This is a genomic window from Pseudomonas sp. FR229a, assembly GCF_030209115.1.
Taxonomy (GTDB): domain Bacteria; phylum Pseudomonadota; class Gammaproteobacteria; order Pseudomonadales; family Pseudomonadaceae; genus Aquipseudomonas; species Aquipseudomonas moraviensis_A.
The window spans coordinates 166666-224336 of sequence record NZ_JARVSP010000020.1 but is presented as its reverse complement, the minus strand read 5'-3'; the positions used below and the strand labels follow the sequence as shown (position 1 = coordinate 224336).

Annotated in this window: 48 protein-coding genes, 1 tRNA gene and 1 pseudogene (1 of these 50 running past the window's edge); 28 read left to right on the top strand and 22 right to left on the bottom strand. The window is 60.3% G+C overall.

Features of this window, described 5'->3' with window-relative positions:
* The 6 genes from QRN33_RS16060 to QRN33_RS16035 form a co-directional block, all read right to left on the bottom strand.
* Window positions 1–634: the 5' end (the start) of a methyl-accepting chemotaxis protein gene (locus QRN33_RS16060; protein WP_123418309.1), read on the bottom strand. 995 nt of this gene lie to the left of the window's left edge; the window shows 634 of its 1629 coding nt (coding positions 1–634); the start codon lies at window positions 632–634; the stop codon falls past the left edge of the window.
* Between the two features lie 115 nt (window positions 635–749).
* Window positions 750–1181, bottom strand: a complete 432-nt coding sequence (locus QRN33_RS16055; RefSeq protein ID WP_052512493.1) for a hypothetical protein — start codon at window positions 1179–1181, stop codon at window positions 750–752.
* A gap of 339 nt (window positions 1182–1520) precedes the next feature.
* Window positions 1521–1898: a fimbrial protein gene (locus QRN33_RS16050; RefSeq protein ID WP_064361719.1), complete on the bottom strand. Its 378-nt coding sequence runs from the start codon at window positions 1896–1898 to the stop codon at window positions 1521–1523.
* 103 nt (window positions 1899–2001) lie between these two features.
* The gene (locus tag QRN33_RS16045; protein WP_064361720.1) at window positions 2002–5634 is read right to left on the bottom strand and encodes a transporter substrate-binding domain-containing protein; all 3633 of its coding nucleotides are present in this window, start codon (window positions 5632–5634) and stop codon (window positions 2002–2004) included.
* Window positions 5635–5641: 7 nt separating this feature from the next.
* Window positions 5642–6349: a response regulator transcription factor gene (locus tag QRN33_RS16040; protein ID WP_042609798.1), complete on the bottom strand. Its 708-nt coding sequence runs from the start codon at window positions 6347–6349 to the stop codon at window positions 5642–5644.
* Window positions 6350–6523: 174 nt separating this feature from the next.
* On the bottom strand, window positions 6524–7744 hold the full coding sequence (locus QRN33_RS16035) for an EAL domain-containing response regulator (protein ID WP_042609797.1): 1221 nt from the start codon (window positions 7742–7744) through the stop codon (window positions 6524–6526).
* 323 nt (window positions 7745–8067) lie between these two features.
* On the opposite strand from QRN33_RS16035, the gene QRN33_RS16030 reads away from it, so the two are divergent.
* The 3 genes from QRN33_RS16030 to QRN33_RS16020 all read left to right on the top strand — a co-directional run bounded on the left by QRN33_RS16030 (window position 8068) and on the right by QRN33_RS16020 (window position 12149).
* Window positions 8068–8673 (top strand): fimbrial protein, encoded by a 606-nt coding sequence (locus QRN33_RS16030; RefSeq protein WP_042609796.1) that lies wholly within the window; start codon window positions 8068–8070, stop codon window positions 8671–8673.
* A gap of 69 nt (window positions 8674–8742) precedes the next feature.
* Window positions 8743–9492: a fimbrial biogenesis chaperone gene (locus QRN33_RS16025; RefSeq protein WP_064361721.1), complete on the top strand. Its 750-nt coding sequence runs from the start codon at window positions 8743–8745 to the stop codon at window positions 9490–9492.
* A 197-nt stretch (window positions 9493–9689) separates the two neighbouring features.
* On the top strand, window positions 9690–12149 hold the full coding sequence (locus QRN33_RS16020) for a fimbria/pilus outer membrane usher protein (protein ID WP_285409350.1): 2460 nt from the start codon (window positions 9690–9692) through the stop codon (window positions 12147–12149).
* A gap of 139 nt (window positions 12150–12288) precedes the next feature.
* Here QRN33_RS16020 and QRN33_RS16015 read toward each other — a convergent pair whose 3' ends face one another.
* Window positions 12289–13194: a LysR family transcriptional regulator gene (locus QRN33_RS16015; RefSeq protein WP_285409349.1), complete on the bottom strand. Its 906-nt coding sequence runs from the start codon at window positions 13192–13194 to the stop codon at window positions 12289–12291.
* Between the two features lie 118 nt (window positions 13195–13312).
* Between QRN33_RS16015 and QRN33_RS16010 the strand changes: the two genes are divergently transcribed.
* Entirely contained in the window at window positions 13313–14239 is a 927-nt protein-coding gene (locus tag QRN33_RS16010; protein WP_285409348.1) for an alpha/beta hydrolase, read from the top strand.
* A 94-nt stretch (window positions 14240–14333) separates the two neighbouring features.
* Complete coding sequence (locus tag QRN33_RS16005; protein WP_064361723.1) at window positions 14334–14543, top strand: hypothetical protein; 210 nt, start codon at window positions 14334–14336, stop codon at window positions 14541–14543.
* 2 nt (window positions 14544–14545) lie between these two features.
* Here QRN33_RS16005 and QRN33_RS16000 read toward each other — a convergent pair whose 3' ends face one another.
* A complete protein-coding gene (locus QRN33_RS16000; protein WP_285409347.1) occupies window positions 14546–15520 on the bottom strand; it encodes an NAD-dependent epimerase in 975 nt (324 codons plus the stop codon).
* 686 nt (window positions 15521–16206) lie between these two features.
* Between QRN33_RS16000 and rfaH the strand changes: the two genes are divergently transcribed.
* The 14 genes from rfaH (at window position 16207) to QRN33_RS15930 (ending at window position 32821) form a co-directional block, all read left to right on the top strand.
* The gene (gene rfaH, locus QRN33_RS15995; RefSeq protein ID WP_056785643.1) at window positions 16207–16725 is read left to right on the top strand and encodes a transcription/translation regulatory transformer protein RfaH; all 519 of its coding nucleotides are present in this window, start codon (window positions 16207–16209) and stop codon (window positions 16723–16725) included.
* A gap of 51 nt (window positions 16726–16776) precedes the next feature.
* Complete coding sequence (locus QRN33_RS15990; RefSeq protein ID WP_285409346.1) at window positions 16777–17937, top strand: outer membrane beta-barrel protein; 1161 nt, start codon at window positions 16777–16779, stop codon at window positions 17935–17937.
* A 12-nt stretch (window positions 17938–17949) separates the two neighbouring features.
* Window positions 17950–18483, top strand: coding sequence for a polysaccharide biosynthesis/export family protein (locus QRN33_RS15985; RefSeq protein WP_042609790.1), 534 nt, complete (start codon window positions 17950–17952; stop codon window positions 18481–18483).
* A gap of 2 nt (window positions 18484–18485) precedes the next feature.
* Entirely contained in the window at window positions 18486–20795 is a 2310-nt protein-coding gene (locus QRN33_RS15980; RefSeq protein ID WP_285409345.1) for a GumC family protein, read from the top strand.
* Between the two features lie 66 nt (window positions 20796–20861).
* Window positions 20862–22253 carry an undecaprenyl-phosphate glucose phosphotransferase gene (locus QRN33_RS15975; RefSeq protein ID WP_064361728.1) on the top strand — a complete coding sequence of 464 codons (1392 nt, stop codon included), beginning with the start codon at window positions 20862–20864 and terminating at the stop codon, window positions 22251–22253.
* 46 nt (window positions 22254–22299) lie between these two features.
* Window positions 22300–23658: a UDP-glucose dehydrogenase family protein gene (locus tag QRN33_RS15970; protein WP_285409344.1), complete on the top strand. Its 1359-nt coding sequence runs from the start codon at window positions 22300–22302 to the stop codon at window positions 23656–23658.
* Window positions 23655–24362, top strand: a complete 708-nt coding sequence (locus QRN33_RS15965) for a WecB/TagA/CpsF family glycosyltransferase (RefSeq protein ID WP_065617238.1) — start codon at window positions 23655–23657, stop codon at window positions 24360–24362. The genes QRN33_RS15970 and QRN33_RS15965 overlap by 4 nt, the downstream gene beginning before the upstream one ends.
* Before the next feature lie 11 nt (window positions 24363–24373).
* Window positions 24374–25453, top strand: a complete 1080-nt coding sequence (locus QRN33_RS15960; protein ID WP_285409343.1) for a glycosyltransferase — start codon at window positions 24374–24376, stop codon at window positions 25451–25453.
* Complete coding sequence (locus QRN33_RS15955) at window positions 25450–26556, top strand: glycosyltransferase (RefSeq protein WP_285409342.1); 1107 nt, start codon at window positions 25450–25452, stop codon at window positions 26554–26556. The genes QRN33_RS15960 and QRN33_RS15955 overlap by 4 nt, the downstream gene beginning before the upstream one ends.
* A 1-nt stretch (window position 26557) precedes the next feature.
* Window positions 26558–27865, top strand: coding sequence for an O-antigen ligase family protein (locus tag QRN33_RS15950; protein ID WP_281921227.1), 1308 nt, complete (start codon window positions 26558–26560; stop codon window positions 27863–27865).
* On the top strand, window positions 27859–28788 hold the full coding sequence (locus tag QRN33_RS15945; RefSeq protein ID WP_285409341.1) for a glycosyltransferase family 2 protein: 930 nt from the start codon (window positions 27859–27861) through the stop codon (window positions 28786–28788). Before QRN33_RS15950 ends, QRN33_RS15945 begins: the two co-directional genes overlap by 7 nt.
* A gap of 17 nt (window positions 28789–28805) precedes the next feature.
* Window positions 28806–30224, top strand: coding sequence for an oligosaccharide flippase family protein (locus tag QRN33_RS15940; protein WP_285409340.1), 1419 nt, complete (start codon window positions 28806–28808; stop codon window positions 30222–30224).
* 31 nt (window positions 30225–30255) lie between these two features.
* Window positions 30256–31311, top strand: coding sequence for a UDP-glucose 4-epimerase GalE (gene galE, locus QRN33_RS15935; protein ID WP_285409373.1), 1056 nt, complete (start codon window positions 30256–30258; stop codon window positions 31309–31311).
* Between the two features lie 31 nt (window positions 31312–31342).
* Window positions 31343–32821, top strand: coding sequence for a family 16 glycosylhydrolase (locus QRN33_RS15930; RefSeq protein ID WP_285409339.1), 1479 nt, complete (start codon window positions 31343–31345; stop codon window positions 32819–32821).
* Between the two features lie 8 nt (window positions 32822–32829).
* Here QRN33_RS15930 and QRN33_RS15925 read toward each other — a convergent pair whose 3' ends face one another.
* From QRN33_RS15925 to QRN33_RS15910, 4 genes are read right to left on the bottom strand one after another with little or no spacing between them, the layout of a single operon-like run.
* Window positions 32830–34590 carry an ABC transporter ATP-binding protein gene (locus QRN33_RS15925; protein ID WP_285409338.1) on the bottom strand — a complete coding sequence of 587 codons (1761 nt, stop codon included), beginning with the start codon at window positions 34588–34590 and terminating at the stop codon, window positions 32830–32832.
* On the bottom strand, window positions 34587–35786 hold the full coding sequence (locus tag QRN33_RS15920) for a glycoside hydrolase family 1 protein (RefSeq protein ID WP_123418327.1): 1200 nt from the start codon (window positions 35784–35786) through the stop codon (window positions 34587–34589). Before QRN33_RS15920 ends, QRN33_RS15925 begins: the two co-directional genes overlap by 4 nt.
* The gene (glf, locus tag QRN33_RS15915) at window positions 35783–36955 is read right to left on the bottom strand and encodes a UDP-galactopyranose mutase (RefSeq protein ID WP_285409337.1); all 1173 of its coding nucleotides are present in this window, start codon (window positions 36953–36955) and stop codon (window positions 35783–35785) included. Before glf ends, QRN33_RS15920 begins: the two co-directional genes overlap by 4 nt.
* Window positions 36943–38112, bottom strand: a complete 1170-nt coding sequence (locus QRN33_RS15910; protein WP_285409336.1) for a glycosyltransferase family 1 protein — start codon at window positions 38110–38112, stop codon at window positions 36943–36945. The genes glf and QRN33_RS15910 overlap by 13 nt, the downstream gene beginning before the upstream one ends.
* 321 nt (window positions 38113–38433) lie before the next feature.
* Between QRN33_RS15910 and galE (QRN33_RS15905) the strand changes: the two genes are divergently transcribed.
* Window positions 38434–39459, top strand: coding sequence for a UDP-glucose 4-epimerase GalE (gene galE / locus QRN33_RS15905; RefSeq protein ID WP_285409335.1), 1026 nt, complete (start codon window positions 38434–38436; stop codon window positions 39457–39459).
* Between the two features lie 13 nt (window positions 39460–39472).
* On the opposite strand, the gene QRN33_RS15900 is transcribed toward galE (QRN33_RS15905), so the two are convergent.
* Window positions 39473–39655 (bottom strand): hypothetical protein, encoded by a 183-nt coding sequence (locus QRN33_RS15900; RefSeq protein WP_285409334.1) that lies wholly within the window; start codon window positions 39653–39655, stop codon window positions 39473–39475.
* Between QRN33_RS15900 and cyoD the strand changes: the two genes are divergently transcribed.
* From cyoD to QRN33_RS15885, 3 genes and pseudogenes are all read left to right on the top strand, one after another.
* A complete protein-coding gene (cyoD, locus tag QRN33_RS15895; protein WP_285409333.1) occupies window positions 39648–40004 on the top strand; it encodes a cytochrome o ubiquinol oxidase subunit IV in 357 nt (118 codons plus the stop codon). The genes QRN33_RS15900 and cyoD overlap by 8 nt on opposite strands.
* Window positions 40005–40243: 239 nt before the next feature.
* Window positions 40244–41419 carry an MFS transporter gene (locus QRN33_RS15890; protein ID WP_285409332.1) on the top strand — a complete coding sequence of 392 codons (1176 nt, stop codon included), beginning with the start codon at window positions 40244–40246 and terminating at the stop codon, window positions 41417–41419.
* A 42-nt stretch (window positions 41420–41461) separates the two neighbouring features.
* Window positions 41462–41632: pseudogene (locus QRN33_RS15885) on the top strand (polysaccharide lyase family 7 protein); the annotation flags it as partial.
* A gap of 93 nt (window positions 41633–41725) precedes the next feature.
* Here QRN33_RS15885 and QRN33_RS15880 read toward each other — a convergent pair.
* From QRN33_RS15880 to QRN33_RS15850, 7 genes are all read right to left on the bottom strand, one after another.
* Complete coding sequence (locus tag QRN33_RS15880; protein WP_285409331.1) at window positions 41726–43216, bottom strand: aldehyde dehydrogenase; 1491 nt, start codon at window positions 43214–43216, stop codon at window positions 41726–41728.
* A gap of 1 nt (window position 43217) precedes the next feature.
* Window positions 43218–44120 (bottom strand): dihydrodipicolinate synthase family protein, encoded by a 903-nt coding sequence (locus QRN33_RS15875; RefSeq protein WP_285409330.1) that lies wholly within the window; start codon window positions 44118–44120, stop codon window positions 43218–43220.
* Window positions 44121–44167: 47 nt separating this feature from the next.
* On the bottom strand, window positions 44168–45484 hold the full coding sequence (locus tag QRN33_RS15870) for an NAD(P)/FAD-dependent oxidoreductase (RefSeq protein WP_285409329.1): 1317 nt from the start codon (window positions 45482–45484) through the stop codon (window positions 44168–44170).
* A 125-nt stretch (window positions 45485–45609) separates the two neighbouring features.
* Window positions 45610–46671, bottom strand: a complete 1062-nt coding sequence (locus QRN33_RS15865) for a GlxA family transcriptional regulator (RefSeq protein ID WP_285409328.1) — start codon at window positions 46669–46671, stop codon at window positions 45610–45612.
* Window positions 46672–46757: 86 nt separating this feature from the next.
* Window positions 46758–47768 (bottom strand): glycine betaine/L-proline ABC transporter substrate-binding protein ProX, encoded by a 1011-nt coding sequence (proX, locus tag QRN33_RS15860; protein WP_042610386.1) that lies wholly within the window; start codon window positions 47766–47768, stop codon window positions 46758–46760.
* A 42-nt stretch (window positions 47769–47810) separates the two neighbouring features.
* The gene (proW, locus tag QRN33_RS15855) at window positions 47811–48764 is read right to left on the bottom strand and encodes a glycine betaine/L-proline ABC transporter permease ProW (protein WP_116657354.1); all 954 of its coding nucleotides are present in this window, start codon (window positions 48762–48764) and stop codon (window positions 47811–47813) included.
* A 51-nt stretch (window positions 48765–48815) separates the two neighbouring features.
* On the bottom strand, window positions 48816–49850 hold the full coding sequence (locus tag QRN33_RS15850) for a quaternary amine ABC transporter ATP-binding protein (protein ID WP_064361750.1): 1035 nt from the start codon (window positions 49848–49850) through the stop codon (window positions 48816–48818).
* A gap of 369 nt (window positions 49851–50219) precedes the next feature.
* Here QRN33_RS15850 and QRN33_RS15845 point away from each other — a divergent pair, with 369 nt between their 5' ends.
* From QRN33_RS15845 to QRN33_RS15825, 5 genes are all read left to right on the top strand, one after another.
* Window positions 50220–51179: a LysR family transcriptional regulator gene (locus tag QRN33_RS15845; protein ID WP_042610383.1), complete on the top strand. Its 960-nt coding sequence runs from the start codon at window positions 50220–50222 to the stop codon at window positions 51177–51179.
* 140 nt (window positions 51180–51319) lie between these two features.
* Window positions 51320–52666 (top strand): MmgE/PrpD family protein, encoded by a 1347-nt coding sequence (locus QRN33_RS15840; protein WP_285409327.1) that lies wholly within the window; start codon window positions 51320–51322, stop codon window positions 52664–52666.
* 155 nt (window positions 52667–52821) lie between these two features.
* Window positions 52822–54057 (top strand): aromatic ring-hydroxylating oxygenase subunit alpha, encoded by a 1236-nt coding sequence (locus QRN33_RS15835; RefSeq protein WP_285409326.1) that lies wholly within the window; start codon window positions 52822–52824, stop codon window positions 54055–54057.
* A 15-nt stretch (window positions 54058–54072) separates the two neighbouring features.
* The gene (locus tag QRN33_RS15830) at window positions 54073–55224 is read left to right on the top strand and encodes an MFS transporter (RefSeq protein ID WP_285409325.1); all 1152 of its coding nucleotides are present in this window, start codon (window positions 54073–54075) and stop codon (window positions 55222–55224) included.
* Window positions 55225–55354: 130 nt separating this feature from the next.
* Window positions 55355–56803 carry an MFS transporter gene (locus QRN33_RS15825; RefSeq protein ID WP_350310282.1) on the top strand — a complete coding sequence of 483 codons (1449 nt, stop codon included), beginning with the start codon at window positions 55355–55357 and terminating at the stop codon, window positions 56801–56803.
* A 37-nt stretch (window positions 56804–56840) separates the two neighbouring features.
* Here the strand turns inward: QRN33_RS15825 and QRN33_RS15820 are convergent, their stop codons facing one another.
* Window positions 56841–56969 (bottom strand): hypothetical protein, encoded by a 129-nt coding sequence (locus QRN33_RS15820; RefSeq protein WP_256590071.1) that lies wholly within the window; start codon window positions 56967–56969, stop codon window positions 56841–56843.
* 158 nt (window positions 56970–57127) lie between these two features.
* Window positions 57128–57205: transfer RNA gene (locus QRN33_RS15815), tRNA-OTHER, on the bottom strand.
* Window positions 57206–57671 lie beyond the last annotated feature (466 nt).

Genomic DNA, 57671 nt, shown 5'->3' with positions numbered 1-57671 from the left:
TATACAACACGGCCAGGGCCAACGAAGCACCGATGGCAATGATGATGAACACACTGACGATCAACAGCGTGTGTTCGTAGACATTGTCGGCCTGCTTGCCCGCCTCATAGGCTTGGATCTCGTTGAGCGCGATCAGCTTCTTGAGCGCGACCTGTACGCCGTCCGAGGCAACACGCATCTGATTCTTGGACAGCGCGATGGCCGCCTCGAGCTGCCCGCTCGCCACTGTTTCGAGGTACTGGTCCTGCGCAAGATCATTGACCTTTTGCGCTTTGGCAAACTCCTCGAACGCCTCGCGCCCAGCGTCGGTGGCCAGCAGATCAATGAGCGCTCGCTGATGTTTCTTGATCAGCTGACGGGACTGCTGAATGTCCATCAGCGCCTGCGCCTTGCGCTCGGGGGTTTCGATGGGATTGCGCAAGCGGGCGTTATTACCCTTGATTTCGATGAACTCACGATCCAGTTGGCCGAGCAGTTTGATGCTCGGCACGATCGTGGTCTCAACGTACGTTTCTGCCTTGTTGAGCAAGTCGACTTGCTGCAGGGCGATCAGTCCGATCGCGATAATCATGAGACAGAACAAGCCGAAACACAGCGCCGAACGCGGCGCGAGATTGAGTTTACGAAGCAGCATGATGCCTTACCTTAGAGTGTATTCAAGACAATGGGGCAAACGAGTGGGCAGCGCAGCAGGCGCTGGGCAATAGCGCCGCAGCGCGTACATGGATCATCGCGGGAAGGTGCAGCAGCTAGCGGTTCGCGCACGAAGATAGCGTGGAGTCGGGCGAGGCCGGCTCCGCAAGTTCCTTGAGCGCCGGATCGGCCAGCATCAGAAAGTCCGCCAGGCGCGGCAGATTGATTTTCGAGACCAGGCGCATCCAGCGTTGCGGATGCGGATTGAAGAAGGTCTTCGACCACTGATGATCATCACTGGGGTTGAAAATCAGCAGATGACGAATCAGCGGGTTTTCCCCGAAAAAATCCAGCGGATCCATCGCCATCTCGCTGAGCAGCTCAGCATTGACGACGACCAGGCTCAACCGTTGGGGGCAGTAATACGTCAGTATTCTCAGGTCGCGATAAGTACACACGTTCAACACGCTGAGACAGCCCAGCTTGTTGAACTGCTGTTCGATCGACTGGCCTCTGCGCACGTCGCTGTCGGCGATCAGGATCCGCAAGGATCGACTTCGGTTATTTTCAAGAAACATCGGACACCTTTGGCAGCTCCATTCTTCCTTTCAAGAAAATAACCAAGGGCCAATCTGTCTGATATGAGACTTGTCTCAAAAATAGCGAGGGGGATCGCTTAACGTAACCCACACCTTGATGACAGCCCACGCTAACGTTGGCGCGGCCTGGTTCAAGTGGTGTTGAAGGAGGGATTCTGTGACGCGGGAGAGCGGCGGCGAGCCTGAAGCGCGGGACGGTTCTGCACGAACCAGACAATTCTCATTAGTGACGCCCCTTTTTGTCAGTAACCTTGAAACAAGGGGCGCAGATTCATTCTTTCCAAGCCATCAAGGCAGCGTCATCGTCACGACGTAATTACCGGTCGTTATCTGGTGGCCCTTGTTGTCTGTCAGTAGCAGACGCTGGTCGTAGTATTTTTCCTGTTCATGGGTATCGGCAATCATTTTCACGAACACTTGCTGGCGCGGCTCACCCCGCCCTGCCGCACTGACGTTTTTCACCGTGAAGATCTGCCCGGTGCTTGCCTGCGGGCAGTCAAGCAGCTCGACAGAAAAATGGCTGCTGCCACTCGCCATGCAACTCGTCTCGACAATCTGTCCGCTGAAGCGAATCACCCCGCTGACGGGAGCAGACTGGGCCGCGGTGACGGTGTCGACACCGAGCAGGCAAAGACAGGCAATCAATAAAGGACGTCGAATGATCATCGCGAAACTCCATGGTTATTAACCAAGGTATCGCCCGTTGCAAAATGATCTTTAACGTCCGCTTCCATGCAAGGCCAGTCAGCATGGCCCTGCCTCGATACGGTTACAGCTCGACCCGTTTGATTTTCTTGATCAGATCAGCCTGTGCGTGCTCCAGCTTCAGCGCGCTGCGATTGATATCCAATGGATCGATGACCGGCGCTTCGCACTCGGCCTCAAGCTCGTTACACGCCTCGATGACCTGATGTTCGGCCACAATGCGCGCCGCGCCCTTGATTCTGTGCGCCAGGTCAGCCAACAGCCCGGGATCGCTTTCGGGAATCAGCGAATGCAACTCCTCCAGATCCTTTTCGCAACTCGACAGTGCCTCGCGCAGTAATTCTTTCATCATGTCGAGGTCGCCGCCGGTGAGCTCGTCAAGACGCTCGCGGATCGAACCCAGCTCCTTGACAGTCGCCGCAGGCGGACTTTCAACCGGCTCGGGTTCAAGATTTTTTTCCCAGCCGGCAAGCATGGTCGACAAGGTGCTGAGGCTGATCGGTTTGAACAGACAATCATCCATGCCCGCCTCTCGGCATTTCACTTTTTCTTCCGGCTGCGCGTTGGCTGTAAAGCCCAGCACAATGCACGGTGCGCCACCACTGTCGCGCTCATCCTGGCGAATGGTGCGGGCCAGCTCATAGCCGTTCATGACCGGCATGTTGCAGTCGGTGATCACAATGTCGAACGGCTCCGAGCGCCACAATGCCAAGGCCTGGGCACCATCGGCAGCATCACGCACCGCCTGGCCAAGGAAACTCAGCTGCTGCGTGAGTAGCAAGCGGTTGGCGCTCTGGTCATCGACTACGAGGATCCTGAGTGTCGGGACCGGTTTGTCCTGAATAACCGAAACAGGCAGCACCTTGCCGCCGAGCGGGCTGAGAATGTTGAAGAACAGCGACACTTCCAGGCAGGTGCCTTTGCCCAACGTACTGGTGATATTCAGCCGCCCGCCCATCAATTCGCACAACGAACGTGAGATGGCCAGCCCCAGACCGGTGCCGCCCCTGTTCGAGGGGCCGTGATTGGCTTGCGAAAACGGCTGGAACAGGTTCTGCAGATCGGCGCTGGAAATGCCGATGCCGGTGTCCTCGACTTTGAGGTCGACCTGCAAACGCTCGTCAGCGAGGCGTTGGCCGCGAATCGAGACGCTGACATGACCGGTGTCGGTAAACTTGATCGCGTTACCCACGAGGTTTGAGAGCACCTGCTGGAAGCGCATCGGATCAACCAATACGTCACAGCCGACATTGGCATCAATATCGAGCTTCAATACCAGGCTCTTTTGCCTGGCCAACCCGTCGAACACCCGCGCCACGGATTCGACCAATTCGCGCAGGTTGGCACGTTTCGGCGAAAGGCTGACATGGCCGGACTCGATGCGAACCACATCGAGAATATCGCCGATCAGTTCCAGCAGGCCTTTTGCCGAATCGTAGGCCACTTCAATCGCCGGTCGATCGAAGTGGCCCTGCTCGGCACGCTTGAGGGTGAGTTCGAGCATGCCGATCACGGCACTCATTGGCGTACGGATCTCGTGGCTCATGGTCGCCAGGAACGTGGTTTTGGCGCGGCTCGACTCGTCAGCCAGCTCTTTCGCCGCACGCAATTCCTCGATCAGTTCACGGCGTTCGCTGATGTCGATCCAGCCGCAGATCACGCCCCTGACCTCACCCGCGGTGTCGTGATAAGGCTGGATCCAGTGATAAATGATCAGCCGCGTATCACCGACATGCAGCGTGCGATCCACCTCGTAAGGTTCGTCCTGCTCGATGACGCGCAGGTAGTCGTCGTGAAATTGCAACGCCTCCTGGCGATTGCGCTTGCCGCTTTCGAGCACGGTCTTGCCGATCACATCCTTTTCTATCAGGCCAAAGGTTTGCAGATAGTTGTTATTGCAGGTGACAAGTCGACCTTCCCGATCACGAACGTAAATGGGATGCGGCGTGCCGTTGATCAGCGCCCCCATGAACTTCAGCTGATCGCCAAGCAAACGCTCTGCACGACTGCGTTCGCGGATCTGCCGGCGGATATAGAAATTCCACGCCAGCGATCCCAGGATAATCAGGAAGGCGCCAGCGCTGATCTGGTAGATCAACGCCTTGTAGTCGCGCCACGACAGTCCCGAGAACGCTGCGATGGGACGCCAACGGTTGAGGATCACGTCCAGCTCGTCTGGCGGAATGCTCAGCAGCGCCTTGTTCAGAATGCTGACCAGTTCGGTATCGGCGCGCCGGGCGGCAAAGGCGAGGAACCCTTTGTTCATGCCGACGATGTTGGAGATGCGCAAACTGTCGCTGTAAATGTGAGCGATGTAATAACGCGCACTGTGCAACGTGGTAATCATCGCGTCTGCCCGCCCGTCTTTCACGTCAGCCAGCGCGCCCAGCACTGTTTCGTTGTCGACGATCTCGATGTCGGGATAATCCTTGAGCAGCTCGCGCTCCGCCGAGCTTTCTGGAACCGCGACGCGCTTGCCGCGCAGTTCCTGCAGGCTTGAAGGCGCGCCTGCATCCTTGGTAGTGACGATCACGAAGGGACTGGCGAGAAACGGATGAGTGAAACGCATGCCGACTTCACGCGAGACGGTTGGCGTCAGCAGCGAGATATCGGCGCTGCCGTCAAGCAGACGCGTGCTCAGGCTGGAAAAACTGTCAGTGCGTTCTACATCGATCTGCAAACCGGTGCGGCGCTGAATCAGCTCCAACAGATCAGCGCCAATCCCGCCAAAATTGCCATCGCCATCAAAGAACGCAAAGGGTGCCTGATCGTCATTGATCACGAAACGCGCCACCGGGTGCAGCTCAAGCCAGCGTGCCTCGCCGGGTGTCAGGTCAATACGTTTGGGTGTCAGCGCCCCGCCGCCGCCGGACCAGCGCTTGGTGATCTCGCCTATCTTCCCCTCACCCATCGACTCGATGACCGAGTCGATCAGACGTAGCAGTTGATCATTACCTCGGCGCAAGGCAAAGCTGAAACCGCTGGTTTGGGTTTTGACGAAAGAGTGCAGACGCACATAGTTGAAGTAGTTGAGGTTGATCAGATAATTGCTGGACACCGTGTCGCCCAGGAACAGATCGACTTTGCCAAAGGCCAGCGCAGCCAGTGCGAGCTCGTTCGATGGAAAAAGCACGAACTCGGCGTTGGGATACAACCCGTGCAATTGACTGGAAGGCAGGTAATCGTCGGCAACCGCAATACGCAAACCGGCCAGATTGGCCGGCATCGGTCGCCGATCATCGCCGCGCATGAACATCGCCGGCACGTCTTCGACATAAGGTTTGCTGAGCGTGACGAGGCCATCGATCAACTCGAAACTGTTGGAGCTGCCCAACATGTCGATGTCGCCACGCTCGAGCGCCGCCATGGCATCGCGACGGTCGGGATAAGCCTTGACGGTAACTTCGACGTGCAAGGCCTGGCCGATAATGCAGGCGATGTCGGCGGCAATCCCCTCGTAACGTGTACCGCTGGCGGTCATGACATAGGGCGGGAAATCCGGAAGCGCCGAGCCCAGCACCAGACTGCGCTTCTGCCGCAGCCAACTCCAGTCTTCATTGGCCAGATCGAGCTGCAGCTCCTTGCAGTCCGATCGACCGAACACCTGCAGAGTGCGCGGCTCTGCTGCCCACAACAACCCGCTACCGAACACGAAAAGCACACTGGCTAGCAAAACACCGCGCAACAGATGAAACATAAGCGAGTTATCCCTGGTTGTCCGCCGTCAGGCTGTGCTGCAACTTGAACAGCTCTGCATCACCACGAATGCCAAGCTTTTTGAAAGCGGCCTGTTTTTGCCCGCTGATGGTTTTGCGACTGCGCGAGAACTTCAAAGCGATCTGCGTCACTCCCATTCCCTCCAGGCAGCAGCGCAAGACTTCTTTCTCTTTCGGTGACAGCAGAGGATTGCTGAGGAAATCGTCGCTGTGCGCCGCGCCGTCGTCATTGGCACCGGCAGGTTCATCGACCGACGCAGGCAGCACATCGAGCTCGAAGGCCATTTCCGGCGACAGGTACAACTGCCCGGACGCAGCACTGCGGATGGCGGTGATCAGGTCATCGACCGACTGCGACTTGCCGAAGAATCCGCTGACGCCCGCCCCGATCGCCATGTTCACCACCGCCGGGCGTTCTTCGGAAGATGAGACGAGAATGCGCATGCCCGGATATTGCTTGCGCAGCAGACGGATCAGATTAAGCCCGTCCAGCTCCCCATCGTGCAGCTTGTAGTCGAGTATCAGCAGGTCGATTTCGATCTCGCGCAACCCGGCGAGCAACTGCGCGCTGCTCCCATAGACACCCACGACACTGAACTCGGCTTCGCGCGTCAGCCGCGATTTCATCGCCAGACGTATGAGCGAGTGATCATCAAGGATGGCAACGCGTAACGGATTCACGACTGACCAATGCATGAATAGCTCCATGATGAGGAGGGTTGGAGAACCATCAGCACTTGGCAACCGCAGCAAATCCCGGGCATTACCGAAGCTTTCAGGTGCATCTGATTGATTTCTCGGCACATCATGAGTGTTTTGCAGGCGCGACGAAATAGGGCTTTGTCCCAAAAGTCAGGCTGCCCGCTCGCATCAGCGATCAGACGTGCCTATGGCGCGGCGCCAGGACGACTTTTGCCCCTCGAAGCGCCAATCGACCAGATGGGCCCAGTTCATGGGTCGAGCATAAAAGAAACCCTGCCCCCACTGACAACCCAGCCGCGCCAGGTGGTGAACCTGATCGGCGGTTTCGATGCCTTCTGCCACCACCCGCATGTCCAGCTCGCGCGCCAGGGCCAGCGCACCGTGGATGACCGCGCTGTAGCGAGCCTGCTGGAAATTCTGCACGAAACCGGCGTCGAGTTTGATTTCGTTGAACGGCATCTGACACAGGCGCTCCAGCGAAGAATAGCCGACACCGAAATCATCGATCGCCAGGCTGAAACCCAGCATGCGCAGGCGCACCATGTTTTCCATGCTGATCTCGGGCATCTGCAGCAGACCGGTTTCCGTCAGCTCGAATATTAGCCCGGCTGGCGACGCTCCGTGGATGCGCAGCAGCGCCTTGATCCGGTCGACGAGGTTCGGGTTGGCCATCTGCGTGACGTCGAGATTGAATGCCAGCTTGAACGGTTTGCCGTGGGACTGCACGAAACGCTGCAGACTCAGCCCTTGCGTAAGCAGGCTGAAAAACATTTCGTCGAGCAGCCCGCAACGCTCGATCGTTGGCAAGAACATACCCGGCGAAAGCAATCCGCGACTGGGGCTCTGCCAGCGCACCAGCACTTCGGCGCCATCCACCTCACCACTGCGCAGATGAAACTTGGGCTGGAAGTACGCGCGAAATTCCTGCCGGCGAATGGCTTCAAGCACTTCGCTCTCCGAAGGCTGATCGAGCTGACTTTCCGCCACTTTGGCATCGACCTGAGTGTGCGGCCGGTAGCGAGCCAACAACGGCGCCAGCACATCGACCATCAACGGCTTGCCGACACTGCCGAGCAATTCCAGGCCCTGCAACGTGACGATCCGGTCAACCGTGCGCAACAGGTCTTCAGGCAGTGAACTGCAGATGATCACTGCGCGAATCAATCCGGCCTCTCTCGCCAGGCGCAAAAACGTCAAACCATCCATCCCGGCCATGCTCAGGTCACACAACGCAACGTCCACGCCCCCTGCCTGGGAAATCACGGCCAGCGCATCCTTGCCGTCAGCCGCCTGAAAGATATTTTTGTAACCCAGGCTATTAAGCGCACTGACCGCCGCCGTGCGCTGGAAGGCGTGATCTTCCAATACCAATAAACGAAGCGTGTTCACAAACCCGGAACCTCTTTCTATCAGCCATTAATAGTGGAAAGTCTGAATCATCTTTCAAGCAGGACGCCCGCTCACAAACTTTGCATTGACTGAGAATTTCTGCACTCGCAAATACTAACCAGACACAAACTGCACGACTTTGAGAATTGTCTTATTTAGTTCGCCACACCATTGACCGCAAATATAGCTGCGCACTTGGGATAGTGCTGACTTGCTCGCACTTGTCGCGCTTTAAGACAAATCTCAAAGACCTACAACTAACACAGACCTAAGATGGCCTGGCATTTCAATGCAGCACTTTCACAATAACTTCGGATATAAACATGAAAAAGTTCGCTTTCGCACTACTCACTCTTTCCGTACTGGCTGCCTCTACCGGCGCACAAGCTGCGGAAGAAGCCGCCAAAGCTGTCAAGGGCGGCAGCGGTCAAATCAGCTTCACCGGCGTTATCAATAACGACGCTTGCTCGGTAGATGGCGCTTCGGGCAGCGACAAGATGATTGCCGTGGACATGGGCAGCGTTTCGATCAAAGACATGGGCACCGATTCTGCCCCGGGCGCCGGTCGTGTGGCTGCCAACGATTTCAACCTGAAAGTGAACTGCAACGCCGGTACCAAGGTTTCGATGCTGTTCAAACCAACCGTAAACGGCGGTTCGGGCCTGGTTGATGGCAAGAAAGTTCTCAAGCTGCAAGGTACCGATGCGGCCAAAGGCGTAGGTATCGCGCTGCTGGACAGCAATGGCCAGTTGATCGATCTGAGCTCCGAAGCCACCGCCAAAGTGCAGACCAGCCTGACTGGCGACGGCACCACTGGCGGCGACGGCACCCTGTCGTTCGCAGCTGCTTACGTCACCACCGGCGACAAGACCGCTGCTACTGCAGGTACCGGTAACGCCACTCTGCCGTTCGTTCTCGAATACGAATAAGCAGCGCGCAATACCTGGACGGGGCCGCTGTGCCCTGTCCTTCCCAGCCTGAATTAATCGGTGAACACTATGTTAAGTCGCTATTTTCCGCTTTGCCTGGGACTTGCCGGAGTGTTGATGACGCACTCGGCATTCGCCAGCATTTCCTTGAGTTCCACCCGGATCATTTTCGATGGCGCGCACAAAGAAGCGAACGTCACCGTGCGCAATGGCGGGCAAACCATTCTGGCGCAATCGTGGCTGGATGCCGGCGACGCCGCTGGCAGCGCGCCACCTTTCGCGGTAACCCCACCGCTGGCCAAACTCGAGCCCAATCAACAGCAACTGCTGAGGATACTTTATGAGGGCCGCGGCATGCCTGCGGACAAAGAGTCAGTGGTGTGGCTGAACGTGCAGGAAATCCCCCAGGCCAGTGCTGCCGATGTCAATACGCTGCAACTGGCGGTGCGTCAGCGCATCAAGGTTTTCTTCCGCCCGGACGGACTCGCCGGTGACGCCGCAAAGGCGCCGGAGCAACTTGCATGGCAGTTGGTTACACAGGCTGGCAAGTCGATGCTGCAAGTAAAAAACCAGAGCAATTACCACGTATCGCTGGCAGATCTGAAAATCGCTGCTGGAAAAAAAGCGGAGCTGGTAATTGATTCGACAATGATCGTTCCCGGCGAAGTCCGTTCGTTCAATCTGAAAGAGCTGCCAGCCGGTTCTTCGCGCTTGAGTTTTTCAGCCATTAACGATTACGGCGCACAACAACGATTTGACGCACCACTGAGCGCCACCGAAAGTCATGCCGAGCGCGTGAAAGATGCCTCCGCGCAGTAACTTCCCCGCCCTACCCTGCCAACTTACAAGCTATTCACAAGTTCCGGACTCCGGTTGAAGCAACACGGACTGATAAGGCAAATTGCATGTTTTCCTCCCAACACCACACATCTCCAAGTTGTGTTAAGCATCACGTTGCGCGTCAGAAAAACAAAACGGCGTTGGGCTGCCTGCATCCATTGTGCTTTGCAATCAACATGGCCATCTGTGGATTTGCCGTAGGTGCCGAAGCGCCGGCCGCGGTAGCGGGTGAAGCTTTCAATACGTTGTTTCTTGAAGGTTCATCAGCGGTCGATCTGCAACCCTTGTTGAATGCCAACAGCGTACTGCCGGGCCAATATCGCGTTGACGTTTACAGCAACGGCACGCTGGTCGGTCGACGCGACGTTGATTTTGCGGCCAACCCGGTCAACGGCAAAGTCGAACCGCGCATCACCCTGGAACTGTTACAGCAGCTGGGTGTGGACATGCGCAAACTGCGTGAGCAAGGTCTGGTTGACGAGCAACACCCTGCCGATCACTACGACATGCCCGCGATGATCGAGCAAGCCAGTCTCAGTTTTGACGCCAACCGCCTGCGCCTCAATATCAGCGTGCCGCAGGTGGCGATGGCTCGTGGCATGCGTGGTTATGTCGATCCTGAGCTTTGGGACGAAGGTGTGGCCGCCGGCTTCATCAACTATCAGTTGAGCAGCACCCGCAGCAAAACCGATTACTCGACGCAAATATCCAATAACCTCGGGCTGCGCAATGGCATAAACCTGGGCGCCTGGCGTTTGCGCAACGAGTCCAACCTGAGCAGCGCCACCGGCCGGCCCAATCGGTTCGTCAGCAACCGCACCTTCATCCAGCGCGACCTCACGGCGATCAAGGGGCAACTGAGTGCGGGGGAAATCTTTTCCGATTCGGATCTGTTCGACAGCGTGCGCTATCAAGGCGTCAAAGTGGCCTCTGATGAGGGCATGCGCGCAGACAGTGAGCGCGGCTATGCGCCGATCATTCGTGGCGTGGCTGAAACCAATGCAACGATCGAGGTCCGCCAGGATAACTACATTCTCTACACCACCAACGTGCCGCCGGGCCCGTTCGAGATCAGTGATATCTATCCATCGGGCTCGAACGGCGATCTGGAGATCACCATTGTTGAAGCGGATGGACGGCGCAAGGTCACCCGCCAGGCATTCTCCGCCCTGCCGACGATGGTGCGTGAGGGACAGTTGAAGTACAGCCTGTCGAGCGGCAAATTCAATAACAACAGCGAGGGCTATGACAAGCCAGCCTTCCTCAGCGGCACGTTCGCCTACGGCTTGACCAGCAACCTGACAGGCATTGCCGGCCTTCAGGCCAGCAATGGTTTCAAGGCGCTCTCGGTCGGCGCGGCGAAGAATACCTCGATTGGCGCGATGTCCCTGGACGTCACGCAATCGTCCAGCAAGGCCTTTGGCAAAACCACCCAGGGCAGCAGCATACGCGCGCTCTATGCAAAGACCTTCACCGGCACCGATACCAGCTTCACCCTCGCCGCCTATCGTTATTCGACCGAGGGTTACCGCACGCTGACCGACCATGTGCAGGACACCAGCGCCGGCGCAACCCGACGCCTGGGTAATTCCAAAACCCGCACCGATCTTACGGTCAACCAGACCTTGGGCGAAGCACGTCAGTTCGGCTCGCTGTACTTGAACGCCAGTGACCAGCGCTATTGGGATCGCGGCGGCTCGCGGAGCTTTTCCGCCGGTTACAACAACAACTGGCGCGACCTGAACTACAACATCAGCCTGAGCAAAACCCAGGAATTCGGCGCGCGCGGTGAGACCAACAACGACACACAACTGAGCGTTTCGATTTCCTTCCCGCTCGGCTCGACGCCTCGCGCACCGCGTGCCTACATTTCCAGCAACCATCAAAATACAGGGACCAGCACCCAAGCCGGGATCAACGGTTATCTGACCGAGGACAGCGACACCTACTACTCGGTGCAGACCGGGCGCAGTGTCCAGGGCGATCGTTCTGGCTCGCTGAGCCTGAGTACCCGCACATCGATGGGCGACCTGAGCTTGGGTTACAGCCGAGGCAATGGCTATGAATCACAGAACCTGAGTGCAGCCGGATCGCTGGTGGCCCATGCAGGCGGCATCAATATGGGCCAGACCGTCGGCGAAACGTTCGGCCTGGTGGAAGTGCCCGGCATGTCGGGCGTCGAAGTCAGCAGCTATTCAGGCGTGAAAACCGGCCTGAACGGCTACGCGGTTCTGCCTAACGCACAACCGTATCGCGTGAACTGGGTAACGCTGGACACCCGCAACCTGGGCGGCGAGATCGAGCTGGACAACGCCACTCAGCAACTGGTGCCAAGACGTGGTTCGGTGGTTCTCGCGCGATTCGAAGGCAGCAAAGGCAGACGCGTCCAGTTCGAGCTGTACGACGCCAACGGCCAGGCGATTCCATTCGGCGCCGTGCTGTTGGATAGCGAAGGCAAACAATTGGCATTGTCCGATCCGACAGGCAAAGCCCTGGCGCTGGTGACCAAAGACCACGGTGTCATCACCATCAAGTGGCAGGGCAAAAGCTGTCCCGTGCCATACAAGCTGCCGGAAAAGGTTGAAGGTTTGAACTACGAGCAATACCGGTTGGCCTGCTCTTCGAGCGCGAAGTAGATCGACCGCTAGCTTGTCACTCTATGCCCCTCAGCCAAAACTCAGCCCTGATGATTCAGGGCGTTTTTAATGCGCGCGGTTTGGACATTGCCGTCATCAATACCATCGGGATTTGCAAAACGGCTGCAAAGACCGGCAATCATTCCCAAGGCGCCGGCGACCACGCTTCCACCAGCCTGTCGATGAACAGACGAATCTTCGGCGACAGGTGTCGCTTGCTCGGGTAAATCACCCGGATCGGCTCGGCAGCCTCGGCGTAATCTGCGAGCAACTGCACGAGCTTGCCACTGCGCAAGTCATCGTTGACCACATAGGATGGCAACGTCGCGATACCGAGGCCTGCGGCAGTCGCCTGATGCAAGGCTTCGGCGCTGTCCATCTGCAGCCGTCCGGCATGAATGACAGGCACAGGCTGACCATTGACGCGAAAATTCCACGGGAGCAATCCGCCGCCGCTGACGAAATGCAGGCACGCATGCCCGGCAAGATCTTCAGGTGTCTGCGGTGCCTGATGCTCATGCAGATATCTGGGCGAGGCACAGGTGATCATTTGCTGGTAAGCCACCGTGCGCGTGAGTAGCCCGGAGTCTTCCTTGGGCGGACCGATGCGAATCGCCAGATCGAAACCCTCGTCGATCAGGTCGACCAGCCGATCGGAAAACGTCGCGTCGATGGCGAGCGACGGCCAGTCTCTCAAGCAGCGCTCGATGTGCTGCACAACGTGCAGCCGGCCCAGTGCTACCGGCAGGCTCATGCGCAAGCGGCCGCTGGGCGTCGAACGGCGGAAAGCCAAAGCCTCTTCGACCTCGTCCAGATCCTGCAGGATGCCCACGCATCGCTCATACAGCACCCGACCATCGTCGGTCAGACTCAGGCTGCGGGTGGTGCGGTTGAGCAGGCGGACCTGCAAACGCGATTCGAGGCGCACGATCGATTTACCGACGGCCGAGCGAGTCAGCCCGAGTTGCCTGGCCGCCGCCGTAAAACTTCCGGTATCCACCGAGGCGACGAAGGCGGCGATGTCGTTCAGGTTATGCAGTTCCATGAGGCCTCCGGGTTTGGCATTCAGGCGGGTTGGCACCGGTTATAGGGAACCCTATTCCCCAATAAGCAGCATAACATCTCTATTAGTTAACCCATCACCAATGTCTGATCGAGGTCATATGAACACTGAAGTAAAAGCAGCCGTGCAAACCTGGGCCAACAGCCTCAGCGATCTGGTACCCGTGCTCAAGGGCACCGATACCACCACAAAGATGAGCGACATCCGCGATGCCTACGCAAAAATGCTCGGGCAGAATCAGCCGCCGGCTGGCGTGAGGTTTGAAACAGTCGACATGGGCGGCGTGCCCGCTACGCTGGTGACTCCGGATGAGCTCAAGACCGACGCGGTGCTGATGTACATCCACGGTGGCGCCTACATCGTCGGTCGACCTGACGGCTACCACGGCATTGGCGGCAACTACGCAAAAATGCTTGGCGCACGGGTGTACATGCCGGATTACCGCCTCGCACCGGAGCATCAATTCCCCGCCCCCATCGATGACACTTTGCGCGCCTACGAGTGGTTGCTTGAGCAGAACATCGCCGCCAGCAAGATTGCCTTCGCAGGCGAGTCGGCGGGTGGCGCGATGGTGGTCAGCGTGATGGTCGCGGCAAAATCCAAAGGCTTGCCCTTGCCCGCAGTGGGTTCGTCCATCTCGCCATGGGCCAACCTCGAACACACCGGAGCCTCCATGAGCAATCGTGAAGGCCTTGATCCGCTGAACTCCAAGCCAGTGCTGGACATCCTCGCGCGAGCCTTTCTCGGCGACACCTTGGCCAACCATCCGCTGGCCTCGCCGGTGTTCGCCGACGTCACCGGGTTGCCACCGATTCTTGTGCAGATCGGCGAAAACGAACTGATGCTCAGTGACGCTATGCGTCTGGCCAGTCACCTGGCGGACAACCGCGTCCGGGTCAATCTTGAAGTGTGGCCTGGTATGTTTCACGCCTGGCATTTCTACGCGGCCATACTGGCCGAGGGGCACCAGGCGCTGGAGAGTTCGGTGCGGTTTATCGAGACGGGGTTGATTGGGGCTAATCGCTGATCAGACAGCATCCGCGGCTGATCGGGGGCACTTCTGGCTGTATTGCTCGGCGCCTTGGCGGTATGGTGGTTTGCCGTCCGCCGAGGAACCCTGAATGCCGAAAAAACCACCAGCCCCTGACAAAACCGCGAGCGCAGCCGACATCGAGCGTGCGATTCTGGCCTTGAACACAATGGCCGAGCGCCTGTGGGGCGACGGGCGTGAAGCCGAGGCCAAGGCGCTGCTCGATGCACTGGATGCGCTGAATCGCGCTCTTGACCGGATCCGCATCGGGGAAAGTCGCAGGGCCGTCACCCTGCACTGAACTCAGACCTGATAGAACTCCCGATACCACTGCACGAACGCTTGCACGCCCTGTTCGATCGGCACCTGCGGGCTGAAGTCGATGCAGCGTGACAGCGCCGACACGTCGGCCCAGGTCTTCACTACATCGCCCTTCTGCATCGGCAAATAACGGCGCTGCGCTTTCATGCCCAGTGCCTGCTCCAGACATTCGACGAAGCTCATCAGCGCCACCGGACTACCCCGGCCGATATTGAACAAGCGGTTGGTGCCGCGCTCGCCGCTGAGTGTGGGAGGTTTGTCGAGCAAGCGGAAAATCGCTTCGACGATGTCGTCGATATAGGTGAAATCCCGCGCCATTTCGCCTTGGTTGTAGATGTCGATGGCGCGCCCTTGCAGCATCGCCTCGGTGAATTTGAACAGCGCCATGTCCGGTCGGCCCCACGGGCCGTACACGGTAAAGAAACGCAGGCCGGTAGCCTGTAATCCGTAGAGATGGCAGTAGCTGTGCGCGAGCAGTTCGTTGGCGCGTTTAGTCGCGGCGTACAACGAAACCGGCTGATCGACCTGATCGCCTTCGCGAAACGGCATCCGGGTGTTGGCACCATAGACCGAGCTGCTGGAGGCGTAGATCAAGTGGGCCGGCGGATGATGCCGGCAGGCTTCGAGGACGTTGAGAAAGCCGACCAGATTCGATTGCGCGTAGGCGTCGGGATTGTCGAGGGAGTAGCGGACTCCGGCCTGCGCGGCGAGGTGAATGACCTGTTTGAATCGGCCCTCCACGAACAGCGCGGTCAATGCTGCCGGGTCGACGATGTCCAGCCGCTGGAAAGTGAAATTGGTCAGCGTTTGCAATCTGTGCAACCGCGCCTGTTTGAGTTTGACGTCGTAGTAAGGATTCAGATTATCGATGCCAACGACCGAAAATCCCTCGCGACTTAAACGCATGGCCGTGTGATAACCGATAAACCCTGCTGCCCCCGTTACCAGAACGCTCATGATTACCCCGATTTACCAGCTCGACTTTCAAGGGATGCGCATTGCCGGACATATCACAAGAGTCTGGCGGCAACTATTCATAGACGAGCCAAGTTGCTGAAGCCAGCGACATCCGACGCAAGGCATTTAATGACCGCACTTTTTGCGCAGCGAAAGATGTAAGATTGAAACTAATTTGCTATCACAGCCGCCATCTAATCGCAACGACTTCAATAACTCGGAAAAGTTTAAAAAATCCGACGAATAGATTTCGACCATAAAGATCAATGATTTACGAAACATGGCCATTATCAGCGGATGAAAGGCAGTCTTTTTGACTGTTATTAATTGACAGCTAGCAAAGACTGGCCGATAACTAATCCCTGCCCGATGAGCTCGCGCCGATGCGCACTTTCCCGCTCTCTGGCTACTTATGTAATTGGATCCTGAAGGTCGCAACTGCGAACCGTGCGGTAGCTTTGCCTAAACAAAAGCCGCCGGATCGTTATAGCCAAGACGGCCACGGATATAACAACAACCCACCTAAGTTGATTCATTTTTGAAACACTTCTTCTGCCAATAAACATTGATGCATCTGGCTCGGCACTTTGCCTTGATCAGCCTACTACCTACTAGCAAGCATGACGGCTCGTCCCACGTTATCGGCCGCCTTGCTTAAACGATCGCTATGTATGGAGTACTCCAGCATGCTAACGGTTTGCCGCAACGGTTCTAACTGGTATTTATTGCAGTGCAAGCCCCGCCAGGATGAACGGGCACAACTCAATCTGCAGCAACAGAACTATTCGACCTTTCGGCCGCAGCTGATGAGCGAGCGCAGTATTCGTGGCAAACGCCAACGAACCCTGGAATCGCTGTTCCCCGGCTACGTGTTCATTCAATTGAGCCGAGACGATAATTGGGCGCCGATTCGCTCGACCCGCGGCGTCAGTCGCATCGTCGAATTCAACCATGTGCCGGCCCGGGTCGATGAAGACGTGATCGCACAATTGCGTGAACGCAGCCAGGAGTCGATCGGTTTTCCCGCCGAGCCGACGCTCAAGCCTGGCGAACCTTTGCAGATCGTCCAGGGCCCACTGTCCCCGCTCGAGGGTGTGTTCCTGTCCATGCAGGGCGATGAGCGCGTGATGATCCTGCTCAATTTCCTCAACCGCCAACAGCACGTCAGCGTTCCGCTGAGTTACCTCGAACGCCAGCGACAATAGTCCGGATCCGCTTCGCCCTGACACCGACCCCCTCTATCAGGAGCGTGATCCATGGCTCTGAAGCCTCGCTGTTCCCTGGTTTTAGTCGTCGCCTGCTGCGCACCCGAAGCTGCCTGGAGCGTTGAGCCGCAAGCGATCAATGTCTACGGCTTCGATTTCACCCCGACCTTCGCCTTGTCGGAAAGCTACGACGACAACTTTCGTGAAGTCGAACATGACATCGAGTCAACCATGGTCACCCGCCTGGCGCCGGCCTTCGAGCTCAAGGCCGAGGATCGCAACAGCGCCACGCGGGTGATCTGGGAGCCGACCCGCTACATCTATCACAGCGCCTCGGACGCTTCGAACACCGCCCAGCGTCTGCGCGCCGACAGCATCATGGAGTTCACCGACCGGCATCGGCTGAAACTCGAAGCCGAGGCGCGCAAATACGAGCGCACCACCTCGACCGCCGTCGACGGCATCAACGACAAGATCGAAAGCAAGCGCGTCGGCGGCGTCTACACCTTCGGCGCGCGCAGCGCGCTGAACCAGATCGACCTCGGCGCCAGCTACGCCCAACTGCGCTATGACAACGCCGACGGCATCAACGATGACAAGGAACGCAACACCAGCAACCTTACCACCACCTGGTATCACCGCCTCGGCAGCAAGACCCGCGGCCTGCTCGAATACGACCACACGCGCTTCGACTACCTGCAATCGAACAGCCCGCGCAGCAGTCGCTCCGATGCGGTGCTGGCCGGGGCCGAATGGGACATGACCGCAAAAACCACCGGCAAATTGCGCGTCGGCTACGAGCGCAAGAACTTCGACCAGAGCGGCTCCGACGATCTGAGCAACCCGACCTGGCAAGTGGATCTGGCGTGGAAACCGCGCACCTACTCGACGTTTACCTTCCTCGCCCGCCAGGCCATGGCCGAAGGCGACGACGGCTCCGACGCGGTGAAAGCCACCTTCACCCAGGTCGGCTGGCGCCACGGCTGGACCGAACGCATCACCAGCGTTGCCGAAGTCGGCATGGGCCATTACGTCTACGAAGGCCAGGACCGCAGCGACGATCTGCAGGATTACAAACTCGGCGTGATTTACGAGATGCGCCGCTGGCTGGACGTCGAACTCGCCTATCGGCACCGCGACAACGACTCCGATGCCGACAACGAAAGCTTCACCCGCAACGTCTTCCAGATCACTTTCGACGTCAGTCTGTAGGAGGGTTGGGCCATGCACTCGCGCCTGATTTTACTGTTGTTGCTGCTCTGGACAGTGCCCACGGTCGAGGCGGCGGACAGCAACGCCGATTACCGCCTTGCTGCCGGCGATGTATTGCGCATCACGGTGTTCGGCGAGCCGGAACTGAGCTTCAAGAAGATCCGCCTCAACGACGCTGGCACCTTCTCCTACCCGTTTCTCGGCGAAATCGTCGCCAAGGGGCTGACGCCCAATCAGGTCGAACAGAAGATCGTCGACGGCCTCAAGCAAGGCTATCTGGTCGATCCGAAAGTCAGCCTCAGCCAGATCGAATACCGCCCGTTCTACATCAATGGCGAAGTGCAAAAGCCCGGCAGCTACCCCTTCCAGCCCGGCCTGACCCTGGAAAAAGCCATTGCCTTGGGTGGCGGCCTGACCGAACGCGCCTCAATGAAACGCGTGACGATCCTGCGCGGCAGCGGCGGCCCGCCGGTCACTGAAAACATCTCGCGCACCACCGTCATCGCCCCCGGCGACACCATTTCCATTGCACAAGGCTTTTTCTGATCATGGACAACAGCCCAAGCACCTACCTCGAACGTCCGCTTCAGAGCCACTCGCAAACGCAAGCGGCCGATGAGTCGGACACCCTTGATCTGCTGCACCTGTGGCGCGTGATCTGGTCAGCGAAGTGGAACATCGCCTGGCTGGTGCTGCTCAGTTGCGCGCTGGCCGTGGCGGCGCTGTCGTTCATCACGCCGCAGTACGTCGGCAGTGCGACGTTGCTGATCAAGGACAAGACGCCGCCCGTCATGAGTTTTCAGCAAGCCGCTGAAGCCGGAGGCGCCACCACCACCGATTACCTGCAGACCCAGCAAGCCCTGCTGCAATCGCGGGAACTGGCCGAGCGCGCCGTGCGCAAACTCGGCCTGACTACGAATCCGATCACCGATCCGCGCCAGCAGGCGCAGAGCTGGTTCACCCCGCGCCAATGGCTGGCCGATCTCAACCGCGACCAATGGCTGCCATGGCTGGATCTGCTGCCGCCACCGAAGCCGCCAGCGACGGAAGAACAGGTATTCAACGACGTCACGCAGAACCTGATGTTGCACACCAGCGTCAAGTTTGTCGGCAAAAGCCAGTTGCTGGAAATCGACGTCGAACTGCCCGACCCGGCCCTCGCTGCGGCGGTGGCCAATGCCCTTGCCCAAGGCTTCATCGACAGCCAGCAGGACACCAGCCTCAAGTCTTCGCAAAACAACACCAGCTGGATGAACACCCGCCTGGTCGAGTTGCGCGACAACCTGCGCGTGGCCGAAAACAAGTTGCAGGGGTATCGCGAAGAACAGGGTCTGGTCGATGTCGACGGTGTCGCGACGATCAGTGCCAACGAACTGCAAATGACCGGCAACCGCATGATCGATGCACGCCGCGATCGCGCCGAAGCGGAGAGCCAGTTCCGTCAGGCGCAGTCCTTGAGCAACGGCGACATCAGCCGTTTGTCCAGCGTGCCGGCGGTGCTGAGCAACCCGCTGATTCAGCAGTTCCAGGCCGACCTGGCCAAGGCCCAGGCCAAAGTCGAGGAGTTGTCGGGCCGCTACGGGCCCAAGCACCCGGCACTGATATCCGCCCGTTCCGAACAACGCACGGCGGCCAACAGCCTGCGCCTGCAGGTGCAGCAAGTGGTCGCCGGCATCGAACGCCAATATCAACTGGCGGTGGCCAGCGAGGACGCGTTGCGCAAATCCTTCAACAGCAACAAGGCGCAGATTCAGGACATTTCGCGCAAGGAATTCCAGCTGCGCGAATTCCAGCGGGAAGTCGACAGCACCCGCGCGCTGTATGAAACCTTCGTCACTCGTCTCAAGGAAACCGCCGCCACCTCGGACATGGATTCGGCCAAGGCGCGCATCGTCGACCCGGCGATCGCCCCGCTGGAAGCCAGCAAACCGCGCAAGAACCTGATTCTCGCGATCGTTGCGCTGGTCGCTGCGGTGGTTGGCGTCGCCCTCGCCTTCCTCTTCGATACGCTGAGCAACACCTTCAAGACCGACGACACCGTCGAGAGCCTGCTCAATGTGCCGCTGCTCAGCGTGGTGCCGCTGGTGATGAAGAAGAGCCGTCGACAATTGGCGCGGCTGTTCGAAGACAACGATCACCCGCGCTTCTGCGAAACCATCCGCAACCTGCGCACCTGGCTGATGCTGCAAAACAACGAACGCCCGGCGCAGGTGGTGCTGGTCACGTCCTCGGTGTCCGGCGAAGGCAAGAGCACCATCGCCAACAATCTCGCTTCGTCGCTGGCGCCGCTGGAACGGGTGCTGCTGATCGATGCCGACATGCGGCAGCCGACGCTGTCGCTGAACTTCGATTTCCCGCCAGAGAGCCCCGGCCTCGCCAACCTCATGGCCGGCACCGCGCGGCTGGAAGACTGCATTCGCAGCGTCGGCAATCTCGACATGCTTCCGGCCGGCTGCCTGGCGCCGTCGATGCTGGATCCGTTCGACGCACCACGACTGAAAGCCTCGAGCAGTTCGAGCATTGCCGTGGCCCCCGCGCAGGATTTGCTCAGTTCGCCACGCCTTGGCCGGTTGTTGCAGATTCTCAAATCGCGCTACCGGCACATCATCATCGATTCGCCGCCAGCGGAAATCGTCAGCGACGCGCTGTTGCTGGCGCAGCATTCCGACGCGGTGATCTACGTGGTCAAGGCGCAGAGCACGCCGGTCGGCCAGGTGCGCAAAAGCATTGCCGTGTTGCAGCAGAGCCAGGCGCCCGTATTCGGCGTGGTGCTCAATCAGGTCGATCTGCGCAAGGCGCGCAAGTACGGCCATGGCCATTCCCGTTCCTTCTACGACTACGACTTCGCCCCGCGCTGATCCTCCGGGCCGTGCCGCCCGGCAGCAGCCATCCCTTCCCTGTTCGATGAATCGGAGATCGTGCCGATGACCTCGCAATATTCCGCGCAAATGGCACAGCGTCGCGGCCTCACTTTCTGGGGGCAATGGTTGTGCGCAATGACCCTGGTCAACCTTTTGCTAATGGTGCTGGTGCACTGGCGAATCGGCGCCTTGCCCAGTGAATACCGGCTGCTGATCATCCTCACCGTGCTCGGCTCGATGCCGGTCTACAGCCTCGTCCAGGTCTATCACAAGCGTCATGGCCTGCTGGTCGGGCTCGGACGCTTGCTCGCCGGCTGGCTGATTCTGCTCGGGCTGCTGATGAGCATCGCCTTCGTCACCCAGACCAGCGCGTTGTTTTCCCGGCAGGTGGTGATTGTCTGGGCGGTGGTGGGGTTTCTTGCTCAGGCGGCGACGTTTCTGCCGCTGCATCTGTTCGTGCGCATGTACACCAAGATGATCTGCAACGAGCGCCGCGCGGTGATCATCGGCACCTGCCCGACCGCCCATGAGCTGGCACGTAAACTCCTCGACCCGGATCGCGCGCTGCTGCTCGGTTTCGTCGCGGCGAAAGCCGACAGCGGCCCGGCGCCAAGCATTCTGCCGCTGCTCGGCGAGGTCGAAGACATCCGAGAAATCATCACCCGCTTGCAGGCGCGGCGGGTGTACATCGTGCTGCCGATGGCCGAGGCGGCGACCATCGAAGCGTTGTACATCAACCTGCTCGACATGAACGTCGACGTGGTGTGGATTCCGGATCTGGGCAGCATGGTGTTGCTCAATCATTCGATCTCCGAGATCGAGCGGATGCCGGCGATCTACCTCAACGAAAGCCTGCTCACCTCGCACCCCGGCAGCCTGTTCTGCAAGGACCTGTTCGAACGCAGCGTCGCGGCGATGGCACTGATGCTGCTCAGCCCGCTGCTGCTCGGGGTGGCCATCGCGGTCAAGCTGACGTCGCCGGGGCCCGTGCTATTCAAGCAGAACCGCCATGGCTGCGACGGCGAAGTGATTCGCGTGTGGAAGTTTCGCTCGATGCGCGTGCACGACGATCAGCAAGTGCGCCAGGCCACCCGCGACGATGACCGCGTCACGCCGCTGGGACGCTTTCTGCGGCGCAGCTCCATCGACGAACTGCCGCAACTGTTCAACGTGCTGTTCGGGCACATGGCGCTGGTCGGGCCGCGCCCGCACGCAGTCACCCACAACATCTATTACACCGGCAAGGTCCGCGCCTACATGGCGCGGCATCGGCTCAAGCCTGGCATCACCGGTCTGGCGCAGATCACCGGGCACCGCGGCGAAACCGAGACCGTGGAAAAGATGCAGCGCCGGGTCGCCCAGGACCTCAATTACATCAATCAATGGTCGCTGTGGCTGGACATCAAGATCCTGCTGAAGACGCCCTTCACCCTGTTCTCGAAAAACATCTACTGACTGCGGCCAGCGCTCTGGCCCACCCCACCGCGCATGAGGTTTTCCCATGAATGTGAGTGTATTCGGTATCGGTTATGTCGGACTGGTCCAGGGCGCCGCGCTGGCCGAGGTCGGCCACAACGTGCTGTGTGTGGATGTCGACGCGGCCAAGGTGCAGGCCTTGAACGACGGCAGCCTGCCCATTTACGAACCGGGGCTGAAAAGCCTGGTGCGGGAAAACCATCACAGCGGTCGCCTGCAATTCGGCAGTGATCTGGCCGCTGCGGTAAAGCACGGCGACGTGTTGTTGATCGCCGTTGGTACCCCACCGGACGAGGACGGTTCGGCGGATCTCAAACATGTGCTGAGCGTCGCCCGTACCATCGGCGAGCACCTGCGCGGCGAGCAGATCATCGTCGACAAATCCACGGTGCCCGTGGGTACGGCGGATCGGGTGCGCGAGTGCATCAACGCCATCCTCGCCGAAAGCGGCCGCGCTGCGCTGACCTTCGACGTGGTGTCCAACCCGGAATTCCTCAAGGAAGGCTGCGCGGTCGACGACTGCATGCGCCCGGACCGAATCATCATCGGCACCGACAGCCCCCGCGCCGAAGCGGTGATGCGCGAGCTGTACGAACCGTTCAATCGCAACCGCGAAAAGATCATCGTCATGGACGTGCGCAGCGCCGAGCTGACCAAGTATGCCGCCAACTGCATGCTGGCGACCAAGATCAGCTTCATGAACGAGATGGCCGGGCTTGCCGAAAAGCTTGGCGCAGACATTGAAATGGTCCGCCACGGCATCGGTTCGGATCCGCGCATCGGCTACCAGTTCATCTATCCCGGCATCGGTTACGGCGGTTCGTGTTTTCCCAAGGATGTGCGTGCGCTGATCCATGCCGCCCACGGCGTCGACATCGATGCGCGCCTGCTCAGGGCGGTGGAGTCGCGCAACAATGAGCAGAAAAGCACGCTGTTCCACAAGATTGCCGATCACTTCAACGGTGCCCTTGAAGGCAAAACCTTTGCCCTCTGGGGCCTGAGTTTCAAGCCCAACACCGACGACATGCGCGAAGCCCCCAGCCGCGTGTTGATGGAGGCCTTGTGGCGTGCTGGCGCCAGCGTGCAGGCGTTCGACCCGAAAGCCATGGAGCAGGCGCAGCAGCTTTACGGCCCGCGCGACGACCTGACCCTGGCCGGGACCAAAGAGGCGGCGCTGAAAAATGCCGACGCGCTGGTGATCGTCACCGAGTGGCAATCGTTTCGCGCGCCGGACTTCGAATTGCTCGCCCGCCAGCTGAAAAACCCGCTGATCTTCGATGGCCGCAACCTGTTCGATCCGCAACGCCTCAGCGCGCGCGGCTTCACCTACATCAGCGTCGGCCGGCCGACCTGCGCCGCCGAAGCACAGGATCTCGCGTCATGATCCGCCTGGAATTGCTGGATCGTTATTCGCCGGCGCTGCTGGAATCGAACCGGGCGTTCTCCTTTCTCAACTTCGCCTCGATCGGCAGTTTCATCCGCCAACCGCCGCCGTCGCTGGCATATTTCTGCGACGGCATGCTGATGTCCGGGTTCATGTCGCGCATTACCGGGCGCGCAGTGGAGCGGGTCAGTTTCGATTTCACCTCGATTGCCGATCCGGTGTTGCGCGAGTCCGAGCAGCGCGGCAAACGCGTCTATGTGGTGGGCGCGCGGCAGGCGGAGCTTGATCGTTTCGTGGAAAAGCTCGGCACGCAGTACCCGCGCCTGCAGCTGGTTGGCGCGCACAACGGTTACTTCGACGCCGAGCAAGGCGCGGCGCTGCAGGCTGACATCCGTCGGCAGCGGACCAACCTGCTGTTGGTCGGCCTCGGCGCCGGGCTGCAGGAACGTTTTGTCCTCGATGCGTTGCGCGGGGGCTTCAGCGGCGTGGCGTTCACCTGCGGCGGTTTCATTCGTCAGGAGGCGAATGCCAGCGAGCGCTACTACCCCGACGCCATCAACCGCCTGCACCTGCGCGCCTTCTACCGCATGTACCGCGAGCCGCACACGATCAAGCGTTACCTGCTCGACTACCCGAGCAATGCCCTGCGCCTGACCGAACTGATTCTGCGCCAGCAAGTGGCGATCAATGTCACCGCCCCATGAGGATTGTGCCGATGCATATTCTGTTCACGCTCAAGGATTACCAGACTGGCGGCGGCGTCGAGTGCGTGCAGCAACGCCTCGCAGAGCAGTTCCTGGCGGACGGCCGGCGGGTGAGTTTTTTCGTCATGAACGGCGACTCGCCCAACGTCGACGGCGCGCCAAGCCTTGCCGGTGGTGGCGGCGGCCTCGCTGGCTGGCTGAAATCGATCGTGCTGCTGCGCCGCTTGATTCTTCGCGAAGGCGTGACGCATCTGATCGGCGCCAAGGAGCAGGCCAATCTCTGCACCTGGTTCGCCACCTTGGGCAGTCCGTGCCAAGTCATCTACACCCGCCACGCCGCACTGGATTGCGCCGAACAGAACACCGGGCGCGCCAGCCTGCGCCTGTTGTACGCGCTGTATCTGTGCGGCAGCGGCAAGGTGGTCGCGGTGTCCCACGGTTTGCGCCAGTCGCTTGCCGGGTTGATGCCGTGGGGCCAGCCGCGCATCCGTTATTGCCCGAACGCGGTGATCAGCGAGCAACTGTTGCATGCGGCACAAGCGCCGTTGCCCGGTGGTGTGCCCCATCATTACTGGCTGGGGATCGGCCGACTGGTGGAAACCAAGGGCTTCGATCTGTTGCTCGAAGCCTATGCGCTGGCAGCGCAACAGCGCACGCTGCCCTATCTGGTGATTGCCGGCGACGGCCCGTTGCGCGCAGAGCTTGAAGCGCAGGCGCAACGACTGGGCATCGAACGTCTGGTGCATTTCACCGGGCATCTGCGCAATCCCTATCCGCTGATTCGCCATGCGCAGCGGTTGGTGCTCAGCTCATTGCACGAAGGTTTGCCGACGGTGCTGGTCGAGGCGCTGGCGCTGGGCACGGCGGTGATTTCCAGCGATTGCGGCAGCGGGCCGCGGGAGTTGCTCGACGACGGACGCCTCGGGCGCTTGGTCAAGGTCAACGATGTGCCGGCCCTGGCCGAGGCGCTGCTCGACAGTCTGGCCAGCCGCGAACCCGCGACACCGGCCCGACGCTCGGTCAGCGAAGCGATCCAGCCCTATACCAGCCAGTACGCCGCTCAGGCTTATTACCAGGTGTGGAACCGATGAAAAAACTGCTGATCATCCTCCAGGACCTCGGCGCCGGCGGCGCTGAAAAAATGATGGTGCGCCTCGCCGGGGCCTTGGTTGAAGCCGGCAACGAAGTCACGTTGCTGATGCTCACCGGTGCCGGCATCAATCAACCGGCGCTCGACCCACGGGTCAGGCAAGTGCTGCTCGACAGTCCGCGCAGCGCGGCGGCGGTGCCGGCGCTGACGCGTTTTTTGCGCAGCAATCAATACGACGCGCAACTGGCCGCCCTCACCCATGTCAACGTCGTGGCGATTGCCGCGGCTGTGCTGTCCGGGACTTTGGCGCGGCTGCATGTCAGCGAGCGCAATGCCTTCTCGCGGGACAAGCACGTCAACCCGGCGCTGTCGGTGAAGCTCGCCTACTGGCTGGCGCCGTGGCTGTACCGGCTGATTCCCAACCCGGTGATCTGCGTGTCGCAAGGCGTTGCCGAAGATCTGGTCGACACCACCATCGCCCGTCCGCGCGATGTGACCACCGCCGACAACCCGGTGCTTGACAACGATTTTCGCGACAAACCTGCCGCCGCGCCCAGCCATCCCTGGCTCAAGGACAAAACCACCCCGGTGATCGTCGCCGTGGGTCGGCTGGCGCAGCAAAAAGGTTTCGACACCCTGATCGACGCCTTCGCCCGCCTGCCGCAAGGCGATGCGCGGCTGATCATCTTCGGCGAAGGCGCCCTGCGCGGCGAACTGCTGGCCCAAGCGACAGCGCTCGGCGTTGCACAGCGTTGTGATCTGCCGGGTTACGCCAATGATCCAATCGCCGAGATCGCTCGGGCAGATTGCTTTGTCTTGTCGTCGCGTTTCGAGGGCAGCCCCAACGCCTTGGTCGAAGCCTTGTCCACCGGCACCCCGGTAGTGGCAACGCGCTGCCCGTATGGCCCGCAGGAAATTCTCGCCGACGGCGCCGTCGCGCCCTTGGTCGAGGTCGACGACCCGGGCGCTCTCGCCGCCGCGATCAGCGCACAAATGTCCGCGCCGCGCGCCCTGCATCGCCAGCGTCGCATCGATGCTGCCGCGCGTTTTGTCAGCGCTCGCGCGGTGCAGACCTACCTCAAGGCGTTACTCGGGAGGCGCTGAGATGAACCGCCTGCAAGTGCGCTATTCGACGCTGGCCGACGCCTTCACCTTGTTTGGCGTGCTGTTCTATACGCAAGTGATCGGCTTCTTTCTGCGCCTGGGCAATGTCAGCACGCTGGACGATGCGCAGCAGGATCTGGAAGGCAATCTGGCCAATCAGGTCTGCGGCTTGCTGACCTTGCTGGTGCCGCTGTTCTTTTTCATCCGCCACAAGGTTTTTCTCAGCAAGAGCTTCTACCGGCAGAACCTGTTTTTGCTGGTGTTCCTCGGTTGCGTGGCGGCGTCGATCAGTTGGTCGAGCGAGCCGATGCTCAGCTTCAAGCGTTTCGTCGCGCTGCTCAGCGTAGTGTTCTTCGCCGGTTTCATTGCCTGGCGCTACAGCATCGAGCGGATCGCTTTTCTGTTCGGTTGCGTGATCGGTGCGGCGGCGCTGGTCGGCTTGATCTTCGCCGTGATTCGCCCGGACATCGCCTTCATTTCCGGTGGCATCCGTGACGGTGCCTTTCGCGGCGTGTTCGCGGAAAAGAACGCCGGCGCACGCCTGAACGCCATCGCGATCCTGTTGCTGCTGCCGATGATCCGCCAACGCAACCCGCTGGCAATCCTCTACGGGCTGTTCGCGCTGATCGCCATTGGCCTGGCGCAGTCGGCCACGGCGATTGCGCTGATCGTCGCCGGCACCGCCAGTTACGCCTACTTCATCACGCTGATCCGCTTGCGCATCAACCGCTCACTGCTGGCCTTCACCGCCGCGACGCTGGTGTTCTTCCTCTTGTGTGGGGTGCTTTACGCCAACTACGCCATGCTGCTGGAACTGGTCGGCCGCGACCCGTCACTCACTGACCGCACGTTGATCTGGGAGCTGTTGCAGCCGCTGATCGATGCGCAATTTCTCAAGGGCTACGGCTTCGGCGCGTTCTGGGCCAGCGCCGATGCCGATGCTTTCATTACCCGCTGGGGCTACATCGGCAATGCCCACAGCGGCTACGTCGAAACCCTGCTCAACGGCGGCCTGATTCAGTTGATTGCCCTGCTGCTGATGTTTGCCCAGACGCTGAGCAAGCGTTATCGGGCGATCACGGCGGATCAGTCGGCGCGCTATCAGGCCTGTGCGCTGGTGATCATCGGCCTGTTCGTGGTCACCAATTACGTCGCCTATGTGATCCCCAACTACCGTTCGGGCGAGTTCCTGATTTTCTGCGTGCTCAGCCTGACCTTCCGCCACCACCTCGTCGTCCGTACGCAGCCGCTGCCAGTCGCCAGCGCTCGGCCGATGCGCACCACTTTCAGGGAGCAACGCCCATGCTGAATGATCCCTCGGCCGTCACCGTGTGCGTGGTGATCCCGCTGTACAACGCCGCCGCCAGCATCCAACGCACGCTGGACTCGGTGAGTGCACAAACCCGCCTGCCGGACAAAGTCATCGTCGTCGATGACGGTTCCAGCGATGCCGGGCCAGAGATCGTCAAGCAGTACGCCGCGCCCTTTCCCATCGTGCTGTTGCAGCAGCCCAATCAAGGCCCGGCCAGTGCGCGCAATCGCGGCGTGTTCAGTGCCGAGGAAACCTTTATCGCCTTCCTAGATGCCGATGACCGCTGGCATCCCGAGAAACTGCAAAAACAACTGACCCTGCACGCCGAACTCACCCAACAGGGGCGCAAGGTCGGTCTGATCGATTGTTTTCAGATGAGCGAATTCAGTGACGGCAAACGCCAGTTGGAGGACCGCTGCAAACACGGCGACCACTTTGCCGATTTCATGCGCGAAAACATCATCAACGGCACCTCCGGCGTACTCGCCCTGCGCGAAATCATCGTCGCCATTGGCGGCTTCGATCAGAGCCTGCGCTTCGCCGAGGATCGTCTGCTGTGGACGCGCATCGCGGAAATCAGCGAGATCCACAGCGTGCCGCAGATCCTCCACTGGCGCGCCGTCAACGCCGCCAACATCACCGCGCAACCGCACAAGTATTACCCGCACAAGCTGCGCTTCATTCAGCTGTACTTGGCACGCTACGGCTCCCGGCTGAACAAGCAGCAGCGGATCTATTTCGTCCTCGCCAATCACGCGGAGTTTCTCAATGCGTTTTCCCGGCGCGGCGATCACCCACGGGTCATCGAGGTGTTCCGGCAGATGCTCGGACATTCGTGGCAGACGCTGTTTTTCTCCCAGGGCAAACCGACCCTGCGCTACCTATACGCCTGCTTGAAAAGCCTGGGCAACAGCCGCTGAGTGTCGGGGATCGCGCCATGGCCAACCGTCGCCTGATGACCCTCGTATGGATTTTCACCGAGAAGTTCGGCCTGATTTTCCTGTCGATGATTACCTTTGTCGTCTACGCGCATTTGCTGACGCCGACCGAGCTGGGCATCGGCACGCTGATCATCGCCGTGGTCGAAGTGGTGGGCATTCTGTTCTCGTCGATGCTCGAAGACCCGCTGGTGCGCCTGCAGCGGATGGAAGACAAACACATCAGCAGCGTGTTCTGGTTTGCGGTGCTGGTCAGTCTGTTGTCGATTGCGTTGATCTCGTTGGCGGTGGTGCTGTATACGCCGTCCACCGCGTTGCGCTGGATGACCGCCGTGGCCTCGGTGAAAATCCTCTTCACCCTGATGGCCCGGGTGTATGTGGCACAGATGCGCCGCAGCGGCAATTTCAAGCTGCTGGCCTCGCGCACCTTGCTCGGCAAAGTGGCTGGCGGGGTTGGCGGCGTGGCTGTTGCGCTGCTGGGTTTCGGCCCGTGGGCGGTGGTCGCGCAGGCGCTGATCATGGACGGCATTTCCACGCTGGTGCTGATGCGCAGCGAGCGTCGGCGCATTCCCTTGCTGATCGACCGCCAGGTGTTGGGCGAACTGCTGCGCGCCGGGCTCCCGGTCTGCGTCAACGTCATGAGTTCGCAAACCCTACAACGCGGCGTCAACTTGATTCTCGGCCTGACTGCCGGGGCGCACGCGGTGGGCATGTTCAACCTGGCGATGCGCATCATCGACCTGCCGCGCTCGGCGATCTACAACGGCTTGATGAGTTATGCCCTGCCGGTGTTCGCCCGGCGCAGTGCCGAACCGGCGCGGCTGATCGGCGTCATCGGCGACTCCACGGCAATCAGCGGCTTCGTGCTGACCCCGCTGTTTTTCGGCATCGCCCTGACCGCCGAAGACATCATCCTGCTGATCTTCGGCGCGAAATGGGCCGACGCGATTCCCTTGCTGCAAGTGCTCGCCGGCACGGCGGCGCTGGGCAATCTGGCGCTGTATGCGACCACTGCGCTGGTGGCGGTCAATCGCACGCATCTGACGCTCAAGGCCGAAGTCGCCACCACCCTGCTCGCGCTGGCGCTGGTGTATCTGCTCGGGGCGAGCTACGGCGGCATGGCGGCGGCGCTGGCATTGCTGCTACGCATGCTGCTGATCACGCCATTGCAGGTGCGCGGCCTGCACGCCGCCATCGGTTACGACTGGCGCAGCTTCTTCCAGTCCAGTTACCGCAGCCTGCTTGCCTCTGTCGTAATGGTCGTCGTGGTGATGTGGCTGTCGCGGCAGACCGGCCTGTCCGGTTATGCGCACCTGGCCGGCGACATCGCCATCGGCACGCTGACCTACGCCTTGTCCTACAGCCTGCTGCACCCGCGCTGGCCGCAAGAATTCAAGTTGGTGTTCACCGCCCGCTGAGCCGGATTTCCTCGCAATGGAGCACGTCGTCATGCGCAAAACCACGTTGATCACGGGCGGTGCCGGCTACATCGGTTCGCACACGGCATTGCAGTTGATCGAGTCCGGACACTCGGTTCTGATCCTCGACAACCTGTGCAACAGCAGCCGCGAGGCCATCACACGGCTCGAGCTGTTGAGTCATTCGCACATCGATTTCATCGAAGGCGATATCCGCGACGCGGCGTTGCTGGAGGAGATTTTCAGCACTTACGCGATCGACGCGGTGCTGCATTTCGCCGGGCTCAAAGCGGTCGCGCAAAGCATGCGTCGACCGATGGATTACTACGCCAACAACGTGGTCGGCACGCTGAACCTGTGTCAGGCGATGGCCCGCGCCCACGTGTTCAATCTGGTGTTCAGTTCATCGGCGACGGTGTACGGCGAGCCGGCCCGCATGCCGATCGTCGAAGATCACGGCACCGGCAAACCGGCCAATCCTTACGGGCGCTCGAAGCTGGTGATCGAAGAGTTGCTCAGCGACCTAGCCGTCGCCGACGCGCGCTGGAACATTGCCGTGCTGCGCTACTTCAACCCGATAGGCGCGCACGAGAGCGGGCTGATCGGCGAGGCGCCCAACGGTCGGCCGAACAACCTGCTGCCGTGCCTGACCGAGGTTGCCAGCGGCCAGCGCGCGGCGTTGACCGTTTATGGCAACGACTATCCGACCGTCGACGGCACCTGCATTCGCGATTACATCCATGTGCTGGATCTGGCTGCTGGTCATCTCAAGGCACTGCAGGTTTTGCAGGGCGACGAGCATGGCCTGCACGTTTGGAATCTCGGCACCGGCACCGGCTACAGCGTGTTGCAGATCATCAGCGCCTTCGAAGACGTCACCGGTCTGCGTATCCCCTACCGCTTCGCCCCGCGCCGCGCCGGTGATGTCGCCGAATGCCGCGCCGATGCAAGCAAGGCCGGGCGCGAACTGGGCTGGCGCGCGCAACGCGAGCTGACACAAATGCTCATCGACAGCTGGCGCTGGCAGACCAGCAACCCATGGGGCTACCGCCCGCAACCGGCGCCGCTGCTGGCGGTGGGCACGTAATAACGCCGCCAACTCACGTTAGGGACGACTCATGAACAGATCACGATGCATGCTGTTTGTCTTGCTGCTGCTGAGCGTTGGCGCCGAGGCCAATATTCCAGGACCGGTCACTGAAGGCCTGGTGTTGTGGCTGGACGGCAATGACCCGGCCGCGATGACACTGGAGGGGCAAAACCAGGTCGTGCGCTGGCTGGATAAATCCGGCAAGGGCAATGACGTCACCGTCGACAACCGCGCGGCGACGACCTTGCCGACGCGGGTCGACAACGCCCTCAACGGCCACGGCGTTGTGCGTTTCAGCGGCACGGCGGCGTTCATGGGCCAGGCGATTCGCACAAGCAAAGGCCCGGTGACGGTCTTCGTCGTCTCGCGACGTCTGCCCGAGCAGGCCGGCGGCAAGGCCTGGCAGCGACTGTTCAGCTCTCGCCCGCAACTGGCGGACAACGATAACGTCGCGCCGAATTTCGGCATCAGCGTGCAGCAGACCAGCGCCTACGAACCGGCGCTGGCGTTGCTGGAAACCAGTGACGTGCCGATCGGCCCGTTCGCGGTGGCGCGCAACGTAGTCGGCACCTCGGAAATCCTGCGCGGCGACATCGCCGAAGTGCTGGTGTATGACCGTCAATTCAGCAACCAGGACGAACGCCGTAGTGTGTTCGACTACCTGGCGCAAAAATGGGCAGTCGTGGTTCCGCAGCAGGCCGATGCTTGGACCCGGGTTGGCCCGTTAGGCCCGACCCCGACGCACGTTACCCCCGATCTGCCGTTGTCGGATCAGGCCAATGCCGGCGGCTGGAAGCTCGATACGCGGCTGTCCGACGAATTCAATGGCAGCACGCTCGACGCCGAACGCTGGCACGTCAACAACGCCACCGGCACCGACTCCCTCGGGCGCAAACCGGCGCTGTTTTTGCCAGAGAACGCCAAGGTCGGCAGCGGCAATCTGAACATCACTTTCCGCAAGCAGACCCTCCCGGAGAAATACGTCGCCTTGGGCTACAAGGACTACAGCTCGGCGATGGTGCGCACCCATGAACGGGGGATGTACGGCTATTACGAAGCCCGGGCGAAGCCGATGAACTCTGCCGGCTCCAGTGCGTTCTGGCTGGCGTGGACCGGGCTGCCGGAGAACGCCACGGAAATCGACATCTTCGAAATCGGCGGCAAAACCCGCAACGAAGCGTTCGACCGCCGGTACAACATGAATGCCCATGTCTGGGCCAGACCGCAGAATGATCAACACCTGAGTTCCGGCAGCACCTGGAATGCCCCTTGGCGGCTGGCCAGTACCTTTCATGTCTACGGTTTCGACTGGCAACCCGAGACCTTGCGCTGGTACGTCGACGGCGTATTGGTCCGGGAGGCGAAGAACACCTATTGGCACTTCCCCATGCAAATCGTTTTCGACAGCGAAGCGATGTGGCACTGGTTCGGGGTGGTCGACGATGCTGACCTGCCGTCGGTGTTTCGCATTGATTACGTCAGGGTCTGGACACGCTCAGCGCAATAGGCCCGCGTTCAACGGTTGTGCACCATCGCCTGCATCTGCCACAGCGTGCGGAACCGTCCCTGACTTTCGCGCAACTCTTGCGGCGTGCCGTCCTGCACGATCTCGCCGTCCTCCAGCACCAGCACCCGGTCGAAATTGGCGATGGTCGAGAGGCGGTGCGCCACCGCGAGGACTGTCCTGCCGCGCATCAGGTTGCTCAGCGCACGCTGGATGATCGCTTCCGAATCGGAATCCAGTGCCGAGGTCGCCTCGTCGAGAATCAGGATCGGTGCATCCTTCAGAAACGCCCGCGCGAGCCCCAGACGCTGGCGCTGGCCACCGGACAAGGTCACTCCACGCTCACCGACCGGGGTGTGATAACCCTGCGGTAGCGCCTGGACGAATTCGTCGCAAAACGCCTGCTGCGCCGCTGCGATGATCTGCTGCTCGGTGGCATGGGGCTGACCGTAGCCGATGTTTTCCAGAATGCTGCGATTGAACAGCGTCGGCTCTTGCGGCACCACGGCGATCTGTCGGCGTAAACTGTCCTGGCTGACCGAGCGGATGTCGCGGTCGTCGATCAGGATGACCCCGCTGCGCACGTCATCCAGGCGTTGCAGCAAACCGAGCAACGTCGATTTTCCCGAGCCCGAAGTGCCGGCAATGCCGACGCTTTGTCCCGCCGGGATATCCAGGAAAAAATGCTCGAAGACCTTACGCCCGTCCGGGTAGGCGTAACTGACATCGAGCATCTTGATATGCCCACGGGTCGGTGCCAGTTCTTCCGCGGTGTCGCTGAGTTCGTGGGGCTGGGCGACGATGCCCAGCGTCTCGCTGATGACACCCATCTGCTGGCTGGTTTCCACCAGGGCCAGCGCTAGTTCGCGCGAACCGTGCAGGATGCGAAAGGTCAACGCGCTGACCATCACCACATCGCCCGCCGTGATCTGTCCCGCTCGCCAGAGCAGGATCGCCCAGCCGAGCATGCCGCCCGCCATCACGGTCAGGCAGATGTCGTGCAGCACCCGCGCCTTTTCCATGTACATCCAGCTGCTGCGGTGCGAATCGGCTTCGATGCCGATCTCGCGCTCCAGGCGCAGACGCTCGCGTTGCCGCCCGGAGAACGCCTTGATCGTCCAGACATTGGACACCAGATCGACAATCTCGCCACCGACCCGCGCCGACTGCGAAGCAAAAGCAATGTGCCGGCTGCGGCCGCGCACGCCGAACACGGTGATCAGCGCGGCGACCACGATCACGCAGCCGACCAGGGCCAGTGCCATGGCCCCGTGCACCGCCAACAGCAAAGCCACGGCACCGATGAAATCCACGCACGGCGGCACGATGCGCCAGGTCAACCCGCCATAGACCTTGTCGGCAGCAGCGCCGATCGCCGAGACGCGATTGGCCAGCGAGCCGGAGAAGTGCCGCTTGAAATAGCGCATCGGGTGGCCGGTCAGGTGATGAAACAGGTCCACGCGCAAATCGGCGCAACTGCCGACGATAGTGTGGCAGCCGACCCAGCCGCCGAGGCGCCACAGCAGGTTTTCCATCACGATCAACGCCATGAACAGGCCAAACGCGTGCCAGACCTGGTCCGCCGCCGACCCGGCGGCCATGGCATCGACCAGCAGTTTCATGCCGTACTGCACCACCACCGCACAGCACGCCGCGCCCATCACCAGTGCGACCATGGCGATGAAGTGCGCCGGACGAATTCTGATGTAGCGCCATAAGAAGGCAGCGGCCGACGCCGGCAAGGGCTCATCGCGCATTTGCTGGAAGTTCATCTCCCGCGCCCCTCAATGTGCCCGCCATTGACCCTGCGCAAACAGGCGGCGACCCGCTCGGGCACCTGCGCCAGCTCGACGTGCAGCGGGTGAAACGCCGCGCGCTCGCCCTCGCCATCGGGGTAGCCGAACACGCCGGTGGGGCAATACCGGCCGTTATCCCAGCCCGGGTAATCGAGAAACGGGTACCAGCAGATCCCCTGCACCGGCACACCGCGTTCGAGGGCCAGCAGCGTCTGCTCAAGGATGTAAGCCAGCCACGGCAGGCGTTCTTCATCTTCGGCCCCGGTTTCGGCGATCAGTATTGGCCGCTGATAACGCTGGTGCAGTTCCTTGAGCATGCCCGACAACGGTCGGAAGTCGCGCTCGCCGCGAAGGATGCGCCGGCCGTGGTAATACCACTGGTTATGCGCATAGAAATTGGCACCGATGATATCCAGGTAATGTTCCTGCCCGCCCAGGCCGGGCCATTCACGGCCAGTGAGCAGATCCCACGCCTGAAATTGCGACAGCCGATAGGCTTCGGCCGCTTCGATATCGTCGCTGCGCCTGGAGCCGGCGAGCACATGGATCAACGGATCGCACTGGACGAACCGAGCATGAGGCGCCTGTTCGCGAATCGCTTCGATCGCAGCGATGCTCGCCCGCACCAGTTGATGCTTGAGTTCCTGCGCGCGCCCGCGTGCGGTCGGGTTGAAGTACGCGACCTCGCCCCCCGCCCAACTCCAGAATGAAATCTCATTGATCGGCGAGTAGAACGGCACGCTGACGCCCTCGTCCATCATCACCGTCGCTGCAGCAGCGGCGAAACGGGCAAAACGCTCGACGAATGCCGGGCGCCAGAAATCCAGGTCATCCGGATAACCGTAATGGCACAGGTCCCAGACCACTTGCACCTGCTGCGCTTGCGCGGCTTTGAGCATCGGCACGAAGCTGCTCCAGTCATAGCGACCGGGGCTGCGTTCGATCAGGTGCCAGCGCAAGCCGTCGCGGGCACAACGAATGTTCAACCCGCTCAGTCGCTGGTAATCCTTGTCCACCCAGCGCGCGTGTCCGGTGTCGGCCAGCAGATCCAGGCGCCGACCATCCTGGCGGCGCTGACTGGAACATTCGAAACCGGCCATGACGAAGCTGCTGAAGATCGAATGAGCGCCTGTGCCGGGCTCGGGTTCGTCGCCTTTCGGCTGCGCGGTCATGAAGCATCGGTCTCGGTTGCGGCAGTGGCGGGTGCCTGCGCCGCTTGAATATCCCGATACAAGGCCAGCGCCTGCCCCACCACCTGATCCATGTTGTAGTACTTGTAGGTGCCCAGCCGCCCAAGGAACGTGACGTTCGGCGTCTGCTCGGCGAGTGCGCGGTAGCGTTTGTAGAGTTCGGCATTTTCCGCCCGGGGCACCGGGTAATACGGGTCGCCGTCGTCACAGGGATATTCGTAAGTAATGCTGGTGCACGGGTGCGTTTGCCCGGTCAGGTGTTTGTATTCAGTGATGCGGGTGTACGGCACGTCCGGGTGCGGATAATTCACCACCGCTACCGGCTGATAGTGCTCCTGCTCGAGTGTCTGGTGCTCGAAACGCAAGGATCGATACGGCAAGTGGCCCAGCTGGAAATCGAAGTATTCGTCGATCGGGCCGCAGTAGATCAGATGCTCGTACTTCACCTCGTCGCGCACAGCCTTGAAATCCGTACTGAGCAACAGATCGATGTTCGGGTGATCGAGCATGCGTTCGAACATTTTCGTGTAGCCGGCCGTGGGCATGATCTGGAAGGTGTCGCCGAAATAGCGGTCGTCTTCGCTGGTCCGCGTCGGAATGCGCGAAGTCACCGATTTATCCAGCGCCGACGGATCCAGCCCCCACTGCTTGCGCGTGTAGCCACGAAAGAATTTCTCGTAGAGTTCACGGCCGATCTGATTGACCACCACATCTTCAGAAGTGCGAATGGTCGCCACCGGTTCGGCGCGCTCGGCGAGGAACAACTCGGCTTCCTCGGAGGTCATCGACAAGCCGTAGAGCCTGTTCAGCGTGGTCAGATTGATCGGAATCGGCAGCAATTGGCCGTCGACCTGAGCAAGGACGCGATGCTCGTAAGGTCGCCATTCAGTGAAGCGCGACAGGTAGTCGACAATGCGCTGGGCATTGGTGTGAAAGATGTGCGGACCGTAACGATGCACCATCACGCCGGCGGCGTCGTAGTGATCGTAGGCATTGCCGGCGATGTGCTGGCGCCGGTCGATCAGCATTACCCGACGGCCCAATCCTTCAGCCAGACGCTCGGCGATGACACTACCGGCGAACCCGGCACCGACGATCAGGTAGTCGTAGGATGGGCAGGACTTTGCGCGCTCCAGGCTTATCGTAGGCATTCGATCTGCTCCTGCATGAAGCGACTGGTGTTGTCCCACGACATGCCGGCGATGGCGGCATCGGCGCACTGCAGAAATTCCGGCGTGCCTTTGAGTGCCAAAGCTTGTTCGATCGCCTCGACAAAAGCCTCGGCAGTGGCGGCAATGAACACCGCGCCGCTCTCGCCGTAGCCGCTGACCACGTCGTGAATCGGCGTCGACACCACCGGGCAGCCACCGGCCAGATATTCCGGGGTCTTGGTCGGGCTGATGTAGCGCGTGGACGCATTGAGGGCGAACGGCATCAGCGCGACGTCCCAACCCGCCAGGTAATCCGGCAGTTCGGTGTATTGCTTCGAACCCAGATAATGAATGTTCGACCGTTGCGGCAGGGTTTGCGGGTCGATCTTCACCACCGGCCCGATCAGCACGATCTGCCAGTCAGGGCGCATCGTCGCCACGCGATCCATTAATTCGATATCAAAGCGTTCGTCGATCACGCCGAAAAAGCCCAGGCGTGGCCGCGCGATCGCTGCCTGATCCGGCGGTTCCGGCAATGCCTGCCGCGCCGCCGCAAAATGGGCGATGTCGACGCTGCTCGGCACCGGATAGGCATTGCCGTGCTGGCGCTGCTTGACCTCCCACAGGCTGTAGCCACCGGTGAACACCACATCGGCGCGGGCCAGCAGTTGCTGCTCCATATCGATCAATTGCGCGGGCGCGCCCATGAACGCCGACAGTTCATCCATGCAGTCATAGACGGTGACGCGAGCGTCGAGGTGCTCGGTAAACAGCAAGCTCATCGGCGTGAGGTACCACAGCAGCAGATCGCCCTGAACGCGGCCGGCGAGGTGTTCATCGAGCAATTGCCGCTGCGCCTGAGCAATCGCCACGCCACTCATGCCGATGGGCAACTGCGGCACCGCGACCTCAATCCCTGCTGCTGGATTCGAAAGTTCGAGTCTGGGCGTGGCGTCTGCGATAAATACCGGTTCCTCGAAAAACACCACGTCGTAGTGTTTCGCCAATCGCGACATGACGTGCTGCGGCCGCTGATAGACAAAGCCCCAGCGCAAATGCGACAGGCACACCAGCGTGGGCCGCACCTGAAGGGATGTTTCGAGAGCATTCTGCGCACTCGCCAGTGCGAGCGCCTCGGGTTGTTCTGCAAGGTTCATGGCGAAAATTCCTCATCGGGGAAAACAAGTCGACACAGTGCCGAGCCACCGGGCCGTCTCACTTGTCGGCACTGCAAGTGCAGGGCATTTCTCGATGAGGCCGTAAGGCTCTTGAAGGTTGGAATAGCGGCGTTCACACGTCGTTCAGCCCAACCTTGGGCGCAGCCGATGAACTGCACATACCGGCTGGCAAACGAAGTTGAACTCGCTGGACAATCCATCCCCTACCGTCCAGGACAACATGGTTTTTGCCGCCGCACAGGCGCCTCGAAACCATGCACAAAGCCATCGGCCGATGGCAGTACTTGGGAGGGCGGGCGCATGATCTTGATTACCGGTGGTGCGGGATACATTGGTGCGCACGTCGCACTGGAATGGCTGGGCCAGGGCGTGGACGTGTTGATTCTCGACAACTTGTGCAACAGCCAGCGCGCGGCGATCGAGCGCATCAGTACGCTGGCGGGAAAACGACCGGAGTTCATTCAGGGTGACGTGCGCAATCGACGACTGCTCGATAATCTTTTGCACGATTACCCGATCGATGCCGTGGTGCATTGCGCCGGGTTGAAAGCGGTCGGTGAAAGCGTGCGCGAGCCCCTGCGCTATTTCGACACCAATGTCGGCGGCAGCCTGACCTTGTGCCAAGCCATGGCCAAGGCTGGAGTGTTCCATCTGCTGTTCAGTTCATCGGCCACTGTTTACGGGGACTGCGCCACCCTGCCGATCAACGAAAACTGCGCCACCGGCCAGCCGACCAATCCCTACGGCATGTCGAAGCTGATGTCGGAAAACATCATGAAGAGTGTCGCCAGCTCCGACCCGCGCTGGTCGATCGGTCTGCTGCGCTATTTCAATCCGATCGGTGCGCATCCTTCCGGCCTGCTCGGCGAGGCGCCCACCAGCACGCCCAACAACCTGCTGCCTTATCTGCTGGAAGTCGCCAGTGGCCGACGCGTGCAGCTGTCAGTGTTCGGCAACGATTACCCGACTCCGGACGGCACCGGTATTCGCGATTACCTGCACGTGGTCGACCTTGCGCTCGGTCATGTCTGCGCGCTCGACGCCTTGCGCGATCGCCATGGCATGAGCGTCTGGAACCTGGGTACCGGGCGCGGCTATTCGGTGCTGGAGGTGGTCAGCGCGTTCGAACAGGTCATTGGTATCAAGATCCCGTTGCGTATTGAAGCGCGGCGCCCGGGCGACATCGCGCAGTGCTGGGCGGACCCGCATAAAGCCCTCGAAGAACTGGACTGGCAGGCGAGCCGCTCATTGCCGTGCATGCTCGCCGATGCCTGGCGCTGGCAGTGCAATCAGCTTGGGCAGGTCGACGTGCGCCAAGCCAATTGAACGTTGCGCACGGTCATTCATTGTCGTGACCGTGCGCGTCGGCACACGTTAATCGCCCGGACTCGCCGCCAGCGATGCGTTCCGCCTGATCGATACCGCGCTTGAGCGCACCCTCGACCGCCCATTCGATGCCGGGCAGTTTCCTGATGCGCTCGTAGGCGCATTCGCCGGTCGCGGTGTAGACGCTGATGAACATTTCCACGTCGCCGTATAACCAGAGCCCGATTCATAGCAGTGCCGGCACCAGCCATGGCACCAGTCGTTCGTACATGGTCGGTTTCATCATTTCGGTGATCCTGACGGTGATTCCCTTTGGCCTGGTCATGTACCCGACGTTGCCACGCAGCGTCACCGCCTGGGTGGTGGTCGCGTTGGGAGCGGTGCAGGTTTTCGCTCACCTCAAATACTTCCTGCACCTGGACACCGCCAAGGAGCAGCGCTGGAACCTCAGGGCGCTGATCTTTTCGGTGGTGATCATTCTGCTGCTGGTCGGGCTTTCGCTATGGATCATGGGCAGCATCCACCACAACATGCTGGCGCACTGACGCCGCTGAACGGGGTGCTGCCCTCGCCCTTTGCTCTACCATCCATCGGGTACGGTGGAAAATCATCAAACCCAGAGGCAGGTCCGTTATCAGAAGCGGTAACGACTTCGGCGACAGACAATCTTGAGGACACTGATGGCTATTGATCTTTCCCCCTCCCGTTGCGCCCGCGCGGGATGTAGCTGCGGGTGCGGCGTTGACTATTCATACGACCCTCGCGCCATCGGCACGCTTTCATCGTGAGTCTTGATCGAAGCAGCCTCAATCTGGTCGCGGCCGCGTTCGCGCTGACGGCTTTGTCCTATGGCCTGGCGCGCTTCGCTTATGGACTGTTGCTGCCGCAGATCCGTCAGGATCTGGCGCTGAGCGTGTCCGCTGCCGGCTGGATCGGCGGCAGCGCTTTTGCCGCTTATTGCGTGGGCATCGTTGCGACGTTTGTCTGCAACGGCAAGGTCAGTCCACGCGGGTTGACGGTCATGGCCGGCGCGGCTGCAACGCTGGGGATGGGCCTGGTGGTTATCGCTTCGTCGGGATTGGCGTTGGGCTGCGGCGTGGCGCTGGCGGGATTGAGCACGGGTTTGACCTCGCCGCCACTGGCCAGCGCGGTGGCGGCGCGTCTGGTTGATGCGGACCGCCCACGCGCCAATGGCTTTATCAATGCCGGGACGGCGGTCGGTATCGTTTTTTCCGGCCTGGCCGCGATCGGGGCCGCCGGGCAATGGCGCGAGCTGTATGCGCTGTTTGCCTTGATCGGCATCGGCGTCACGGTCTGGCTTTGGTTTGCCGTACCGCGCCGGGTTCAGCATGAGGCCACGCAGAGTTTTTCGCTGCTCATGCTGCGTCGGCCCGGTGTGCTGCCGTTGTGCGCCAGCGCTTTCCTGATGGGATTGGCGAGCACCGCGGTCTGGACATTCGGCGCCGATATCCTGCGCAGCCAGGCCGGTTTCAGCGATCAGTCGATCGCATGGGCGTGGATCGTGTTGGGCGCGGCGGGGATCAGCGGCTGCATGACCGGCGTGCTCACAGGGCGCTTCGGTGTCGCACGCATGCAACATCTGGCGCTGGCCGGCATCGCCCTCGGCACACTGGGGCTCGCCGCTGCTTCCGCCTCGGCCGGCTTGGGCCTTGCAGCGATGTGCCTGTTTGGCGCGGCCTATATCATTTCTTCAGGGGTTTATCTGCTGCAAGGCATCAGCCTGTTGCCGGATCGCCCGGATCTGGGGCTGGGCATTCCGTTTTTGCTGTTGGCACTCGGTCAGACCGCCGGCACGCCAATCTTCGGCGCGGTGCTGGAGGCTGCTGGCGTGATCGTTGCCTTGTGTGTTTTTGCGGCGGCCGCGTTCGTCGCCATGCTACTGAGTCCGAGAGGTGGTGAAAGTCCGCGCAGGCAAATGTGCGGCTCAGGAGTTACCTAAGGCTTGGAGCGCCAATGATTTTTATCGTCAGGAGTAGAAACCATGGCCGTAAATATCAGCAATCTCACCCTCTCCACTCCGGTTGCCGTCTCGGCAACCAACCCGGTTGCACTCGAGCTAAACGGCGCCGAGGCCATTGCGCAGTTCCCCAGTATCGTCACAGTGCTGCCGGATGGCTCACTGCAACTGTCCGCGCCGACCAAGGGCCCATCAGTGATCTGTTGATTTCGCATACCTGGGCGGCTGATACGCGCAAGGGCCTGCGCAGCGTGTGCTGGCAGGCCCTCGTGTAAATCTAAACGCCAATTACGACGCGTCGATCCAGATGGTTTTCAGTTCAGTGTATTGGTCGTGCGCCCAGATCGACTTGTCGCGGCCGCCGAAACCCGATTCCTTGTAGCCGCCGAACGGCGTCGAAGCATCGCCCTCGCCGAAGCAATTGACCGTGACGATCCCCGCGCGAATGCCGCGCGACAGCTTCAGCGCGTGGCGCAGGTTGCCGGTATACGCCGAAGCGGCCAATCCATAAGCCGTGTCGTTGGCCAGCGCGATGGCTTCATCGACGGTCTGAAAAGTCGTGACGCTCAGCACCGGACCGAAGATTTCCTCCTGGAACAGGCGACTGTGACGGCTGACGCCATCGACGATGGTCGGCTCGACGAAAATATCGTTGCGGGTCTGGCCGCCCGCCAGCACGTTGAGGTTTTCATCGCGGGCAATATCAAGATACGAACGCACCTTGTCGAAATGCGCCTTGCTGATCATCGAACCCAAGCGGTTCTCAGGATCAAGGGGGTCGCCCATTTTCCAGTCGCCGAGGTGCACCTGCACGCGCTGCAAGAGTTCCTCCTTGATCTCGGCGTGAACGATCAGCCGCGACGAGGCCGAGCAGTTTTCGCCCATGTTCCAGAACGCGCCATTGACCACATGCTGCGCGACGACGTCGATGTCTTCGACATCATTCATCACCACCGCCGGGTTCTTGCCTCCGCACTCCAGCACGATGCGCTTGAGGTTGGATTCGCTGGAATATTTGAGGAACAGCCGCCCGGTGTCGGTCGAGCCGGTGAAGCTGACCATCGCCACGTCGGGGTGCCGACCCAACGGCTCGCCGGCCTCCTTACCGCCGCCGGGGACGACGTTGAACACGCCGGCAGGAATCCCCGCCTGATGCGCCAGTTCGGCAACGCGCAAGGTGCTCAGGGTGGTTTCCTTGGCCGGTTTGACCACGATCGAACAGCCTGCGGCCAGCGACGGGCCGATTTTCCAGGCGAGCATCAGCAGCGGGAAATTCCATGGCAGTACCAGCCCGACCACGCCGATCGGCTCACGCACGACCATGGTCACCGCGCCAGAACCGACCGGCGCCGTGGCGTCGTAAATCTTGTCGATCAGCTCGGCGTGCCAGCGCAAGGTATGGATGGTCTCGGGCACGTCGATGGTCTGGCATTCGCGGATCGGCTTGCCGCTGTCGAGGCTTTCCAGCACCGCCAGTTCATGGGCGTTGTCCTCCAGCAATTGGGCAAAGCGCAGCAACACCGACTTGCGTGCCGAGGGTGCGAGTGACTGCCAGCGGCCGTCATCAAACGCTGCTTTCGCTGCGGCGACGGCCTGATCGATATCTTCGGCATCACACGCGGCAATCTCGCTCAGCACCTGCTCGGTGGCCGGATTGGTCGTGGTGAACGTCTTGCCGGATTTTGCCGGGCAAAACCGGCCATTGATGAATGCCTGATGGCGAAACTCAAGCCTGGCTGCCAGTTCACGGTATTGCTCTTTACTCAGCAGGTCTGCCATTTCAAGCCTCCTCGACGATGCGCGCGACGTTCTTCTGCAGGGTTTCAATCACGCTTTTCAGTTGCTCTTTCTCGGCAGGCTCCAGCGCTTGCAGCGGCGCGCGAACACCGCCGGCACGCAGGCCGCTGAGTTGGCTGCCATGCTTGATCGACTGGACGAACTTGCCACTTTCGAGGACATCCATCAGCGGCAACATCGCCGACATGATCCGCCGCCCCTTGTCGAAGTTCTTCTCCAGAACACAGGCTTCGTACAGCGCAATGTGTTCACGCGGGATGAAGTTGGAACCGGCGCAGACCCAGCTGCGCGCGCCCCAGGCAAAGAACTCCAGCGCCTGATCATCCCAGCCGCAGGACAATTGGATATCGGGGTGCGAGTGAGCCAGACGATGCAGGCGGCTGGTTTCGCCCGAGCTTTCCTTGATCGCGGTGATGTTTTTGCAATCGGCAATGGCAGCGAAGAATTCATCGCCCATCGCGACGCCCATCCGCGACGGATAGTTGTAAAGCATGATCGGCAGACCGCCAGCCTTGTCCACGGCGAGCACGTGGGCGGCGATCTCCTTCTGGGTCGGCAAGGCATAGGGCGGTGAGCCGACCAGGATCGCGTCTGCTTGCAATGCCTTGGCCTGCTCGGCGAAGTACACCGAATCCTCGGTACGGATGCCGCCGGTACCGACCACCAGTGGCAGGCGCCCGCGAATCACCTCTTTCGCGCGTTGGGCCACGGTGACGCGCTCCTCTGCGGTATGCGCGTAATACTCACCGGTCGAACCGCCGATCACGATGCCGTGCACCCCGGACTCGATCAGGTATTCGATCACCTCGGAGAACGCCGCATAGTCGATCTGACCATCGGCGGACAACGGGGTAATGGCCGGGGTAAAGATTCCATCAAAGTTCATCGCGTTTTCTCCAGGGTTCAATATTCAGGATTCGGGCTTCAGGTGTTTCAGCTTTCTCTGCCGGCGCGGTACTGCCCCCACTTGAGGTTCATGTTCACCCCGAGCGAGAGGAACGGTTCAGGCGGGTTGCTGTTGGGGCCGGGCGTCTGCAAGAGGAAATCGATCAGTCCGTCGCGCTGGCCGGCCAGCCAGTCGGCCAGCAACTTACCGGTGACGGTGCCGCGGGTGACGCCGAGGCCGTTGCAGCCCAGCGCGCCATAGACGTTGGGCGCGAGCTCACCGAAGAAGCCGTTGTGATTGCGCGACATGGCCAGCGCGCCGCCCCAGGTGTAGTCAAACGTAACGTCAGGCAGCATCGGAAAACGCTGGTCGAACGAGGCTTTGTGCCGACGCACGAAACGCTCGTTGTATTTGCGGTTGCTGCGGCCGTCGGGGTTGAAGGTGAAACTGTTGCGGATCAGCAAGCGGTTGTCCGGCGTGCGGCGTACCGTGGTGCCGAACGGGTCTGCCGGAATGGCGCCCCAGAACGGTTTGCCGCCCAGGCGCGCCTGCTCTTCCTCGGTCAACTGCCGGGTGATGCTGGCGTAGGTGTAGATCGGCAACATGCGTCCCTGCAGGAAACCGAAACGCATGCCGAACGAGTTGTTCGCCAGAATCAGTTTGTCGGCCGTGATGCTGCCGTGGGCATGTCTGAGCACGGTCTTCGCGCCGTACTCCACTTCGAGAATTGGCGTGCGCTCATACAGCGTGACATTGGCCGGCAGATTATCGGCCAGGCCTTTGACCAGCCCGGATGGCTGCAGCAACACCGCGCCCGGCGTGAACAGCGCCTTGCGATAGAAATGCGTACCGAGATGTTCTGGCAATTCATCGGCGTCGATCATTTGAAACGGCTGGTCGAGCTTTTCCAGACCGCGGCGGTAGGCATCGAGTACGGCGATACCGCGATTCTCCACGGCTGCCTGATATTTGCCGCACGCCTTCATCTGGCAGTCGATGCGGTATTGATCGACCAGATCCCGCAGGATCGATTGGCCGGCCAGATTGAGTTTCAGACTGGTCCGGGCCAGTGCGATGTCACCGATGTAATCATCGGCGCCAATATCGTGGGGCAGATCAATGGCGAAACCGGCATTGCGTCCCGAGGGGCCCAATCCAACTTCCTGCGCTTCGACCAATACCACTTCGTCGTCGGGAAAATTCAACGCCAGTTGCCGCGCGCAGGCGAGTCCGGTGAAGCCGGCGCCGATGATCACCCACCGCGCCGAACGCTGCCCACGGTGCACAGGCTCGGGGCTGCGCGGTTTGCTCAGATGAAACCAGCCACAACTGTCATCGTCGGCGGGTAATGAACTGACTTTCATAGTGTTGAACCGTTAATCGTTGAAGTTGCAAAACGCACGCGGCACAAAGCGAACGCACGCAGTGGCGTTGATCCGGAACTGATAAAAACCGTTACTGGCGCAAACAGTCAGTTCGCGCGCGTTATTCAGTAGTTGGCGGCTACGGCATAACGCCCGCTGCTGGCAGCGTCGCCGGCGTAGTAGTAATCCCTGAACGTCATCGGCGGTAAGCCGAACAGATCCTTGAAGCGCTTGTAGAAGTGCGGATAACTGACAAATCCGGTCGCCAGTGCCACATCGGTCATCGAGCGATCACTTTGCACAATCAATTGCCGCGCCCGGGTCAGGCGCAACTCCAGGTAATAGCGATTGGGCGCGGCATTCAGATAGCGCGCGAACCGCCGCTCCAGTTGCCGGCGCGAGACTCCGACGTGGCTGGCGATGGCATCGATTTCCATCGGCTCCTCGATGTTGTTTTCCATAAGGTCGATGGCGATGTTCAGCGGCCTGGGAATCGCTGCAGGCCGAACACCGTCGGCAGTCATCGCAGGTTTGCCCTGTGCCGGCTGATGCACCCTTCTGATTTCATCTAAAAGCGTCGCATCGTTACGCGAACCCAGTTCCTGCATGATCGCCAGGGTCATATCCAGAGCCGAGTGAGCGTTGGCGCAGGTGGCTCGGCGCTGAGCGAAGATGAATTCACGGCTGGACGCTTTCAACTGCGGGAAGTACTCGCCGATCAGACCGCAACTGTCGCTGTGACAGGCGAACTCCTCGGCGCCGAGCAACCCTGCATCCGCCAGATGGAACGCCGCATTCCAGCATCCGGCGACGATGCCCTTGCCGGCGGTTTTCTTTAGCACCCGGCGCAGCAGCGGATGCGCTGCCAGCCTGACGCGCTGACCGCCGATCACGATCACCGCGTCATGGTTGAAGCCTTCTGCAACCAGTCGTTGCGAAGACACCGGCACGCCGACATCGCTTTCGACCGATCCGCCCTGAAGCGACCAGGTCGAGATCCGGTACTGCGTTTCGCCGCAAATCAGGTTGCCAGTGGCCAATGCATCCATTGCCGTGGAAAGCGTCGTCAGGGAGAAATGGTCCAGCAATACGAAAGCCACTCGCACCACGCGCGCTTGTCCGGAGACCGATGCGGACTGGCGAAAGCCGGTGTTTTGCTGCTTCAACGGGCTCTGAAAGGTTTCCATCTTCGCTCACTCACTCGCCGTTCACTGACACCTGCGACCGTAACGTGGGCGACGGGCTGAGCCGCCGCACACTGTGGTCGAACCGATTACTTCGCCGCCGCGCGTGCGTCGCTCAACCAACCGTCATAAGCCTGCTGATTGGCCTTGATCCATTCCGCGGCGTGGCGCTTGATGTCGGCGAGGGATTTTTCACCCTTCTGCATGCGCAGGTTCTGCTCGCTTTCCGCGCTGGGAGGGATGCTGACCTCGGAGAGGAATTTGCGCGCCACCGGGTTCTTCTCGGCGAACTCCTTGTTCATCACGGCATTGATCGTGTCCACCGGGAACCCGAGGTTCTTGCCGTCATGGAAGGTGTCTTTGCTTTCCTTGCCATCCGGCAGCGAGGTGAACGGCACTGGCAGCCAGACCACATCGCGCCCTTCCACCAGCACGCCGGCAATCCACTGCGGCACCCAGGTGAAGAACAACACCGGTTTACCCTGCTGATAGCGCGCGATGGTGTCGGCCATCAAGGCGAAATACGAGCCGCGGTTATCCACCACGGTCGGGCCGAGCCCATAGGCTTTCATGTGATGCTCGATCATGATTTCGCAGCCCCAGCCCGGGTTGCAGCCTGTCAGGTCGGCCTTGCCATCGCCGTTGCTGTCGAACAGTTTGGCGATCTCCGGTTTCTTCAGATCGGCGAGGTCCTTGATCTGGTAGGCGTCGGCGGTCTTCTTGTCGATCATGTAGCCCTGCAGCACACCTTTCATGACCTGCCCGACTTTTACCATCACATCGTCGCCGCCGGCCTTTTCATAAAACGCCTGGTGCAGATTTTCCCATTCATGCACGGTGAAATCCGCATCGCCGTAGGACAGCGCGAGAAACATCGCTGGGTAATCGACTTCTTTCGGTGCTTTGACGTCGTAGCCCAATTCCTTGAGTCCGGCGAGCACGACCTCACCGCGGAAACGCTCTTCGGCGATGCTCGGGAAAATCGGCGTGATCGACACACCGGCGCCCGGTTTGTTGGCATCTGCCGCGTGGACCGCCGAGCACAGCAATGTAGCGAACAGCGACGCCATCAGGCTTTTCTTGAGAGTTGTCAGTTTCATGTTTCACCACGCTTGAAAGTGTTTATGGGTGAGCAGGCAAACTCAATTGGTCACGGGACGTGCAACGGTCTTCTTTTTCTTCAGTTTCATCAGCAGCCCCACCGGGCCGCTCTCATACCAGCGCTGACCGGTGGCCAGGTCACTGCTGCGTTCACCCATGGCCTGGGTCAATCGATCGAGGAACACCGCCAGCAACACCAACCCGGCGCCGCCGACACTGGCCAGGCCCATGTCGAGGCGACCGATGCCGCTCAACACCATCAAGCCGAGACCGCCCACCGAGATCATCGAGGCGACCACCACCATCGACAGCGACAACATCAGCGTCTGGTTGAGCCCGGCCATCATCGTTGGCGCCGCCAGTGGCAATTGCACCTTCAGCAGCATCTGCGTAGCCGTGCAGCCGAAGGCCCTCGCCGCTTCGACTTTGTCGGCGGGCACCTGGCGGATACCAAGGTTGGTCAGGCGCACCAGTGGCGCGACCGAGAAGATGATGGTGACGATCACCCCGGGGACGTTGCCGATGCCGAAGAGCATGACCACTGGCACCAGATAGACGAATGCCGGCAACGTCTGCATGGCGTCGAGTACCGGGCGGATGATCATTTCCGTGCGATCACTGCGCGCACAGAGGATGCCCAGCGGGATGCCGATGACCGCGCAGAACAACAGCGAGGTCAGCACCAGAGCCAGAGTGACCATGGCGTCATTCCACACGCCGATCAGTCCGAGGCCAGTGAGCGTGGCGACGCTGAAAAGAGCGATGCGTTTACCGCCGATCTGCCAACTGATCAGCCCGGCAATGATGATGAACACCGTCGGCGGCACCGACAGCAGGCTCCACTGCACGCCGTCGAGAACCTGGTCGACCGGCCAGCGAATCGAGCGGAATACTTCGCGAAAGTTACCGACCAGGTATTTGAGCGCGGTTTCGACCCACGCACCGAAGGGAATATTGATGCTCTGGAAAGGATCCAGAATATTGAAATCTGACATGGTGCTACCTCGCCCGCAGAAACTGCTTTATCAATTCTGACTGTTCGGAGTTCAGCTGTTACTCAGGCAGCTCAGTAAATGCCCCTGGGAAATCGAACCTTTATAAAGTCCAACTTCATCCACTACCGGCATTGGCGTTGCCGAAGCTGCGACTATATGAAAGATGTCGCGCAATGAGGCTTCAGCCTTGATGGTTACTTGGCTGCCCGGCAAATAAACAACATTCGAATCCTGCTGAGCGATATCGCCGGCCTTCAATATTCGACTGGTGTCGAAACCATTGAAGAAGTCCCTCACATATTTATTCACCGGATTGCACAGCAGTTCACGCGGCGTGCCGATCTGCACCACGCGCCCGCCCTCCATGATCGCGATGCGATGGCCGATGCGCACCGCTTCTTCAATGTCGTGGGAGATGAAAATGATCGTGCGATCCTGCTCGGCCTGAAGCTTGATCAATTCGCCCTGCATCTCGCTGCGAATCATCGGGTCGAGTGCGGAAAAAGCTTCGTCCATCAGCAGAATGGCGGGGTCATTGGCCAGTGCGCGGGCCAGGCCGACGCGCTGCTGCATGCCGCCGGAGAGTTGATGGGGGAAGCTGAGTTCCTGGCCGGAAAGCCCGACCTGCTCGAGTGCGCCCATGGCCCGGCAGTAGCGTTCTTTCTCGCTGACGCCGCTGATTTCCAGACCGAAACTGACGTTGTCGATCACGCTCATGTGCGGCATCAGGGCGAACGACTGGAAGACCATGCCCATGTCCTTGCGGCGGACTTGCAGCAGATCCTTGTCGGCCAGACCGGTGATTTCCTTGCCGTTAAGGAAGATCTTGCCGGAGGTCGGTTCGATCAACCGGTTGAACAGGCGGACCATGGTCGATTTGCCGGAGCCGGACAAACCCATGATCACGAAGATTTCGCCTCGGCGAACGGAAAAGTTGGCGTCGAATACACCAATTGCCTGACCGGTCTTTTTGAATACTTCAGCTTTCGAGGCGCCCTCTTCAATCATCTTCATGGCCAGCGCTGGCTGATTGCCGAAGACTTTGAAAACATTCTTTACGCAGATGATCTCGTCGGAACTTGTCATACCATGCCTCCTTCGTGTCGCACTTCGATCGCTTTAAACGACGAGCAATTGAGTGAAACCATGTTTGAACGGCAGCGGTAATCAATAAATGTCTTCACGACGGGTTTCCTTTTATTATTTTTGGGTGCCCAGGAAAGAGGGGATGTTGCAAATCTATTAGCATCACCTCGCTTAATCCAACTACATTTACAGGGACAATTCGATAACGTCGGGTTATCGGTTGCAGGGTCGGCCATGGCTGATCCTTCGGCTTCGCACCGTGAGCGACCGGATCGATTCCCAAAGCGACGCTGGCGTGGCCCTGCGGAGAGCGTTCCGTTACCCTCCTCGCGCTTCGTTGGGGAGCTGTATCGTTAGGAGAGTGTACGAATGACCAAGCATGTCGACCCTGACACCATCCTGTTGAAAATGCCGTCCTTGCGGGCTGTGAAGGCATTTGTCGCGGCCGCCAAGTACGAAAGCTTCACCCGCGCCGCCGAGGCGTTGTGCGTTTCGCAAGCGGCGATCAGTCGGCAGATACGTGAGCTGGAAAGCTATCTGGGCGCACAGCTGTTTACCCGGGTGGGTCGTGCGGTAGAACTGACCGCCGCCGGTGCGGTGTTCTTCGACGCCGCGCAATTGTCGTTCGTCAACATCGCCCAGGCCGCCGAACGCATCCGCAGCAGCCAGTCGAGCAAGAAGGTGCTCACGGTCTGCTGCTCACCGGCCTTTTCTGCATTGTGGCTGTCGAATCATTTGCAGGAATTCTTCGCTCAGTGCCCGGACATCGAACTCAATCTGATCACCACGCAGAACTTCCTGACCATGGAGCCCGGCGTGCAGCCGGACATCTTCATCACCAAGATTTCGCGGATCCGCGAAGGTTATAGAAGCTATCCGCTGTGCCACGACGTGATCTACCCGGTGTGCACGCCGCAGTACCTGGAGCAGCACCCGGAGATTTCAACCATCGAGGGCGTGCGCGATTCAGCGTTGCTCAACCTCAGCCCTTACGGCCGCTCGCAGGTCGCCGAACACGTCGACTGGGGCGTGTGGCTGGCGTTTCAGGCGATCGATATCGACGACCGCCCGACCAACAGTCCGCAGATCTTCAACGCCAACGATTACAACCTGCTGATCAGCATGGTCCTGACTCACCAAGGCATCGCGCTCGGCTGGAATCATCTGGTCACCTCGCTGGTGCAGCAGGGCCTGCTGGTGCGACCGATCGAGCAACAGGTGCAGTTGCGCAACAGTTGGCACTACTTGAGCTGCCGGGAAAATTCCGACAATGAAGATGAATTGCGGCGCTTTCGCGAATGGATTCTGGCGAAGTTTCCCCGCCGTTGATCTGCGCTGCGCCAGCGCCGGGCGTTTTGGTTATCAATAGCCCGACGAAAATGTCGCTGGAGCAGCTCCCTCGCCTGACCCATTGTTGAGCGGCGCCGACCAAGCACGGTCGCGCTCAACACACAGGAAGGGCTTGCTGCATGTCACTCTTCGAATTCTCTCGCGATTTTGATTTTCTCGACGCTCCGCAGAAAACCCGCGCCATCGTGCAAAACAGTCTGCTGGATATCATCGGTGTCATGGCCGGCGCGGCGAGCAATGGCACCACTGTCGCCATGCGCCGGTTTGCCGAACGGCACTATCCGGCCGGTCTCTACAGCAGTCGCCTGATCTTTGCCGGGCAGCGCGTCAATGTGCTCGGCGCAGCCTGGGCCGGCGGCTTCAGCGCTGACAGCCTCGATGCCCATGAAGGTCACTTCAAATCCAAGGGCCATGCCGGGGCGACCGTGGTACCCGCCGTGCTTGCCCTCGCCGATGCGCTGCATCATCAGGGCCGATCCATCACTGGGCATGAGCTGCTGAGCGCTCTGTGCATTGGTTACGAAACCGCACTGCGTGCCGGCTCGGCACTGATGGCGACCTCGCCCACCTATCACGCTTCCGGTGGCTTTTCCGCGCTGGGGGTGGTCTGCGCCGGGGCGCGATTGTTGGGTCTGGATGAGGCCACCTTTCGCCACGCTTTGGGCATTGCCGAATACTTCAGCGCGCGTTGCCCGATGATGCGCGTGGTGCAGGCGCCGACGATGCTGCGTGATGCCCACGGCGCAGGCGCATTCGCCGGTCTCAACGCGCTGTTCATGGCCATGGAAGGCATCACCGGGGCGCCGGCGGAAACGGTCGAAGACGTTACGGTCGTGGAACACTGGCGCGACCTCGGTCAGCGTTGGGAAATCGACAGCCAGTACTTCAAGCCCTGGCCGGTCTGCCGCTGGGCGCAACCAGCGCTGACGGCGATGCTCGAGCTGCAACGGCAACATCCGCTGCTTGCTGCCGATTCGATCGAAACCATCCGGGTGGAAACGTTTTATGAATCGATGTGCCTGCAGGGGCATTCGCCGAAGGACGCCGATCAGGCGCAATACGCCCTCGCATTTCCGCTGGCAGCGCTGGTTGTCAGAGGCAAGGTCGGCCCTGAGGAAGTCACCGGTTCAGCGATTTCTGCGCCGGATATTCTCGCGCTCAGCGCCCGCATCGAAATCGTTGAAGCCGCCGATATCTCGGCGCGATTCCCAGAGGAAATCCTCTCGCGGCTGAGCATTACCTTGAAAAATGGCCAAGTGCTGGTCAGCCCGATCACCGCTGCGCGCGGCGATCCGCACACGCCTTTGAGCGTCGAAGAGCTGCAGCAAAAGTTTGATCTGTTCGCTCAGGGTCTCGGCCATGAGCGCAGTACCGCTGTGAAAACGGCGATCAGGGACATCGCCCAGGCCCGCTGCGCGATCACCGCCCTGCAGCCTGTTTTTCAAGCGATACCGTCGTCACCGTGAACCGTCCATCGATAACCGCAAATCATTAATTGCCCGCAGCAAATGTCGGTTGTGGCGTTTGTCCTGCGCCCGATAGGCTGAGGCTTATCGTTCGCTTATGTAGAAAGTCACGGTTAAAGGTGACCGCTCAAGATCGAAGTCCTGGGAGGATAACAATGAACAACAAGCAAAGCGTTTATGACCTGATCGCACAACGCAAGCCGTGGCATTCGTTGCCGGGCGCGCTCTACCGCAGTGAGGACGTTTACCGTCAGGATCTTGAGCAGATCTGGCACAAGGACTGGATCTTCGCCGGCCACACCTTCGAAATCACCAAATCAGGGCAGTACTTCACCCTGCAGATTGGTGACTACCCGGTGGCCGTCGTTCGCGGCAAGGACGGTGAGGTTCGGGCTTTTCACAACGCCTGCCGGCACCGTGGCGCGAAAATCTGTGAGGCCGACCATGGCAAAGTGGCGAAAATGGTTTGCCCGTATCACAAGTGGACTTACGAGCTGGATGGCAACCTGTTGTTCGCTGGCAACATGGGGCAGGACTTCGACAAGTCCCAATACAACCTGAAAAGCGTGCACTGCGAAATCGTCGATACCTACATTTATGTCTGCGTGGCGACCAAGGCGCCGGACTTCGAAGGTTTCCGCAAAGCCGTCAGCCCTTTTGTCGCGCCGCACTACCTTGCGGACTGCAAAGTCGCGTTCGAGTCGAACATCATCGAGAAAGGCAACTGGAAACTGGTTTTTGAAAACAATCGCGAGTGCTATCACTGCGACGGCTCACACCCAGAACTCCTGCATTCGTTTGTCGATAACCTGTCGGTCGGTGGCATCAGCGCTGAAGATGATCCCGAGCTGTCGGCGTACTGGGCCAAGTGCGAAAAGGCCGGATTGCCCAGCCGTCTGGTAATGGACATCAATGGCCAGTTCCGCATGACCCGCATCCCGCTTTCATCCGGCGCCGTCAGCTACACCATGGACGGCAAGCCGGCGGTCAATGGTCGCCTCGACAAAACCTCCGAAGCCGACATCGGCGCGCTGTTGTACTTCCACTACCCGTCGACCTGGAACCATTTCCTCGGCGACCATGCGCTGAGTTTCCGTGTGCTGCCGATCAGCGCTACCGAAACACTGGTCACCACCAAATGGCTGGTGCACAACACGGCCGTGGAAGGCGTTGACTACGATATCGAGCGCCTGACCAAAGTGTGGATTGCCACCAACGATCAGGACCGCACGCTGGTCGAAGGCACCCAACGCGGGGTGACCTCGCCTTCCTACGAACCCGGCCCGTATTCGGAAACCGCCGAAACCGGGGTCTGTCAGTTCGATGACTGGTACTGCGCGACGATGATGGATCGGCTGAAAGGGCCGATTTCGTTGAAGTCGGTTGGTTGATTGGCGCATCTGTCCATGAGTGGATGCACCTCGTCTCTGGCAATTCGCGAAAACCACGGCGAACGCGCGTCCACGCGGATCGTTTTCCTGATCACAGGCATCGTCATGTCGGCGTGGGCGCCGCTGGTTCCGCTGGTAAAAGCGCGCACCGGCCTGGACGAAGGTGGTCTGGGCCTGTTGTTGCTGGGTTTTGGCATCGGTTCGATCGTGGCCATGCCGTTCGCCGGTTACCTGACCGCGCGATTTGGCTGCCGCCCGGTGATCATCGCTTCAACCCTGGTCTTGTGTGCGGTGCTGCCGATGTTGAGCCATCTGGCGTGGTTGCCCGGGCTGGCGCTCACCGTGCTGTTGTTCGGCGCGAGCATGGGCATGCTCGATTGCGCGATCAATATCCAGTCGATCATCGTCGAAAAGAACAGCGGCGAAACCCTGCAATCGGGTTTCCACGGGCTCTACAGCGTGGGCGGGATCGCCGGTGCTGGCGCGATGACGGCGATGCTCAGCCTCGGGCTCGATCCGCTGTTGGCGGTGTTGTGCCTGGTGGCGATCATCGTTGCCTCGCTATACAAGGCTGCGCCGAACCTGTTGCCTTATGGCACCGAACGCGACGGGCCGATTTTCGCGATTCCGCGCGGAATCGTCCTGCTACTGGGGATCCTCTGCTTCATCGTGTTCCTCACCGAAGGCGCAATGCTCGATTGGAGCGCGGTGTTTCTGGCTTCACAGCGCGAAATGCCAGCGAGCTACGCAGGTTTGGGCTACGCCTGTTTCGCCGCGGCAATGACCCTCGGACGGCTGACCGGAGACGCGATTGTCAGACGACTGGGCGGCATTCGCGTGGTGACACTGGGCGGCATCTGCGCGGCAGTCGGCATGCTGGTTTCACTGGTGTTCGATGGCTGGCCGGCGTCATTGCTGGGCTACGCGCTGGTCGGCGCCGGATGCTCGAACATCGTCCCGGTATTGTTCAGCGCCGCCGGTCGGCAACAGCGCATGCCGCAGCGCACGGCCATTCCGGCGATCATTTCCATGGGCTACGCGGGGATTCTGATGGGGCCGGCGTTCATCGGCATGCTCGCCCATTTCAGTTCGCTGGTCTTCGCGCTGGGTGGCGTGGTGTTGCTGTTGCTGTTCGTCAGTTGCGCCGCGAGGTTTCTCAAGGCTTGACGCGGCGCCCATTGGGGCGGATCGACAGTCTCTGAGGCCTGCGTCCTAACGTCGCAGCCTTCAGCTATTGGCAAATCCTGCACAAGCCTTAGAATCCCGCGCGCTCCTGCATACGGCTGTCTTGTCGCAGATGCGAATTGCAGGGCCGGCCATGTCGTCCGACACCACAACCCTGCCCGACCGGCAGACACTTGCCCAACACCTGTTCCAGCCTGGCAACCGCACGCGCAGAGGCGCACGTTGCGCTGTTCGATTTCTTGAGGTTTTTATGTCTCCGCGTTTGCTGGCCATGGCGCTGGCGCCCCTGCTCGGGCTGTTCATTATTGCTCTGGGCAACGGTTTTCTTTCCTCCCTGACCACCCTTCGCCTGGACGCCGCCGGTGCCTCGGCGACAATGATCGGGATCGTTTCATCGGCCTACTTCATGGGCCTGACGCTGGGCGCGGTGTTCAATGACCGGCTGATCCTGCGCATCGGCCACATTCGCGCCTACGGCAGCTTCGCCTCGCTGATCGCCGTGACGATCCTGATGCAAGGCTTGTTCTATGACACTTGGGGCTGGCTCGTCCTGCGCCTGATCAATGGCTGGGCCACGGTCGGGGTGTTTCTGGTGATCGAAAGCTGGCTGCTGCTGGCGGGTGACGAGAAGATCCGCGGACGCTTGCTCGCGCTGTACATGATCGTTCTCTATGGCGCCGGCGTTTTGGGCCAGGCCACGCTGGGAACCATCACCGGCATGAGCGACAGCGCGCCGTTCATGGTCGCCGGCATGCTCGCTGCGCTGTCGGTGCTGCCAATCGTGATCCTGCCACGGGTGTCGCCGCTGCTCGATCAGGTCGAGCCGCTCAAGCCTCGACAACTGCTGGGAGTAACGCCGACCGGGCTGGTCGGCTGTTTCGGCTCGGGGGTGACCATCGCGGCGATCTACACCTTGCTGCCGCTGTATCTGCAACGCAGCGGTCTGGATGTCGGTGACGTCGGCAGCATGATGGCCTGGACGATCCTCGGCGCGATGCTTTTGCAGTATCCCGTCGGCCGCTGGTCCGACCGCACGGATCGCTTGCAAGTGCTGACCCTGCTGGCGGTGGCGTGCACTGCGTTATCGCTGGTGATCGTGCTGATGCCGCTGTCCTCGACCATGCTCGCAGCGATGCTGTTTCTGCTCGGTGGCGGCGTGTTCGCGCTGTACCCGGTTGCCGTCAGCCACGCCGCCGACCGCGCCCCCGCCGAAGCGCTGGTGCCGATGATTCAGGGTTTGCTGCTAATCAACTCGCTGGGCTCGGCCATCAGCCCGATGATGATCTCGCCGGTGATGAACTCGTTCGGCGCCAACGGCCTGTTCTGGGCATTCGCAATGGTCAATCTGTGCATGGTCAGCTTTTTCTTCTGGCGCCGCGGCAAACGCCCGGTGCCGGCCAACCCTGCCCCCTTCGCAGCGGCAGCGACTTTTTCGCCGACGGGTGCAGAGTTGCGGGTCACCGAGGATTTGCGCGTGGCAGCAGAGGAGCATCCGGCCATGGTCGATGCGATCAGCGGGGAATTGGTGACGCAGGCCGAGTCGAGTGCCGCTGGGAGTTAAAGAGTCAGACGTCGGGGAAACGCCTGACTCCTTGTGATCAGCAACTCCCCGGCGGGATCCCGTCCTTGTTGAAGTCTTTCAAGCGCTCGCGCTCTTCTTCAGTGGAATGCGCAGGGGTCGGTTCATCGGGGAGATCTTCCGGCGCTTCGGTTTTTTCGTCAGTCATGTGTCTGCCCTCGTCGTTGTCGTTGCTATTTCGGCATCGGCGAAGGGCTGGCAGTTCCGGATTTCGAACATCGCTCCCGAGGCGGAGAGAGCAAAAACAGGGAAGCGGAAATGCACAAAGGCCTGCGTCGCTTTCGCTCGCAGGCCTTTGTTGAAAGATGGTGCCCGAAGCCGGAATCGAACCGGCACGCCCTTACGAGCGGGGGATTTTAAGTCCCGAGGGGAAATCAATCGGGCCGCGCCTTCTGATAGTTTTTTTGGTCCGCAATCAGACGCAGAAGCCTGCCATGCAGCCCAATGTTTCCGCATACCTTCAAATGATTGCGGACCAGAAAAAATCGCCTTATTTAAGCCTACTTTTTTAGTTGCAGTACGCAAGCCAGATCTAAAGTATGCCGATTTTGCATAACACTTCAACCGAAGCGCTGCTTCATGCCTACCGTTGCGCTCGCTATCCCGCTGCTCAACCGCTGTTAAAAACTTTCGCTAAGTCCCGAAGCGGCTACTATGTATTCAACACTCTGCAATGCAGTGGTTTTTTTGGGGCAAGGAGGAATTTCAGCAATGTCTGACTTACCATTTACCGGTGATACAACGCTTGTTGATCGATACACCGCGCTAGCTATCGATAGGGTGCGAATAGAGCGTGAGATTTCTGACGTTCTCATCCAGCTTGGCTGGCACAAAGACCTTTTACAAGCCG

Coding starts and splice junctions, on each gene's coding strand:
- QRN33_RS16025 (WP_064361721.1), top strand. CDS start 8,743: ATGTTAAGTCGCTATTTTCCGCTTTGCCTGGGACTTGCCGGAGTGTTG.
- QRN33_RS15850 (WP_064361750.1), bottom strand. CDS start 49,850: ATGACAAGTTCCGACGAGATCATCTGCGTAAAGAATGTTTTCAAAGTC.
- QRN33_RS16015 (WP_285409349.1), bottom strand. CDS start 13,194: ATGGAACTGCATAACCTGAACGACATCGCCGCCTTCGTCGCCTCGGTG.
- QRN33_RS16030 (WP_042609796.1), top strand. CDS start 8,068: ATGAAAAAGTTCGCTTTCGCACTACTCACTCTTTCCGTACTGGCTGCC.
- QRN33_RS15870 (WP_285409329.1), bottom strand. CDS start 45,484: ATGAAAGTCAGTTCATTACCCGCCGACGATGACAGTTGTGGCTGGTTT.
- QRN33_RS15970 (WP_285409344.1), top strand. CDS start 22,300: ATGAATGTGAGTGTATTCGGTATCGGTTATGTCGGACTGGTCCAGGGC.
- QRN33_RS16045 (WP_064361720.1), bottom strand. CDS start 5,634: ATGTTTCATCTGTTGCGCGGTGTTTTGCTAGCCAGTGTGCTTTTCGTG.
- QRN33_RS15990 (WP_285409346.1), top strand. CDS start 16,777: ATGGCTCTGAAGCCTCGCTGTTCCCTGGTTTTAGTCGTCGCCTGCTGC.
- QRN33_RS15980 (WP_285409345.1), top strand. CDS start 18,486: ATGGACAACAGCCCAAGCACCTACCTCGAACGTCCGCTTCAGAGCCAC.
- QRN33_RS15955 (WP_285409342.1), top strand. CDS start 25,450: ATGAAAAAACTGCTGATCATCCTCCAGGACCTCGGCGCCGGCGGCGCT.
- QRN33_RS15880 (WP_285409331.1), bottom strand. CDS start 43,216: ATGGCAGACCTGCTGAGTAAAGAGCAATACCGTGAACTGGCAGCCAGG.
- QRN33_RS15945 (WP_285409341.1), top strand. CDS start 27,859: ATGCTGAATGATCCCTCGGCCGTCACCGTGTGCGTGGTGATCCCGCTG.
- galE (WP_285409373.1), top strand. CDS start 30,256: ATGCGCAAAACCACGTTGATCACGGGCGGTGCCGGCTACATCGGTTCG.
- proX (WP_042610386.1), bottom strand. CDS start 47,768: ATGAAACTGACAACTCTCAAGAAAAGCCTGATGGCGTCGCTGTTCGCT.
- QRN33_RS15985 (WP_042609790.1), top strand. CDS start 17,950: ATGCACTCGCGCCTGATTTTACTGTTGTTGCTGCTCTGGACAGTGCCC.
- galE (WP_285409335.1), top strand. CDS start 38,434: ATGATCTTGATTACCGGTGGTGCGGGATACATTGGTGCGCACGTCGCA.
- QRN33_RS15835 (WP_285409326.1), top strand. CDS start 52,822: ATGAACAACAAGCAAAGCGTTTATGACCTGATCGCACAACGCAAGCCG.
- cyoD (WP_285409333.1), top strand. CDS start 39,648: ATGAACATTTCCACGTCGCCGTATAACCAGAGCCCGATTCATAGCAGT.
- QRN33_RS15950 (WP_281921227.1), top strand. CDS start 26,558: ATGAACCGCCTGCAAGTGCGCTATTCGACGCTGGCCGACGCCTTCACC.
- proW (WP_116657354.1), bottom strand. CDS start 48,764: ATGTCAGATTTCAATATTCTGGATCCTTTCCAGAGCATCAATATTCCC.
- QRN33_RS15925 (WP_285409338.1), bottom strand. CDS start 34,590: ATGAACTTCCAGCAAATGCGCGATGAGCCCTTGCCGGCGTCGGCCGCT.
- QRN33_RS15865 (WP_285409328.1), bottom strand. CDS start 46,671: ATGGAAACCTTTCAGAGCCCGTTGAAGCAGCAAAACACCGGCTTTCGC.
- QRN33_RS15900 (WP_285409334.1), bottom strand. CDS start 39,655: ATGTTCATCAGCGTCTACACCGCGACCGGCGAATGCGCCTACGAGCGC.
- QRN33_RS16000 (WP_285409347.1), bottom strand. CDS start 15,520: ATGAGCGTTCTGGTAACGGGGGCAGCAGGGTTTATCGGTTATCACACG.
- QRN33_RS15830 (WP_285409325.1), top strand. CDS start 54,073: ATGAGTGGATGCACCTCGTCTCTGGCAATTCGCGAAAACCACGGCGAA.
- QRN33_RS16050 (WP_064361719.1), bottom strand. CDS start 1,898: ATGATCATTCGACGTCCTTTATTGATTGCCTGTCTTTGCCTGCTCGGT.
- QRN33_RS15875 (WP_285409330.1), bottom strand. CDS start 44,120: ATGAACTTTGATGGAATCTTTACCCCGGCCATTACCCCGTTGTCCGCC.
- QRN33_RS15930 (WP_285409339.1), top strand. CDS start 31,343: ATGAACAGATCACGATGCATGCTGTTTGTCTTGCTGCTGCTGAGCGTT.
- QRN33_RS16020 (WP_285409350.1), top strand. CDS start 9,690: ATGGCCATCTGTGGATTTGCCGTAGGTGCCGAAGCGCCGGCCGCGGTA.
- rfaH (WP_056785643.1), top strand. CDS start 16,207: ATGCTAACGGTTTGCCGCAACGGTTCTAACTGGTATTTATTGCAGTGC.
- QRN33_RS16040 (WP_042609798.1), bottom strand. CDS start 6,349: ATGCATTGGTCAGTCGTGAATCCGTTACGCGTTGCCATCCTTGATGAT.
- QRN33_RS15845 (WP_042610383.1), top strand. CDS start 50,220: ATGACCAAGCATGTCGACCCTGACACCATCCTGTTGAAAATGCCGTCC.
- QRN33_RS15965 (WP_065617238.1), top strand. CDS start 23,655: ATGATCCGCCTGGAATTGCTGGATCGTTATTCGCCGGCGCTGCTGGAA.
- QRN33_RS16010 (WP_285409348.1), top strand. CDS start 13,313: ATGAACACTGAAGTAAAAGCAGCCGTGCAAACCTGGGCCAACAGCCTC.
- QRN33_RS15920 (WP_123418327.1), bottom strand. CDS start 35,786: ATGACCGCGCAGCCGAAAGGCGACGAACCCGAGCCCGGCACAGGCGCT.
- QRN33_RS15975 (WP_064361728.1), top strand. CDS start 20,862: ATGACCTCGCAATATTCCGCGCAAATGGCACAGCGTCGCGGCCTCACT.
- glf (WP_285409337.1), bottom strand. CDS start 36,955: ATGCCTACGATAAGCCTGGAGCGCGCAAAGTCCTGCCCATCCTACGAC.
- QRN33_RS15820 (WP_256590071.1), bottom strand. CDS start 56,969: ATGACTGACGAAAAAACCGAAGCGCCGGAAGATCTCCCCGATGAACCG.
- QRN33_RS15910 (WP_285409336.1), bottom strand. CDS start 38,112: ATGAACCTTGCAGAACAACCCGAGGCGCTCGCACTGGCGAGTGCGCAG.
- QRN33_RS15940 (WP_285409340.1), top strand. CDS start 28,806: ATGGCCAACCGTCGCCTGATGACCCTCGTATGGATTTTCACCGAGAAG.
- QRN33_RS15840 (WP_285409327.1), top strand. CDS start 51,320: ATGTCACTCTTCGAATTCTCTCGCGATTTTGATTTTCTCGACGCTCCG.
- QRN33_RS15960 (WP_285409343.1), top strand. CDS start 24,374: ATGCATATTCTGTTCACGCTCAAGGATTACCAGACTGGCGGCGGCGTC.
- QRN33_RS16005 (WP_064361723.1), top strand. CDS start 14,334: ATGCCGAAAAAACCACCAGCCCCTGACAAAACCGCGAGCGCAGCCGAC.
- QRN33_RS15825 (WP_350310282.1), top strand. CDS start 55,355: ATGCGAATTGCAGGGCCGGCCATGTCGTCCGACACCACAACCCTGCCC.